At 63.6% G+C, this 56,490-nt stretch carries 52 protein-coding genes and 1 tRNA gene (2 of these 53 running past the window's edge); 26 read left to right on the top strand and 27 right to left on the bottom strand.

What is annotated here, in order from left to right; all coding sequences use genetic code 11:
- From ACSH0F_RS02930 to ACSH0F_RS02895, 8 genes are all read left to right on the top strand, one after another.
- A protein-coding gene (locus tag ACSH0F_RS02930; protein ID WP_435199733.1) for a heparinase II/III family protein crosses the window boundary here: on the top strand, positions 1-1,479 show its 3' portion. Its footprint begins 384 nt before the window's first position; the window shows 1,479 of its 1,863 coding nt (coding positions 385-1,863); its start codon lies beyond the left edge, outside the window; its stop codon occupies positions 1,477-1,479.
- 5 nt (positions 1,480-1,484) lie between these two features.
- Positions 1,485-3,071, top strand: a complete 1,587-nt coding sequence (gene purH / locus ACSH0F_RS02925; RefSeq protein ID WP_435199731.1) for a bifunctional phosphoribosylaminoimidazolecarboxamide formyltransferase/IMP cyclohydrolase — start codon at positions 1,485-1,487, stop codon at positions 3,069-3,071.
- 112 nt (positions 3,072-3,183) lie between these two features.
- A complete protein-coding gene (locus ACSH0F_RS02920; protein ID WP_435199729.1) occupies positions 3,184-3,315 on the top strand; it encodes a hypothetical protein in 132 nt (43 codons plus the stop codon).
- Between the two features lie 56 nt (positions 3,316-3,371).
- On the top strand, positions 3,372-3,995 hold the full coding sequence (msrA, locus tag ACSH0F_RS02915) for a peptide-methionine (S)-S-oxide reductase MsrA (protein WP_435199727.1): 624 nt from the start codon (positions 3,372-3,374) through the stop codon (positions 3,993-3,995).
- Positions 3,996-4,032: 37 nt separating this feature from the next.
- Positions 4,033-4,494: a Fur family transcriptional regulator gene (locus ACSH0F_RS02910; protein WP_278329093.1), complete on the top strand. Its 462-nt coding sequence runs from the start codon at positions 4,033-4,035 to the stop codon at positions 4,492-4,494.
- 76 nt (positions 4,495-4,570) lie between these two features.
- A complete protein-coding gene (dxs, locus tag ACSH0F_RS02905) occupies positions 4,571-6,493 on the top strand; it encodes a 1-deoxy-D-xylulose-5-phosphate synthase (RefSeq protein ID WP_435199725.1) in 1,923 nt (640 codons plus the stop codon).
- Positions 6,490-7,308, top strand: coding sequence for an alpha/beta hydrolase (locus tag ACSH0F_RS02900; RefSeq protein ID WP_435199723.1), 819 nt, complete (start codon positions 6,490-6,492; stop codon positions 7,306-7,308). The genes dxs and ACSH0F_RS02900 overlap by 4 nt, the downstream gene beginning before the upstream one ends.
- Positions 7,305-8,102, top strand: coding sequence for a crotonase/enoyl-CoA hydratase family protein (locus ACSH0F_RS02895; RefSeq protein ID WP_435199721.1), 798 nt, complete (start codon positions 7,305-7,307; stop codon positions 8,100-8,102). The genes ACSH0F_RS02900 and ACSH0F_RS02895 overlap by 4 nt, the downstream gene beginning before the upstream one ends.
- Positions 8,103-8,174: 72 nt before the next feature.
- Here ACSH0F_RS02895 and ACSH0F_RS02890 read toward each other — a convergent pair whose 3' ends face one another.
- The 5 genes from ACSH0F_RS02890 to ACSH0F_RS02870 all read right to left on the bottom strand — a co-directional run bounded on the left by ACSH0F_RS02890 (position 8,175) and on the right by ACSH0F_RS02870 (position 14,344).
- Positions 8,175-8,852: an NnrU family protein gene (locus ACSH0F_RS02890; protein WP_435199719.1), complete on the bottom strand. Its 678-nt coding sequence runs from the start codon at positions 8,850-8,852 to the stop codon at positions 8,175-8,177.
- Between the two features lie 280 nt (positions 8,853-9,132).
- The gene (locus tag ACSH0F_RS02885) at positions 9,133-9,624 is read right to left on the bottom strand and encodes an FKBP-type peptidyl-prolyl cis-trans isomerase (protein ID WP_435199717.1); all 492 of its coding nucleotides are present in this window, start codon (positions 9,622-9,624) and stop codon (positions 9,133-9,135) included.
- 13 nt (positions 9,625-9,637) lie between these two features.
- A complete protein-coding gene (locus ACSH0F_RS02880) occupies positions 9,638-11,020 on the bottom strand; it encodes an amidohydrolase family protein (RefSeq protein WP_435199715.1) in 1,383 nt (460 codons plus the stop codon).
- Positions 11,017-12,390: an amidohydrolase gene (locus ACSH0F_RS02875; protein WP_435199713.1), complete on the bottom strand. Its 1,374-nt coding sequence runs from the start codon at positions 12,388-12,390 to the stop codon at positions 11,017-11,019. The genes ACSH0F_RS02880 and ACSH0F_RS02875 overlap by 4 nt, the downstream gene beginning before the upstream one ends.
- Positions 12,391-12,472: 82 nt before the next feature.
- Positions 12,473-14,344 (bottom strand): peptide MFS transporter, encoded by a 1,872-nt coding sequence (locus tag ACSH0F_RS02870; protein WP_435199711.1) that lies wholly within the window; start codon positions 14,342-14,344, stop codon positions 12,473-12,475.
- Between the two features lie 217 nt (positions 14,345-14,561).
- Between ACSH0F_RS02870 and ACSH0F_RS02865 the strand changes: the two genes are divergently transcribed.
- From ACSH0F_RS02865 to ACSH0F_RS02855, 3 genes are all read left to right on the top strand, one after another.
- Complete coding sequence (locus ACSH0F_RS02865) at positions 14,562-14,903, top strand: GntR family transcriptional regulator (protein WP_435199709.1); 342 nt, start codon at positions 14,562-14,564, stop codon at positions 14,901-14,903.
- A 156-nt stretch (positions 14,904-15,059) separates the two neighbouring features.
- Positions 15,060-15,341 carry an integration host factor subunit beta gene (locus ACSH0F_RS02860; protein WP_435199707.1) on the top strand — a complete coding sequence of 94 codons (282 nt, stop codon included), beginning with the start codon at positions 15,060-15,062 and terminating at the stop codon, positions 15,339-15,341.
- Between the two features lie 69 nt (positions 15,342-15,410).
- Positions 15,411-15,495, top strand: a tRNA-Leu gene (locus tag ACSH0F_RS02855).
- Positions 15,496-15,506: 11 nt separating this feature from the next.
- Here ACSH0F_RS02855 and ACSH0F_RS02850 read toward each other — a convergent pair.
- Together ACSH0F_RS02850 and ACSH0F_RS02845 are read right to left on the bottom strand one after the other, a co-directional pair.
- A complete protein-coding gene (locus ACSH0F_RS02850) occupies positions 15,507-16,685 on the bottom strand; it encodes a tyrosine-type recombinase/integrase (RefSeq protein ID WP_435199705.1) in 1,179 nt (392 codons plus the stop codon).
- A 39-nt stretch (positions 16,686-16,724) separates the two neighbouring features.
- A complete protein-coding gene (locus ACSH0F_RS02845; RefSeq protein ID WP_435199703.1) occupies positions 16,725-17,429 on the bottom strand; it encodes a hypothetical protein in 705 nt (234 codons plus the stop codon).
- 144 nt (positions 17,430-17,573) lie between these two features.
- Here ACSH0F_RS02845 and ACSH0F_RS02840 point away from each other — a divergent pair, with 144 nt between their 5' ends.
- From ACSH0F_RS02840 to ACSH0F_RS02825, 4 genes are all read left to right on the top strand, one after another.
- The gene (locus tag ACSH0F_RS02840) at positions 17,574-17,777 is read left to right on the top strand and encodes a helix-turn-helix domain-containing protein (protein WP_435199701.1); all 204 of its coding nucleotides are present in this window, start codon (positions 17,574-17,576) and stop codon (positions 17,775-17,777) included.
- Positions 17,778-17,962: 185 nt separating this feature from the next.
- Complete coding sequence (locus tag ACSH0F_RS02835) at positions 17,963-18,742, top strand: hypothetical protein (protein ID WP_435199699.1); 780 nt, start codon at positions 17,963-17,965, stop codon at positions 18,740-18,742.
- 41 nt (positions 18,743-18,783) lie between these two features.
- Positions 18,784-19,002: a hypothetical protein gene (locus ACSH0F_RS02830; RefSeq protein ID WP_435199697.1), complete on the top strand. Its 219-nt coding sequence runs from the start codon at positions 18,784-18,786 to the stop codon at positions 19,000-19,002.
- 84 nt (positions 19,003-19,086) lie between these two features.
- On the top strand, positions 19,087-19,344 hold the full coding sequence (locus ACSH0F_RS02825) for a hypothetical protein (protein WP_435199695.1): 258 nt from the start codon (positions 19,087-19,089) through the stop codon (positions 19,342-19,344).
- Positions 19,345-19,572: 228 nt separating this feature from the next.
- Here ACSH0F_RS02825 and ACSH0F_RS02820 read toward each other — a convergent pair whose 3' ends face one another.
- Positions 19,573-23,751, bottom strand: a complete 4,179-nt coding sequence (locus tag ACSH0F_RS02820) for an Eco57I restriction-modification methylase domain-containing protein (protein ID WP_435199693.1) — start codon at positions 23,749-23,751, stop codon at positions 19,573-19,575.
- 191 nt (positions 23,752-23,942) lie between these two features.
- Between ACSH0F_RS02820 and ACSH0F_RS02815 the strand changes: the two genes are divergently transcribed.
- Together ACSH0F_RS02815 and ACSH0F_RS02810 are read left to right on the top strand one after the other, a co-directional pair.
- On the top strand, positions 23,943-24,782 hold the full coding sequence (locus ACSH0F_RS02815; RefSeq protein ID WP_435199691.1) for a hypothetical protein: 840 nt from the start codon (positions 23,943-23,945) through the stop codon (positions 24,780-24,782).
- 538 nt (positions 24,783-25,320) lie between these two features.
- Positions 25,321-25,947: a PilZ domain-containing protein gene (locus ACSH0F_RS02810; protein WP_435199689.1), complete on the top strand. Its 627-nt coding sequence runs from the start codon at positions 25,321-25,323 to the stop codon at positions 25,945-25,947.
- A 19-nt stretch (positions 25,948-25,966) separates the two neighbouring features.
- On the opposite strand, the gene msrB is transcribed toward ACSH0F_RS02810, so the two are convergent.
- The 4 genes from msrB to ACSH0F_RS02790 all read right to left on the bottom strand — a co-directional run bounded on the left by msrB (position 25,967) and on the right by ACSH0F_RS02790 (position 30,249).
- The gene (msrB, locus tag ACSH0F_RS02805) at positions 25,967-26,464 is read right to left on the bottom strand and encodes a peptide-methionine (R)-S-oxide reductase MsrB (protein ID WP_435199687.1); all 498 of its coding nucleotides are present in this window, start codon (positions 26,462-26,464) and stop codon (positions 25,967-25,969) included.
- A gap of 90 nt (positions 26,465-26,554) precedes the next feature.
- Entirely contained in the window at positions 26,555-27,895 is a 1,341-nt protein-coding gene (locus tag ACSH0F_RS02800) for a cytochrome P450 (RefSeq protein ID WP_435199685.1), read from the bottom strand.
- Positions 27,896-28,042: 147 nt separating this feature from the next.
- Positions 28,043-29,251 carry an ABC transporter permease gene (locus tag ACSH0F_RS02795; protein ID WP_435199681.1) on the bottom strand — a complete coding sequence of 403 codons (1,209 nt, stop codon included), beginning with the start codon at positions 29,249-29,251 and terminating at the stop codon, positions 28,043-28,045.
- On the bottom strand, positions 29,248-30,249 hold the full coding sequence (locus tag ACSH0F_RS02790) for an ABC transporter ATP-binding protein (protein ID WP_435199679.1): 1,002 nt from the start codon (positions 30,247-30,249) through the stop codon (positions 29,248-29,250). The genes ACSH0F_RS02795 and ACSH0F_RS02790 overlap by 4 nt, the downstream gene beginning before the upstream one ends.
- A gap of 37 nt (positions 30,250-30,286) precedes the next feature.
- Here ACSH0F_RS02790 and queG point away from each other — a divergent pair, with 37 nt between their 5' ends.
- A complete protein-coding gene (queG, locus tag ACSH0F_RS02785; protein WP_435199677.1) occupies positions 30,287-31,342 on the top strand; it encodes a tRNA epoxyqueuosine(34) reductase QueG in 1,056 nt (351 codons plus the stop codon).
- On the opposite strand, the gene ACSH0F_RS02780 is transcribed toward queG, so the two are convergent.
- The 10 genes from ACSH0F_RS02780 to ACSH0F_RS02735 form a co-directional block, all read right to left on the bottom strand.
- Positions 31,320-32,552: an NAD(P)/FAD-dependent oxidoreductase gene (locus ACSH0F_RS02780; protein WP_435199675.1), complete on the bottom strand. Its 1,233-nt coding sequence runs from the start codon at positions 32,550-32,552 to the stop codon at positions 31,320-31,322. The two genes, queG and ACSH0F_RS02780, sit on opposite strands and share 23 nt — an antisense overlap.
- A gap of 57 nt (positions 32,553-32,609) precedes the next feature.
- Positions 32,610-37,316: an NAD-glutamate dehydrogenase gene (locus ACSH0F_RS02775; RefSeq protein WP_435199673.1), complete on the bottom strand. Its 4,707-nt coding sequence runs from the start codon at positions 37,314-37,316 to the stop codon at positions 32,610-32,612.
- A gap of 167 nt (positions 37,317-37,483) precedes the next feature.
- Complete coding sequence (locus tag ACSH0F_RS02770) at positions 37,484-38,461, bottom strand: LLM class flavin-dependent oxidoreductase (protein WP_435199671.1); 978 nt, start codon at positions 38,459-38,461, stop codon at positions 37,484-37,486.
- Complete coding sequence (locus ACSH0F_RS02765; protein ID WP_435199669.1) at positions 38,458-39,291, bottom strand: tetratricopeptide repeat protein; 834 nt, start codon at positions 39,289-39,291, stop codon at positions 38,458-38,460. The genes ACSH0F_RS02770 and ACSH0F_RS02765 overlap by 4 nt, the downstream gene beginning before the upstream one ends.
- A 6-nt stretch (positions 39,292-39,297) precedes the next feature.
- On the bottom strand, positions 39,298-40,038 hold the full coding sequence (locus ACSH0F_RS02760; protein WP_435199667.1) for an alpha/beta fold hydrolase: 741 nt from the start codon (positions 40,036-40,038) through the stop codon (positions 39,298-39,300).
- A gap of 57 nt (positions 40,039-40,095) precedes the next feature.
- Positions 40,096-41,172, bottom strand: coding sequence for a M48 family metallopeptidase (locus ACSH0F_RS02755; RefSeq protein WP_435199665.1), 1,077 nt, complete (start codon positions 41,170-41,172; stop codon positions 40,096-40,098).
- 4 nt (positions 41,173-41,176) lie between these two features.
- Positions 41,177-42,268, bottom strand: coding sequence for a YjgN family protein (locus ACSH0F_RS02750; RefSeq protein ID WP_435199664.1), 1,092 nt, complete (start codon positions 42,266-42,268; stop codon positions 41,177-41,179).
- Positions 42,269-42,343: 75 nt separating this feature from the next.
- Positions 42,344-42,538: a helix-turn-helix transcriptional regulator gene (locus tag ACSH0F_RS02745; protein ID WP_435199662.1), complete on the bottom strand. Its 195-nt coding sequence runs from the start codon at positions 42,536-42,538 to the stop codon at positions 42,344-42,346.
- Positions 42,535-43,152: a hypothetical protein gene (locus tag ACSH0F_RS02740; RefSeq protein WP_435199660.1), complete on the bottom strand. Its 618-nt coding sequence runs from the start codon at positions 43,150-43,152 to the stop codon at positions 42,535-42,537. The genes ACSH0F_RS02745 and ACSH0F_RS02740 overlap by 4 nt, the downstream gene beginning before the upstream one ends.
- The gene (locus ACSH0F_RS02735) at positions 43,149-43,331 is read right to left on the bottom strand and encodes a hypothetical protein (RefSeq protein ID WP_435199658.1); all 183 of its coding nucleotides are present in this window, start codon (positions 43,329-43,331) and stop codon (positions 43,149-43,151) included. Before ACSH0F_RS02735 ends, ACSH0F_RS02740 begins: the two co-directional genes overlap by 4 nt.
- A gap of 114 nt (positions 43,332-43,445) precedes the next feature.
- On the opposite strand from ACSH0F_RS02735, the gene ACSH0F_RS02730 reads away from it, so the two are divergent.
- The gene (locus ACSH0F_RS02730; protein ID WP_435199656.1) at positions 43,446-44,417 is read left to right on the top strand and encodes an IS1595 family transposase; all 972 of its coding nucleotides are present in this window, start codon (positions 43,446-43,448) and stop codon (positions 44,415-44,417) included.
- Positions 44,418-44,656: 239 nt separating this feature from the next.
- Positions 44,657-44,824, top strand: coding sequence for a hypothetical protein (locus tag ACSH0F_RS02725; protein ID WP_435199654.1), 168 nt, complete (start codon positions 44,657-44,659; stop codon positions 44,822-44,824).
- On the opposite strand, the gene ACSH0F_RS02720 is transcribed toward ACSH0F_RS02725, so the two are convergent.
- A complete protein-coding gene (locus tag ACSH0F_RS02720) occupies positions 44,821-44,973 on the bottom strand; it encodes a hypothetical protein (RefSeq protein ID WP_435199652.1) in 153 nt (50 codons plus the stop codon). The two genes, ACSH0F_RS02725 and ACSH0F_RS02720, sit on opposite strands and share 4 nt — an antisense overlap.
- Between ACSH0F_RS02720 and ACSH0F_RS02715 the strand changes: the two genes are divergently transcribed.
- Entirely contained in the window at positions 44,972-45,301 is a 330-nt protein-coding gene (locus tag ACSH0F_RS02715; protein WP_435199650.1) for a hypothetical protein, read from the top strand. The genes ACSH0F_RS02720 and ACSH0F_RS02715 overlap by 2 nt on opposite strands.
- A gap of 333 nt (positions 45,302-45,634) precedes the next feature.
- On the opposite strand, the gene ACSH0F_RS02710 is transcribed toward ACSH0F_RS02715, so the two are convergent.
- Complete coding sequence (locus ACSH0F_RS02710; RefSeq protein WP_435199648.1) at positions 45,635-45,949, bottom strand: hypothetical protein; 315 nt, start codon at positions 45,947-45,949, stop codon at positions 45,635-45,637.
- Between ACSH0F_RS02710 and ACSH0F_RS02705 the strand changes: the two genes are divergently transcribed.
- From ACSH0F_RS02705 to ACSH0F_RS02695, 3 genes are all read left to right on the top strand, one after another.
- Positions 45,939-47,600, top strand: coding sequence for an alkaline phosphatase D family protein (locus ACSH0F_RS02705; protein ID WP_435199646.1), 1,662 nt, complete (start codon positions 45,939-45,941; stop codon positions 47,598-47,600). The two genes, ACSH0F_RS02710 and ACSH0F_RS02705, sit on opposite strands and share 11 nt — an antisense overlap.
- A 322-nt stretch (positions 47,601-47,922) precedes the next feature.
- A complete protein-coding gene (gene thrS / locus ACSH0F_RS02700) occupies positions 47,923-49,944 on the top strand; it encodes a threonine--tRNA ligase (RefSeq protein ID WP_435199644.1) in 2,022 nt (673 codons plus the stop codon).
- Between the two features lie 7 nt (positions 49,945-49,951).
- Positions 49,952-50,698 carry a sulfite exporter TauE/SafE family protein gene (locus ACSH0F_RS02695; protein WP_435199642.1) on the top strand — a complete coding sequence of 249 codons (747 nt, stop codon included), beginning with the start codon at positions 49,952-49,954 and terminating at the stop codon, positions 50,696-50,698.
- A 9-nt stretch (positions 50,699-50,707) separates the two neighbouring features.
- On the opposite strand, the gene ACSH0F_RS02690 is transcribed toward ACSH0F_RS02695, so the two are convergent.
- From ACSH0F_RS02690 to ACSH0F_RS02680, 3 genes are read right to left on the bottom strand one after another with little or no spacing between them, the layout of a single operon-like run.
- Positions 50,708-50,836: a hypothetical protein gene (locus tag ACSH0F_RS02690; protein ID WP_435199640.1), complete on the bottom strand. Its 129-nt coding sequence runs from the start codon at positions 50,834-50,836 to the stop codon at positions 50,708-50,710.
- 34 nt (positions 50,837-50,870) lie between these two features.
- Positions 50,871-51,863, bottom strand: a complete 993-nt coding sequence (locus ACSH0F_RS02685) for an agmatine deiminase family protein (protein ID WP_435199638.1) — start codon at positions 51,861-51,863, stop codon at positions 50,871-50,873.
- 27 nt (positions 51,864-51,890) lie between these two features.
- Positions 51,891-53,594, bottom strand: coding sequence for a M28 family metallopeptidase (locus ACSH0F_RS02680; RefSeq protein WP_435199636.1), 1,704 nt, complete (start codon positions 53,592-53,594; stop codon positions 51,891-51,893).
- A 106-nt stretch (positions 53,595-53,700) separates the two neighbouring features.
- On the opposite strand from ACSH0F_RS02680, the gene glnE reads away from it, so the two are divergent.
- Together glnE and ACSH0F_RS02670 are read left to right on the top strand one after the other, a co-directional pair.
- Complete coding sequence (gene glnE, locus ACSH0F_RS02675) at positions 53,701-56,382, top strand: bifunctional [glutamate--ammonia ligase]-adenylyl-L-tyrosine phosphorylase/[glutamate--ammonia-ligase] adenylyltransferase (protein ID WP_435199634.1); 2,682 nt, start codon at positions 53,701-53,703, stop codon at positions 56,380-56,382.
- Positions 56,379-56,490, top strand: partial view of a peroxiredoxin gene (locus tag ACSH0F_RS02670; RefSeq protein ID WP_435199632.1) — the beginning only. The gene runs 362 nt beyond the window's last position; 112 of the gene's 474 nt are visible here — the first part of the coding sequence; its start codon is at positions 56,379-56,381; the stop codon falls past the right edge of the window. Before glnE ends, ACSH0F_RS02670 begins: the two co-directional genes overlap by 4 nt.

The following is a 56,490-nucleotide window of genomic DNA, read 5'->3' as shown; positions in this document are numbered from 1 at the left end:
AAGGTCGATTTCGCCAGCTCCGCGCCGCTGACTCCGCCGTTCCTGCGCGTGGTCCACGGCTTCACCTGGTTGCGCGATCTCTCCGCCTGTGCCCCGCGCGAAGAATGCGCGCCGATTGCCGAGCGGGCCTTGCGCAAATGGCTCAAGGCCAATCCGGCACCGGGCAAGGGCGCGGCCTGGACCGTGGAGAATGCGGGCCTCCGCCTGCTCGGCTGGTTCGTCCACGCGCCGCTGATTCTGTCGGGCGATCCCGCTGCGCGAGCGCGGATGCTGGAGCAGATGGAAACGACTGCGCGCTGGCTCGATCGCAATGTCACGAGCGCCGGCGACCTGCTGGGCCAGGTCGCGGGCTGGTGCGCGATCACGGCAGCCGGACTGTTGCTGCCCGATGGCCGTCCGCGCCGGCTCTACAGCGAAGCTGGCCTGCTCCGCGCGCTCGGCGAACTGGTGAGCGACGATGGCGGGGTCCTCTCGCGCAGCCCCTTGGCACAGATGGAAGCGATCGCGCTGCTGGTCGACCTCAAGGCGTGTTACGATGCGGTCGATCGCGACCCTCCCGCCGCGCTGGAGACCATGATCGCGCTGCTGGTCCCGCCGCTGCTCACGCTGCGCATGGGCGACCGGGCGCTCGGCAGCTGGCAGGGTGCGGGCAAAACCTCTGCCGCCCGGCTCGATGCGCTGATCGAGGCGACCGGCGTGCGCGCCCGTCCGGCCAAAGATACGCGCCACTGGGGATACCAGCGCGTCGACGCCGGCAAGAGCGTGCTGGTGCTCGACGCCGCGCCGCCGCCGCGCCCGCGCCACGCCCGCCACGGTTGCGCCTCGACACTGGCCTTCGAATTCTCCGCGAAGCAACAGCGCATTATCGTCAACTGCGGCGGCGCGGAGCTGGCGGGCGGTCAGGTGCCGATCCGCATCGAGCAGGGGCTGCGCGGAACGGCCGCGCATTCGACGCTGGTGCTGGACGATGCCAATTCCACCGCCGTGCTGATCAAGGGCCAGATCGGCAAGGGCGTCGAGGAAGTCGATATCGCCCGCACCGTCGTGAAACAGCGCGGGCGCGACGCCACGCGGCTGGAGGCGGCGCATAATGGTTACGCCGCGCGCCACGGCCTGCTGCACCGGCGCATCCTGCTGCTCTCGGCAGATGGCGAGGAATTGCGCGGCGAGGACCTGCTCGAACCGTCGGGCAAGGAGGGCAAGCGGGGCAAGATCGCCTTCGCGATCCGCTTCCATCTCGGTTACGGGATCGAGGCTGGCCTATCGGAAGACAATCGCGGCGCGGGCCTCCCCCTGCCGGACGGCAGCTACTGGCAATTCCGGCTCGGCGGCGATAGCGGCGAAGCGAAAATGACGCTCGAAGACAGCCTGTGGGTCGATGGCCATGGCCGCCCGCGGGCGACGAAACAGCTGGTCGTCGAAGGACTGACGCCGCGCAGCGGGGGGCGTTTCCCCTGGCTGCTGAAACGCATGGGATGAATTCAATGGCGGATGTGGCAATCAAGCGGGCACTGCTCTCGGTGTCCGACAAGAGCGGTTTGGTAAAGCTCGGCAAGGCGCTGGCCGCCAAGGGCGTAGAGCTGGTCTCGACCGGCGGCACGGCGAAGGCGCTGCGCGAGGCAGGGCTGGAAGTGAAAGACGTTTCCGACCTCACCGGCTTTCCCGAGATGATGGACGGTCGGGTCAAGACGCTGCACCCGATGGTCCATGGCGGCCTCCTCGCCGTGCGCGACAATCCGGATCATGCCGCCGCGATGGAGGAGCATGAGATCGGCGCCATCGATCTGGTGGTGGTCAATCTCTACCCGTTCGAGGCGACCGTGGCGAAGGGTGCGGAACGCGACGAGATCATCGAGAATATCGATATCGGCGGTCCGAGCATGGTGCGCAGCGCCGCTAAGAACCACCAGTTCGTCACCATCGTCACCGATCCGGCGGATTACGATACGCTGCTGGGCGAGCTGGATGCGAACGGCGCGACCAGCCTCGATTTCCGGCGCAAATGTGCGGCCAAGGCGTTTGCCGCAACCGCTGCCTACGATAGCATGATCAGCCAGTGGTTCGCTTTCGCCGACCAGCAGCAGACTTTCCCCGATTTCCTGGCGGTCAACGGCAAGGCGCCGGTCGAGCTGCGTTATGGCGAGAACCCGCACCAGAAGGCAGCACTCTATACGCCCGTCGGACCTCATGCGCGCGGCATCGCGCAGGCCGAGCAGCTGCAGGGCAAGGAGCTCAGCTACAACAATTACAACGATGCCGATGCCGCGCTGGAACTGTGCGCCGAATTCAAGGGCGGCGATCCTGCAGTGGTCATCGTCAAGCACGCCAACCCTTGCGGCGTGGCGCAAGGCGCGACTTTGCTTGACGCGTGGAACGAAGCACTGGCGTGCGACAGCGTCTCGGCCTTCGGCGGCATCGTCGCCGTCAACGCCGAGCTCGACGGCGAAACGGCGGCGGCGATCTGCGAGATCTTCACCGAAGTCGTCATCGCTCCCTCGGTGACCGATGAGGCGCGCGTGGCTTTCGCCAAGAAGAAGAACCTGCGCCTGCTGGTCACCGGCGATTTGCCGGATCCGCGCCGCGGCGGGCTGAGCGTCAAGCCGATTACCGGCGGCCTTCTGGTCCAGACGCGCGACAATGGCGCGATCGGCGAGGCCGAGCTGAAGGTCGTGACCGAACGCGCACCGAGCGAGCAGGAACTGAAGGATTGCCTCTTCGCCTGGACCGTGGCGCGGCACGTGAAGTCGAATGCGATCGTCTATGCCAAGGATGGCGCCACTGCCGGGATCGGCGCGGGCCAGATGAACCGCCGCGATTCGTCGCGCATCGCCGCGCTCAAGGCCGCCGAAGCGGCTGAGAAATACGGTTGGGAGCAGAGCCGCGCTGTCGGGAGCGCGGTGGCATCGGATGCCTTCTTCCCCTTCGCCGACGGCTTGCTCGCTGCCGCCGAAGCGGGCGCGACAGCGATTATCCAGCCGGGCGGTTCGATCCGCGACGACGAGGTTATCGCCGCCGCCAACGAACGCGGCCTCGCCATGGTCTTCACCGGGATGCGCCACTTCCGCCATTGAGGGCCCATTCAGCTTGCGGGCTGATCGGCTGAATAGTTCACAACCATCGCATTAAGCATGTCGCAATTGCGGCAGGTGTAACCATGTGGGCAAGACTGACGAAAGACCCACCATGCAACTCTTCACCCCCGACCTCTATCGCAATTTCGGCATCGGTTTCGCTGCCGGAGCCCTTGCCATTGCCATCGCCGGTGGAGGCGAGATACTTGCCGCCGTCCCGCAGCTCGTGGCGTCGATCTTCTAATGAAGCTTCGCGCCACTCTCCTTGCGGCTGCGCTTTCCTTCGGCGCGAGCGCCTGCATGCAGCCCGCCATTGCCGCCGAAACGGTGGTGGAGGCGCCGCAGGCCAAGCGCATCGCCAAGGAAGGCAGCGGCCTCAAGACCGCGATCTTCGCCGGTGGGTGCTTCTGGGGCGTCGAAGGCGTGCTCAGCCACGTGAAGGGCGTGAAGAGCGCCGTTTCCGGCTACCACGGCGGTACCGAGCGGCAGGCCGATTACAAGCTCGTGTCCAGCGGCGTGACCGACCATGCCGAAGCGGTGAAGGTCGTCTACGACCCAAAGGTCATTCGCTACGACCAGCTGCTGCGCATCTTTTTCTCTGTCGTGACCGATCCGACCCAGCTCAACCGCCAAGGGCCGGATACCGGCGCGCATTATCGCAATGCCCTCGTCCCGCTTTCGGCGGAGCAGAACGCGGTTGCCAAGGCCTATCTCGGCCAGCTGAAGGCAGCGAAGCTGTGGGACAAGCCGATCGTCACGAAGATCGAGCGGGCGCAGGCCTTCTACGATGCCGAAACCTATCATCAGGATTTCATGCTGAAGAACCCGCGCCACGGCTATATCGTGAGCTGGGATGCGCCGAAGGTCCGCGCGCTGAAGGCGATGTATCCGGGCGTCTACAGCGCGAAGTTCCAGCCGAACTGACTTGATAGCTTTGTGAGGCGGGCTTACCTCTCGCCCCATGAGCGGCCATTCCCACAAAGAGCATGAAGGCGACGCGCTGATCGACGCTGCGCGCCACACCCTGACCGAACATGGCGAGCAATGGACCGGCATGCGCCAGTCCGTGTTCGAGGAACTCGCGAAGCACGACCGGCCCGCCAGCGCCTACGACATCGCCGACAATCTCTCCGCCTCGCGCGGGAAGCGGGTCGCGCCCAACAGCGTCTATCGCATCCTCGACTTGTTCGTGCGCAACAATCTCGCCAACCGGATCGAGAGCGCCAATGCCTATCTCGTCAATACCCATCCCGGGTGCCGGCACGATTGCATCTTCCTGATCTGCGACGATTGCGGGAAAGCCACCCATCTCGACGACGAGCGCGTGACGGGCACGCTGCGCGATGCGGGCAAGGCGGCGGGCTTTACCGACGTGCGACCGGTGGTCGAACTACGCGGGTTGTGCGACGATTGCGCGGCCTGACGCGGGCGGCGAAGCGGGTCATTCGCCTGTCAAACCGTTCATCGACAGGTCGGATGTGCGAGTGTAAGGCATTCGTATGAATACCCGTCCCAAGACGCCGCTGCTCGACACGGTCGACACTCCCGACGATCTCCGCAAGCTCAAGAAAGAGCAATTGCGCCAACTTTCCGACGAACTTCGGGAAGAAATGATCGATGCCGTGGGCACGACCGGCGGGCATCTCGGGTCGGGTCTCGGCGTGGTAGAACTGACCACCGCGATCCACTATGTTTTCGACACCCCGACCGACAAGCTTGTGTGGGACGTCGGCCACCAGTGCTACCCGCACAAGATCCTCACCGGGCGGCGCGATCGCATTCGCACCCTGCGCCAGGGTGGGGGCCTCAGCGGCTTCACCAAGCGCGCGGAGAGCGAATACGATCCCTTCGGCGCGGCGCACAGCTCCACCTCGATCAGCGCGGCGCTCGGCTTTGCCATGGCCAACAAGATGCAGAACCGCCCGGGCCGCGGCATCGCAGTGATCGGCGATGGCGCGATGAGTGCTGGCATGGCCTATGAGGCGATGAACAATGCCGAACAGGCGGGCAACCGCCTGGTGGTGATCCTCAACGACAACGACATGTCGATCGCTCCGCCGGTGGGCGGCCTGTCCGCCTATCTCGCGCGCATGGTGTCGAGCAGCGAATATCTCGGCCTGCGGTCCATGGCCTCCAAGATCGCCCGCAAGATGGGCCGCCGCGTTTGGGGCGGGCTCGAAAAGGCGGAAGAATACGCCCGCGGCATGGTGACCGGCGGGACCATGTTCGAAGAGCTCGGCTTCTATTATGTCGGCCCGATCGACGGGCACAATCTCGACCACCTCATCCCGGTGCTGGAAAACGTCCGCGACAGCGAGCAGGGCCCGGTGCTGATCCATGTCGTGACCACGAAGGGCAAGGGCTATGCTCCGGCCGAAAACAGTGCCGACAAATATCACGGCGTCGCCAAGTTCGATGTGGTTACCGGCGAGCAGAAGAAGTCCAGCGGCGGTCCGCCCGCCTACCAGAACGTCTTCGGCGAAACGCTGGCCAAGCTCGCTGACAAGGACCCGCGCATCTGCGCCATCACCGCTGCCATGCCGAGCGGGACGGGCGTCGACAAATTCGCGAAGGCGCATCCCGACAAGGCCTTCGATGTCGGTATTGCCGAACAGCATGGCGTGACCTTTGCGGCGGGCCTAGCAGCAGAAGGCATGCGCCCTTTTGCCGCGATCTATTCGACCTTCCTCCAGCGCGCCTACGACCAGGTGGTGCACGACGTGGCGATCCAGAACCTGCCCGTGCGCTTCGCAATCGACCGCGCCGGACTCGTCGGGGCCGACGGCTGCACGCATGCGGGCAGCTTCGACATCACCTATCTCGCCACTCTGCCCAATATGGTCGTGATGGCCGCCGCCGACGAGGCGGAGCTGGCCCACATGACCTACACTGCCGCCGAGTATGACGACGGCCCGATCGCCTTCCGCTATCCGCGCGGCAGCGGCACGGGCGTGGAAATTCCGGAGAAGCTCGAGAAGCTCGAAATCGGCAAGGGCCGGATCGTGCGCGAAGGCACTAAGGTCGCCATCCTGTCGCTCGGTGCGCGGCTGGAGGAGGCGAAGAAGGCCGCCGACCAGCTCGAAGCCAAGGGCCTTTCGACCACCGTCGCCGACCTGCGCTTCGCCAAACCCCTCGACACCGCGCTGATCGAGAAACTGATGCGCAGCCACGAGGTGGTGGTCACGGTCGAGGAAGGCGCCATCGGCGGCCTCGGCGCGCATGTGCTGACCTACGCCAGCGACAACGGGCTGACCGATGCGGGGCTGAAAGTGCGCACCATGCGCCTGCCCGACGTGTTCCAAGACCAGGACGATCCGGCGAAACAGTACGACGAGGCAGGTCTGAACGCGCCGCATATTGTCGACACGGTGCTGAATGCTCTCAGGCACAACAGTGCGGGCGTGGAAGAGGCGCGGGCTTGAACCGACCGATCCGCGTCATTGTGTGGATCCTCGTTTTTCTCGCTACAGCCTACCTTGCGATCCTGATCATCCTGTGGAGCCAACAGGGTCGGTTTCTCTACCCCGCACCACGCACGATCGGCCCGACGACGGGTGGGTTTGAGGAAATCAGCTATCGCACCGAAGACGGGCTGAGCCTCAGGGCGGGCTATCGCACCGCAGAGCCGGGGAAAACGACCCTCTTATATTTTCATGGCAATGGGGCCGATTGGGTATCGAGCGTGGTCGCGACCGATCGATTGGTGCCTGCCGGTTACGGCGTCCTTGCAGCGGAATATGGTGGCTATCGCGGCAATCCCGGCACGCCGAGCGAGGAAGGACTTTATCGGGACGGCAGGGCTGCGTTGGAATATCTATCCGCCCAGGGGGTTGATGGAGGCGAGATCGTGATCGTCGGAAATTCAATCGGTTCGGGGGTAGCGGTCCAGATGGCTGGCGAAACCGATCCTTTAGCGCTTGTCCTCATCTCGCCTTTTGCGAGCCTTTCCGAGTTGGTCGGTGCGAAATTTCGCTGGCTGCCGACCGGCCTGTTGCTTCGGGACAGATATGAGAATGCGACCAAACTGGCCAACATCCACAGCGACATTTTGATACTGCACGGCGATGCCGACAGCCTCATCCCGCATGCCCATGCAGAGCGGCTTGCCGCTGCTAATCCGCGCGCGCAGCTGAAGATTTTTCCGGGAGTCGGACACGACCTTGCTTGGCACGATGAAGCGGAGGAAGCCGTCCTGCGGTTCCTGCGCGAGCCGATTATTAGAGAGGGAAGCTCATGACCTTGCTCACCACCCACACCGCCGACCACGTCACCACGCTCACCCTCAATCGCCCCGACACGATGAATCCGCTCGGTGCATCGGGCGACGGGGATGCCTTTGCGGCGGCCTGCGATGCGATCAACGCCGACATGGACGTGCGCTGCGTGATACTCACCGGGGCGGGGCGGGCGTTCAGTGCGGGCGGCGACATCAAGGCGATGAAGGAGCGGACCGGGGCCTTCGGCGGGACCGCGCCGGAAATCTCCGATGGCTATCGCAACAACATCCATAAGGTGCTGCGCGCGCTCTACGGCCTGCGCGTGCCGCTGATCGCGGCGGTCAACGGGCCGGCGATCGGGCTGGGGTGCGACCTCGCCTGTCTGGCCGACATGCGCATCGCTTCAGACAAGGCGAAGTTCGGCGTCACCTTCCTCAAGCTCGGCATCATCCCGGGCGATGGCGGCACCTGGATCCTGCCACGGATCATCGGCGAGGCGCGTGCGGGGGAGCTCTTCTACACCGGCGACGTGATCGACGCCGCGACGGCGCAGGATTGGGGCCTCGTCAGCCGCGTGGTCGAAGGCGAGGCGCTGATGGACGAAGCCCGCATGCTCGCGAGCAAGGTCGCGGCCATGCCCCCGCATGCGCTCCGGCAGGCGAAGAATCTCATTCGGCAGGGGCGCTCGGTCAGCTACGACACCGCACTCGAAATGGCGGCGAATACACAGGCGCTGATGCACCTGACCGAGGATCACATGGAAGGCGTCGACGCGCTGATGGAGAAGCGGTCCCCCAAGTTCACCGGTAGCTGAGTCTTAGTCGTCCTACCGCTTCGCTACTTGAGGACATCTTCGTCGTCCTACCGCTTCGCTACTTGAGGACGGTCACACCCAGCGAAACACACCCGCCGGGATACCGCCCAGCGGCAGGTGCACCCACATCAGCACACCCCAGGCGAGCAGGGCTGCGAGCCAGCCTTTCCAGCCGAGCGCGCCAAGCTTCGACAAACGCGGGACGAAGCTCGTCTTGGCTTCCCATGCGAGCCACGCATCGCCCATCTGGCCGCGCTTCTTCGCGTCCTGAAGCTTGGCGCCGACCAGCGCGAGGACGAGGATCGCCCCTGCGACGATCAGCGTTCGCGTGCTCCACCACAGCATGATGTGCGACAAGGCCCAGAGCGCGAAGCCCCACATCATCGGATGGCGCGTCACGAGGAACGCTCCCGCCGGTCCCGCCCGCGCTGCCGCCTCCGCTCCCGGCATCGGCATTGCCGGATTGCGCGGCGTCATCGCGCCGAGGAAGAGCGCCAACGCTGGAAGGGTGAGAATGGTCGCGACGGCCCAGCCGACTTCGCCCGAGCCGCCCAAATCAGCCGGTGGGGCGTCCTTGAAGGCAAAATACATCCACACCATGCAGGCGATGGCCACGGCATTGTAGACCAGCATGAAGCCGGTTTCGCGCAACGCCGAGACGAGCGGCGCGCGCAGGGGATGCGATAGTGCGAAGTGTGTGCTGACGAAGGCCACCGATGCGGCGAGAAGCGAAACGAGAGCCTGATCCATCACCCACTCCTATGTTTACAGCGTCAACATAGATAGCAGACCTTAACCTTTTTGCAAGCGCCGCTTTGCGTCAGACGAATGGGGTCGGGTTCTTTCCTACAGTCCGGGCCACGGTGTACGGATATCGGCTGAGGCGCAAAACAATCGAAGCATGCCCCCCGGGGGCGAGACGGCTTTCAATGATCGCCCGGCTTGGGGAAAAGACAAAGAAAACAGGCCTTTGGATCGGCCGCCCCGGGGCGACACTGTGTCGCCTTTGTCGCCAACTTGTCGCCCGGCGTCAGGGGCTTTCGAAATCGATCAGCTGGACCTTGAACAGCAGCGTCGCACCGCCCGGGATCGGGCCCTTGCCCTCGACTCCGTAAGCCAGCGTGGCCGGGATCGCGACTTCGATCGTGTCGCCCACGCCCATCTTCGGGATGGCGGTTTGCCAGCCCTTGATCAGGCGGCCGAGCGGGAAGGTCGCCGGCTCGCCCCGATCGAAGCTCGAGTCGAAGGTCTCTCCGTCGATGAAGGTGCCTGCATAATGCACCGTCACCGTGTCCTCGACGGTCGGGCTGCGCTCGCTGCCTGCATAATCGATATAGCGCCAGCGCAGGCCACCCGGCTCGTAGCGCCAGCCGTCTTCGGCCTTCAGACCCGCGAGATAGCTCTGCTGCGCGTTCATCCAGGCGATGTCCTGCGAGCGGTCGGGCGGGCCGTCCTGCGCCGACAAGGTGTGGAAACCGACCGCCAGTGCCGCCGCGCCGAGAGCGAGGAAAGTCGTCCGCATATCTTTCGTCACCTTACCAGTCGTAGGCCTTGGGCAAGTCGCTCTCGTCGAGATCGCGATAGCGATCGCGCAGGCGGCTCTGGTGGTTCTCGAGGGGTTGTTCCACCCCGTCGATGAAGACGCGGGTCGGCATCGCGCCGACTTCCAAGGGGTCGCCGTCCCATATCACCACGTCGCCCGCGGCACCGGGCGCAAGCACGCCCGCACGACCGCCAAGCCCGCTGATCCGTGCCGGGACCGAGGTTATGGCGGCGAAGGCCTGCCCCCAGCTGAGCCCGTCGGCACCCGGAATGCGCGACAGGGCCACGAGGTTACCGGCATACTGGTTGAGATTACGCGGGTTCTCCATCGCGGCCGCATTGATCGCGACGGTGACGCCGGCCTTGACCATGCGGCCGATATTGCTCTGCGTCGCGGCAAGTTCCTCGAAGCCCTGCGGCAGATCGTCGAGCCCGTCGGCGATCACCGGCACCCCGGCTGCCGCGATGTCGCTTGCGACCAGCCAGCCCTCGCTCGCGCCGACCAGTACGAGGTCGAGGTTGGCGAATTCGCGCTTCAGGGCCAGCACGCTCCGGATATCGGAAGCGCGTTCGACCATCACATACAGTGGTTGCTCCCCGCGAACCACAGGCACCAGCGCTGCAGCATCGAAGCGGCTGAGGAGCACGTCGTCTCCGCGCTCGGTCCGGTTGTCGACCAGTCGCGGATCCAGGGGCACATCGTCACCCACGCCCTGTTCGGCGGGCCGCGCGCGGATACCGGGGATGCGCGCATCGCTGCCGAACTCGTTCGCCTCGCGCAGAGCGTTGCGCAGCAGGGCATGGGCCGATGCACGGCTGCCACCGGCGAGGCGCGCACCGCTTTCGCCGAGTGACACGGTCTGGAACGCTCGCGCGCGCGTCACCGCCTGCGGATCGCTGCCGAGGTCGATAATTGCGCCCTGTCCGCCGAAGATCGAACTGCTGGCCGACGTTACCGTGGCTGCGCGCGTGACGCCCGCCGCCCGGTGGACGGCGATATGCTGGGATGCCGGATTGACGATCGGCGCCGCATCCAGCGCAGCGCTGAAGGGCGAATCGCCCGCGCGGATATCGTTCGACTCGCTGACCGCGCCCACATCCCACAGGCCGAGATTGGTGACCGTAGCGACGAGGCCGGGCGTGACCCAGGTACCGGGTGCCGCCTCCATCAGCGGCATCGCCGTCTGCGGCATGCCAGCAGCAGGCCCGGCGTAGACCACGCGACCGTTCTCCACGACCACGGCGCCGTTCTCGATCGGGTCGGAGCCGTCCCCGGTGGCGACGGTCACGCCGGTCATGGCGATGTTCTGTGCGGCAGCGGGAAGGGCGGAGGCGCAGGCTAGCAGGCCGGCGGCAAAGGCGAGAGCGCGCTTCATTTCACATCTCCTTCGCCCGGCTGGCCAAGCTCGAAATCGCTCACCGGCCGACGCTTGCGGTCCAGCGCGTCATACATCAGCGCGCCGTCGATCCAGACTTTCTCGGGGCGCGAATAGACGCTCAGCGGATCGCCGTTCCACAGCACGACATCGGCCATCTTGCCGGGTTCGAGGCTGCCGGTCATGTCGTCGATCCCCATCGCCTTGGCGGCGTTGAGCGTGATCCAGCCGATCACGGTCTCATCGGCAATATCGATCCCGAGGCGGCGGCCAGCGGCCTGCGCCTTCGCGGCCTCCTGGTTGAGGCGTTGGATATCCTGCGCGCTGTCCGAATGGATCACTACGCAGGCCCCTTCGCGCTGGAGGAAGGCGGCATTCTCGAGGATGCCGTCGTAAGCTTCCATCTTGAAGCCGTACCAGTCGGCCCAGATCGCGCTGCACACGTCGTTTTCGCGCAGTAGGTCGCCGATCTTGTAGGCTTCGACAGCGTGGTGGAAGGCGCTGACCTTGTAGCCCATCTCCTTGGCCATATCCATGACCAGCGCCATCTCGTCGGCGCGGTAGCAATGGTTATGGACCAGGATTTCGCCGTCGAGCACGCCCTTCAGCGTTTCCTTGGCAAGGTCGCGCTTCTTGCCGTCATAGGCGCGCGCATCGAGCCAGGTCTGCCGGTTGACCGCGAAATTGCCCATGCGGGTGGACGGCATGCGACCGCGGTTGCCGTAAACGCGCTTGGGGTTCTCGCCGCAGGCCATTTTGAAGCCGTAGGGCGCGCCGGGGAACTTCATCCCCTGCACCGTGCGGGCAGGCACATTCTTGAGCGTTACCGAGCGGCCGCCCATGAGATTGGCCGAGCCGGGCAGGATCTGCAGCGCGGTAACCCCGCCATTGGCGAGCGCGCGGGTAAAGCCCGGATCCTGCGGCCAGACCGAATGCTCGGCCCAGACTTCGGGGGTCGTCGGGCTGGTCGCTTCGTTGCCGTCCGAATGCGCATCGACGCTCGGCGTGGGATAGTCGCCAAGGTGCGAATGGATGTCGATGATGCCGGGTGTCACGAACTTGCCGCTGCCGTCGAGAACATCGTAGCCCGACGTATCGAGTGAAGCATCGCCCACGCCGACCACCTCGCCATCGCGAAACAGCACGGTGCCATTGTCGATGCGGTTGCCCGCGCCGTCATAGACGGTCGCGCCGACCAGCGCGGTGGGCCGCCCGGGATAGCGTTCATAGGTGGAGGAGAAGGGCGCATTGCCGTCTTCACCGACAGGTGCGGTCCAGTCCTTGTCGGAAGCATCGTCGGCGCTTCCCGTGGTCGAACATCCGGCCATCGCGAGGGCGGCGGCGCAGGCGAATAAAGCGTAACGTTTCATGGGTCCCCCAAAGCAGTCGGGCCGGAGCATCGCTGCCCCGGCCCGCGCGGTCAATTGCCTTTCGTCGAGACGTATCCGCCGATCAGCGGTTCTCTTCGTGCTTGCCGGGCATCTGCGGATTGGTCGCGGGGTGCATGCCGGCTTCCTGCGCCTCGAGACCGGCACCGGCCTGGCCTTCGAGATCGTCGCCGACATTGTCGTCGCGCAGCGTGTCGAGATGCAGCAGCTTCTTGACCAGCGGGCTGAGCACCATGACGCCGACGCCGATGCCGACGGCCCACCAGCCGACGGTGCCGTAAACGTCGAGGACCAACTGCTTGCCGGCTTCCTCACCCACACCCTCGGCGCCGGTGGCCGCGGCGATCAGGCCGGCGGCGAAGTTGCCGGTGGCCGAGGCGAAGAACCACGTACCCATCACCAGCGAAGCGATATGCGCCGGGCTGAGGCGGTTCATGGCCGAAAGGCCAACCGGGCTGAGGCACAGTTCACCGGTGGTGTGCAGCAGGTAGATCAGGAAGATGAAGATCACCGGCGTCGGGACGTTCACGCCCACGCTTTCCGCGCCCCAGACGAGGACGAGGAAGCCGAGACCGACCTGCACGACGGCAAGGCCGAACTTCATCGGCGTGCTCGGCTCCATGCCCTTGCGCGCCAAGCCCTGCCACAGCATCGCGAAGATCGGCGCGAGCAGGACGATGTAGATCGCATTGACCGACTGGAAGATCGACGCGCTGACGCCTGCCGTATCGACGTGACGATCGGTGAACAGGTTGAGGCTGGAACCGGCCTGTTCGAACAGGGCCCAGAAGACCACCGAGACGATGATCAGGAACATGGCCGCGAAGATGCGGTCGCGCTCGTGGAAGGTCTTCACCATCGATTGCTGGATCAGGACCGCGATCAGGACCAGCAGCGAAGCGCCAGCCGTGTACTGGGCCGGTTCGCTCCCCTGCGAGGCCGCGATCAGGGAGACGATCAGGCCGACCGCGCTTGAAATGTAGATGAAGAACGGCACTGTCGGTGCCGCTTTCCACGACCCGTAGGCCATCTGGAAGGTCACGATCGAGAGGACATAGGCGACCAGCGCCCCGCCGAACCCGCCGAGCAGCACGCCGACGAGTTCCTGATACTGGATGGCCAGCCAGCAGAGCGCAACCATGCCGAGGCCCGCGCCGTAGATCAGGTATTCCTTGCCGCCTGCAATGCGTTCCGGATGCTGCGGTTCGCCCTTGCCGCGCAGCAGCGGCTTGCCGATCACGAAGAAGACGAGGCCGATGAGCATGCCGAAACCGGCGAGGCCGAAGCCGTACTCCCAACCCACCGTCTGGCCGAGGTAGCCGCAGATGATCGAGGCAGTCGCCGCGCCGACGTTAATGCCCATGTAGAAGATGGTGTAGGCAGGATCGCGGCGGATGTCAGTGCGCGAATAAAGCTGGCCGACGAGGACCGAGATGTTCGCCTTGAGGAAGCCCGAACCCACGATGATCAGCGCCAGCGCAAGCCAGAACACATTGAGCATCGGGTTATCCTGGCCGAGCGACCCGTCGCCTTCGAAGGCCATGAAGAAGTGGCCGAAGGTCAGCAGGACCGCGCCGAACAACACCGCCTTGCGCTGCCCGACATAGCGGTCCGCGAGATAGCCGCCGACGACCGGGGCGATGTACACCAGCGCGGTATAGGCGCCGTAAATGACCGAGGCTTCGGCATCGGAGAACAGCCAGTGCTGAACGAGGTAGAAGATCAGCAGGGCGCGCATGCCGTAATAGGAGAAGCGCTCCCACATTTCGGCCATGAACAGCAGGAAGAGGCCCTTGGGATGACCGATCACCTCTTCCTGCGGGCGGGTGACAAGCACCATCCCGCCGATGAGGAACGATACCAGCGCCACGACCGCGATGCGGAAGGCCCACATCTCGTACGCGGAACCGAATGTGAAGAAGGCGCCTTCGACCATGGTGTGCGATTATCCCTATTCATGCGGCAGACGCTCGAACGCGCGCCGCCTCCCCGAAGAAAGCGCGCACCCTAGCGGCTTGGGCGCGCATGTGAAGCCTTAGTTACAGTCGTGACCGCATTGCGCGCGGCTGAATGGCACACGTCGGGCAGTGGGCGGGAACCTTGTGCGCCGCGCTGTATTATGGCACTGTAGCAGTCTGTCTCGGGGAATCGCGATGCCAAACCAGAACAAGCCGGTCTATCTGAAGCTGCGCGACATGATTGCCGCGGCCATTATCGACGGGCGCTATGCCGAAGGCGAGATGCTTCCTTCGGTCCGGGCGCTGGCATCGGAGCAGGGCGCCAACCCGCTGACCGTGGCCAAGGCCTACCAGCAATTCCAGAACGACGGGCTGGTCGAGGTGCAGCGCGGGGTCGGCATGTATGTCGTGCGCGGCGCGGCGGATCGTCTAAGGCAGACCGAGCGACGCGCTTTTCTCGACGAGGAGTGGCCGGAAATCCGCGCCCGGATGAAACGCCTCGGCGTCGAACCGGCCAAGCTGCTTCAGGACGCCTGACTGGGCCGATAATCCACGGAAAATCCTAACTTGCGGGCAGGCGGGGCTTCTGCCACTATCGGCTCGTCTAGACGCGCAAGGGATCGCGCGTCGGGCGGGTCGCGAAAATCACACATCGTGCTGGCTGCCGAAAGGGGGCCGGTCGGGAGAACGCAGATGATCCGTTCCGAACTTCTGGCTGCCCTGGCGCAGGACAATCCCGACTTGCGTAGCGAGGAGGTCGAGCAGGTGCTCGACATTTTCTTCGAGGAAATCGCCCAGCGCCTGGCAGAGGGTGGCCGCGTCGAACTGCGCGGTTTCGGCGCTTTCTCCACGCGCGAACGCGAAGCCCGCAAGGGCCGCAATCCGCGGACCGGCGAATCGGTCGATGTGCCCGCGAAACGCGTGCCCTACTTCAAGCCGGGCAAAGACATGCGCCGCCGCCTCAACGAGGACTGACCTCGAGCGGCCCTCCCCTGTCATCGGCGATTGCGTCGCTCTTCTTAAAACCTTAACCCTCCCGCCGCGGCGGGTGTGGCGGAATGGTAGACGCCGGGGACTTAAAATCCCCTGAGCTTTGCTCGTGTGGGTTCGAGTCCCACCACCCGCACCACAATGATAACACTAATGATTTTGCAATCTTCCGGCTCGTGGGCGGTGGGCCTGACATTTGTCCCTGTGTAATCCTGGTGTAACCAGGTCAGAAAGACTGTCCTCGAGCACGTTGACTGAATCACTTACGTGTTCGTCGGCAAGCTGCGTGTAACGCAAGACCATTGCGAGCGTCTTATGCCCGCTGATCTTCTGGATCGTGGGGAGGTCTACACCTGCTTTCACAAGGTCGGTAATAGCGGTGTGTCGTAGGGTGTGCGGCGTGACCGATTGCGGATCGAGTCCGGCTCGTTCGACCGTTCTCGCAAATTGCTTGGCCATGGTGCTGCGGTGTGGGTGCTTCGCGTCTTTGCGAATAGTCGGGAACAGCCAGTCAACCGGTTCCCCTCGCGCAAGCCATTCATGTTGCAAACGTCGAGCAAGCGTTTGCGGCATGGGTTGTTCGCGCATTCCTGCTTTGGCCTGCGGAACATGTATCCGGCGTAAGTCAAATTCGATCTGTTCCCACCTAATTCGCAAGATCTCGCTGTGCCGCATACCAGTGCCCATCGCTATCGCGACAAATAGCCACGTGTGTGGGTCCTGATCACGAATGGCGGCTTCAAGAAGCCTATGTCTCTCTGACGAGGATAAAGTCTCAACCCGCTTCGGGACCTCTGCAAACTTATCGACCTTCGGCTTCACTCGCAGCCAGCCCCACTCGACTGCTCGATTGAGGAGGTGAGAAAGTGTAGATAGCTCACGATTGACTGTCGCTTTGGATATGCCGTTTAGCAGGCGCTTCTGAATGAAAGCACTGATGTCAGCATCAGTGATCTTGTCGAGACGTCCACTCTTGAAGTGGGGAATGAGTTGACGTCTTATGTGACTGGATTTGCGGGAGAAGTTCTTCCCGTGTTTCGGATGACCGTGGATAAGGGTCAAATATTCCTCGGCGAATTCCCTGAAGGTCCTGTGCCGCTTCCGCCCTTTCGGCAGGTCTAGCCTGCCAGCGCGTGCATCCGTCCGATATTTTTCAATGGCCCTTTCAGCTTGCTCGCGGGTTGTGCCATCGCTCTCCCGACCGATGACCCGATGGATACGCTCGCCATCGACCATGATGTTTACACTGTAGCGAAGATCGCCATTGCCTTGACGAGATGCAGTTATGCCATGCTCAGTTATCGCTTCGCCAGCCCGCAATTTGCGCACTGCCGGGCGTGAGAGGCGCTCGAAACGTAGGGACATAGATCAACCGTCTTCAGTCTCGCTGCTACCCGAGATGGTTGCGGCAATCGCTCTTCCACGCTCTCTGGCCGCACGAGAATGAGCCTCCGCTCTTCCTAGTTCGGCTTTCGCGACAGCAAGATCGGACTCTATGTCTGCCAGCTCAGACCACAAGATGTCAGCGAGAGCGCCATCCATCTGGGCTTCAGCGTCGGCGTCCTCAAACCGTGCCAGAGGGGTCTTTTCATACGGCCGGTCAGATATATCGATCTCGCTGGGGTCGTCACGCCTGCTAGGCCGGACAGCTCCAAGCTTCTTCAGCTCGGCGAGGATATTTGCGCGCTCTTTTCTGACCCTCGCCAATTCGATCTGAGCCGAGACGATCTCATCATAATTCTTTGCTTTCGGCGCTGACCGTTCAAAAGCCTCAAGCACAAGGTCGCGTGCCGCCCAAAACGTTTCGAGATCGTCGGTCCAAGACTTGCCTGTTGCTCGCTCAGCATGGGCCATCTGCGCATTGGCTTCAGCAAAAAGCTCCCTGTTGCGCCTTGTCCCATATACAATGTCGTCATCTAAGCTTCGGGCAAGTCGCTCGCCGATCTCACCGTTCATCGAGTTGCCTGACTCTTGCGCCGCGACCTGCAGTCGCTGGCGGAGGGTCTCTCTGAACCTGAGCTGCAACCCGACCATATCTTTGGGGGCGCGCTTCATTGTCCGTTTCTCTGTCATTCTAGCTCCTTTGTTCTGCCCTGCGATACGACAGGCCAGCGACCCGGTCAACAAATTAGTAGCACATATGCCACTAAGCTATTGCGTTCTTCAGCAATCGCATCTAGTGGCGCATCTGCTACTAAACAATATAAGGAGTGAACCATGATTACATGCACCCCCGATGGCAGAGTGACGAGGGCAGAGGCTGCTCGGTTTTTAGGCTTCACGGCCAAGACTTTGGCTGAGTGGCATCGGAAAGGCATAGGGCCGTCGTCCCTGCTGATAGGCGGCCGACGCTTCTATCGGTTAGAGGAGCTCCGCCTCTATGCGGCTGGAGAAAAGCAGGTTCGACCCAAGGCTGCCTGAGCGAGAAACACCGGCTCAGTCCGGCTTGGCCGGCGCAGCAAAAAAGTCCTCTGGCACGCCTCTCGAGACGACGCCTTCCACACCTTTAGGCCATCTGGCCTGACTGCACGCATATGGCATCTAGCAAGAAGCTGACCACCTATCGCAAGAACCAATTTGAGGGCCCGAGAAGGCGCCGACCGAAGGTGCGTGCGCTGAATCGGGAGATCAGGCGCCGGATCGCAAGCGAACACCAGTTGGTTCAAGATATAGTTCGCGATGCCGAAACGCGGGCTGCTCTCCTTGCAGGGCACGAACGGACTGTCTCGCCGCTGCGAGTATGGACAAATTTCGACCACTCTTCATGTGATCTGACCTCGCTGAGCCCCACCGACCTTCCTCAGTGGAGAGACGTAGGCGAATACCTGAAACTACACTTGCTGGCACAGTTAGGCATCTGGACTGGGGGATATGCCTTCACGGTGAAAATACGGCCCGATCTCGAGGCCAAATGGAAGCGTGAAGGCATAGCACCCATGGACCGAATCAAACGAAACATAGCTGAGCGACTAGCCGCTGAAGGTCTCAGCGATCTGGAATACTGCTACGTCGTCGAGACCCGCTCGAAATCGGGCAAGTCGCGGTCTCAGCTACACCTTCATGGTGTCTTCATCGCAGAAGACGTCAGAGTGGCCACAAAATTCAAGGTCGTTATGGAGCGTGCGCTGGCACTCCATCCAAAAGGCCGTGCGGCAGCAGGAGTAAAGCCGAAGGCAGGCCCCGCTATCAACATTCAGCCATTGTATGAGAAGATCGACGGCAGCAGATATGGGAGAGGCAGGTGGGCAGGCTACGCAGCTAAAAACGTTCATAAGCCAGACACGCGGTTCACAAGGCGCTTCTTCATGTCGCGAGCAGCTACCAGACTCGTTCGTGAATTTTGGGCATTGATCCTGGAAGAGCCGCTACCTCAGGTGGACTTGTAACTGTTCCCCAATAGCTTACGGTTTGCACGAGGGAGAAACCAATGCAGGAACAGAATACTCAGCAACCACAGGAACAGAGCCGCGGCATGCAGACCATTTGGATCTGCCTCGCAATCTTCACAGTGGGCTTCATTGGCATCGGTATCGCCTTGCAGGATGAAGAGAATTGCAAGGGCTTCATGGGCTCGGAGGACAGAGAATGCGTGATTGAGCGGGGTATGCGCGCGGCAGATCGCCTCATGAGCCTGCCAGTCAGATAACCCAAGTCGCGGTGGTCATTAGCCACCCGACATCCAAAGTGATCGCGTGCACTGTTCGACCTCAACAACAAACGAGGTAGAACCATGAAGCTATATCGCGCCCACCAGTTATGTCTCGAACCTGTCATCATGATTGCTGAGAACGAGACTGAGGCGATCGCCAAGTTCCACTGGGCCATACTGAAAGGATTCGGCTACTGGCCGAGCGTGAGCTTCGCGGTCGATATACCCGACCCTCGCGACCTTCCTCTCGGTGATGAGCTAGTCAACATGATGGAAGAAGATATGCCTGGCTTCGCCGCCATGACGACCGATGGTTGGGAATACGTGCCCTTCACTTGATCCTGACTGCGGGGCTTCCGTGTCTTGATTGGACTCGGAAGCCCTAGAGGGATCGAGATGCTCCCACTCGGATGGAGCCGAAAAGCCGCGTTTTAGGAGCGCTGCCCTTGCAACATCATCTGCGAAACCTTGCAACGTGGAGATCCACGACAAACCGAATGTTGGGAGGCTTATTGCCACAGCAAGGGCCGGCACCGTCAATTGACGTTATGGTCCTCAACCCGCGAACTAAAGCGGCTGAGTTTTTCTGGCTACCTCGGCGTCCGGCTGGTTGGCCATCAAAGCGTTGATCCAAGCGAGCGCAAGGTCGCGGCTAAGATAGCTGCCCCACGCGGCTAGTTCATGACGTTCGACGATTGGAAAGGTCGAATAGATGTAGCGAATGTCATCGCGGCTCTGCGCGGCGTTTGTGGGGTCGTAGATACCGTAGAGGATGAAGTAGAGCGCATCGAGCTTGGCGCGCAGCTGCAGGCGGCGCTCCTCGTCCCACAGGAATGGTGGCAGCACGTCGCCAGCATCATCGACATGCCCCATGTCGCGGGCGAAGGCCGCCATATCATGGGCGGTGTAAGTCAACTCCAGCACAGCTTCGCGCACGATCTCGGCAGCCGACTTGGGGCCGAATGAGCGATTGTAGGCGGCTGGCGGGATTACTGGGAGTTGCTCGACGATATACCAGTTTAGATGCTGACCCTGGACCTTCTGTCGCGCGATGTAGTCAAGCGCGAGGGCGTTCAGGTTACCAAGCAAAAGCGCTCGGTCCTTCGCGGGATCAGCCGCCTCATCTTCGAGCAGCAGAAGCGGGAATGTATTTCCGGCAGCGCCGGTTGGGATCATGGACGCGATCATCGTGCGCACGTTCGTAGGGGCCGTTACGTCCTTAAAGCCCAGCGCATATTCCGATCGAACCAAGTCGTTCTTCGGCTGCACCCAGTATTGCGGGTCGGCGAGCCAGTCGGGGTCATGCAGTTCATGAATTTCGGCAGCGAGGGGCTGAGCTGGCCTATTCACGTTTTGCGGGTTTACGATAATACTCGCCGCACGGTGGTTGAAAGCTTGCACCATCTTGCCCTCGTAAAGGGGCACCCACTCACCGTCGGCAGATTCATAGCGATTACCTCCTAGTGGCCATGCTCCGACCTCGTCCTCAAGTTCACCTCTAGTCCGAAAAAGGTGGCTGTCGGATGTCATGTTGATCGTTTGCGAATAACCGATCGACCATGGCTGATCGGCGGGATCAGTCACATCCTGGTGAAGCACCGGACAGCGCGCATAGACTCCGGTAGTGATCTTCATGTCTCGGCGCGTGCGGAAGACAGGAGCGGTTCCAGTATTAGGATTTACTCGCGAGAAATCGTCGGGACTTACCGGAAAAGCGTTGTCGGGATTTTCCCTCTCGCGCACGGCTTGAAGGAAAAAACCGCAAACTGTCCCATCAAACTCGCGCTTGGGGCTGGCGGTCATCGCCGCGAATTTGAAGCGGCTGTCTACATCGGGAAAGAATGGCTCGTAGCCATATCGCGTTCGGCGGTTCTCGAAGTCGTAGAGCGACTTGATGTGACCATGGGTCGAGAGTCGCCTGAAGAATTTCGCCGAGGACAGGTCGGCCGCGATGCCGCTGGGAGTCAGGAGGCCGACCATCCCCTGTGGATGCACTAACGAGTGTGAGCGCTCGACGAAAAGCTTGTAAATGTTCAGCTTGCCCTTGTTCAGGGTGGAGTAGATCGACTTTCCCTTCGCTACCTTCGTCGCCATCGCCATGCGTTTCGTAGCGCGCGCATATTGTTTAGCTAGTGGCGTGTCGGATGATCGCAACTGCCTGATGGCTGCCTTTCGTTTCGCGCCGCTCGGGGCAAGTGCAATCGAAGCATCGCGCGCCTCGAACCAAGGCACCTCTTCGAACTCGAAGCGATCCCATGGCGGGTTGCCGATGACCGCATCGAAACCACCCTCGCGCCCGGCGCTGGCCCAGTTCTGCCAAACGCCGGGGAAAGCGATCTGCCAGTTGAGGAAACGCTCTTCGTCGATCAGCTGGCGGGCGCGGCTGACGATGTCCTTGATGCAATCGACGAGCTCGCTCGGCTCATATTCCTGCGCCTTTACCCGATCCTTGCTGCCGGACGCCTGAAACTGGGTAGATCTCGCAAACGGCTCTTCGCGCCCACGCATGATGGCGATCGTATCACCGAACTGACCGGCCAGCAGAGCGCGCACGGCGGTCTTCTCGCGCTTGTCGCTGATGTCGAGCCAGTCAAGGGCATGGATGAACTTTACGAATCCGTCGAGCTCCCCAATCTGCGCTTCGACGCCGTTCCACATCTCGGCGCTCTGCGTGGCCTCGGCGATCTCAGCGTCGGTCAGCGCCTCGATCGTCTGCATGACCCGCGCTTGGGTCTGCGCGCGCTGCAAAGGTTCGTGGAGAAACAGCGCCGCTCCTTCGCCCCCCTTGTCCATGGCATCGCGAACCCACATTCCGAACAGGCTGTCTCCACAATGAAGGTGGTGGTCGATGAACGACAGCGGCGCGCCCACGGTGAAAGTGTGCAGCCACAGCGCGACCTTGGCCAATTCGACCGCCATGGGGTTCTTGTCCACGCCATGCACGCAGCGCTTCAATATCATGCGCTTGACCAGCTGGGGATCGTCCAGCTGTTCCTCGGCGATCGCCCAATCATGCTCCTGCGCGTTGTGCCAGATAGTAGAACGGATGCCCTCGATCTCCCGTGCGATGGGGCTCTGATAATCCTCGACCCCTGCTTCGGCAGCGATTTCGACTGCCCGCGCCATGGCTTCAAGCGCCTGGTTGGTCATGCGGTCTACCAGACTGACGAGGAAGTGCCCTGACCCCATGGCTGGATCGCAGACACGCAATCGGGTGATCGCCTTGGCCGGATCAGCCCCTTCGAGCACCCGCAGCATGGATGCTACACTGTCATTTTTGCCAAGCGAGGCAATTGCGCTTCCGAACGCGGCATAGGCATCGTCGATAAGAGGGGCGAGGGTCTCGTCAATGATGAGCAGGACCAGTTCGTCTGGTGTGTAGTAACTGCCGCTTTCCTTGCGGGCGAAGATGTTCGGCAGCACCTCGAACTCGCCATCGACGCGCTTCATCTCGAACTCCAGCAGCCGCTCGTAGATGGAGCCAAGCTGCTGCACCGAAAGGTCGCGGTAATTGATGTAGCGGCGCAGGCCATCGCGCTGCTCGTAGGAGAGGATGTCGAGCGCTTCGGCCATCACGCTGTCAGGCAGGCGGATGTCATTCAACAGCGGCGTCTGCACGGTGCTGAACAAGCCCCCGTTGTAAGGTGGCAGACCGACAGAGGGGTCTCCCTTGTCGATCATGATCGCGAGGCTGGAGAAGCGGTCCCAAATAGGGGTGGCCACACTGGAGAAGGTATCACCGGCATCCATGCGCTCGCCCACATCCTTGCGCGCTTCACGCAAGGCGTAATCGTCGTAGCGCTTGTCCTTTACCGGCAGCAGGCCGCGATCTTCGGCGTAAAGGATGAAGAGCAAACGATAGAGCAGGATCAGCGTGGCGTTCCTGATCTCGTCGAGGTCGGTATCGGCTGGTGCCCTGTCGGCGATGGCCTTGCCCAGCGAGGGATAGAGTTTGTCGAATACCAGGTCGGACAGGCTCTTGGCGACACGCTCTTCATAAAAGGCCGCCTCGCGCCGAGCACGGTCATGGAAGCTGGGGGCGTCCTTCGCAGTCCGCTCGAACGCGGTGCGGGAGAACATCGCAGCGAAAACGCGCAGCCAATGCTCCCGTTCTTTATCCGTCACCGCCGCATCGAAGACATCGGCCTCCAACCCCATGATGCGGGCGACGTCGATCTCAAGATAGTCATCGATGGTGGAGCGGGCGCCGGAGTAGTAAAGGCGCCAGCGCGCCCCGTTGGTCAGGATACCCCAGCGCAGGTCGCCATTGGTCAGGTCATCGATGCGACGCAGGTAGCGCAGCAGTTGTGTCGATGGGGTCTCACGCTCCTGCCCCGAGCGCCCCTCTGCCCGATCTAGCGCGCGTCCCCACCGCTTGCTTTCGACGATCGCTGCGCCGAAGCCGTAGCGCTTCCATTCCTCGGCGTATTCGTTGGCGCTGGCCTTTGTGTCCTCGTCGATGAACAGCAATCCATCGGGAACATTGTCGCGGCCGCTGGACGACAGGTTCTGCTGGGTGAGCCACGAAGACCAGCCCAGAGCTTCGAGAACGGGCCATACGAGGTCACTCTCGGTCGTCGCCTCATTGGGACGCGTCGAGTGTGGAAAAGCGCCCAGAAGCGTTTCTAGACGCTCGCGCAATGCAGCGGCATCGATCTCTTCATAGGCAGCGCTGCGCTTAATGCCCTCGATGAGGTAATCTTGTGAGAAAAGCGAACCAGCAGTGAAAAGTGCGGCGTCGGTCATAGCCTGGGCATAGAATAGGCTGTCGATATGAACCAATATCGATGGCCTGTTCCTGCAACCTTATCACCAGTCGAACTCGCAAGCCCACCGATCGGGATCAACAGGTTCTCTGGTCGAAGGTCGATTCGAATCAGTCGCTTACGCCGCCCTGCTTGACTCTGCCCTAACCAACTGATTCAAAGAGGTGAATCTTGGGGGTCGACATGACTATTTGCGTGGCGGTTAAGGTGCATGATTGTCTAGTGTTTGCTGCCGATAGCGCTCTCTCTCTCGACTCTGGGGGGGACACTCTCAATGTCTATGGTCACGGAAACAAGGTTTTCAACTTAGTCAAAGGGCTTCCTGTTTGCGCCATGTTTTGCGGCATGGGCAATATTGGGAAGGCGTCGATCTCGTCGATCGCCAAAGACCTTCGACGCGAATTGAGCGCTGAAGACGGAGGAATAGACCGAGAGGCCTACACGATTGAGGAGATCGCGCAGCGCGCCAAAGAGATGTTGTTTGATCGGCACTACGGTGAACTCGAGACCCCTCCTGCAAACCCCCACAGCTTGGAGTTCTTTGTGGGTGGCTACGGGGCAGGATCAGACATCGCCGAAGTGTGGAAGATCGTCATCCTGAATGGGGACTGCGCGGGGCCTGTTCTACAGATGGGCGGGACAGATGCCTTTGTTCTGTGGGCTGGGCAGCCCGAGGCCCTTAATCGACTGATTTTGGGTTATAGCCAGTTCATGCCATCTGCATTACTTAGGGCCGGTGTCGAGCCGGATAAGCTCGCGGAGCTCATCGACTCTGTTCGAGCAGAGACCATTACTCCGCTGGCAGAGAGCCCAATGCCCACCGGAGACGCGATTGCATTGGCCTACTTCTTGGTCGACGTCACAAAAAATTACGTGCACTTTCTGCGCGGCGCCGACACGGTCGGCGGAGAGACGGATCTCGCAACCGTAACCCGTCATGAAGGATTCAGGTGGATAAGCCGAAAGCACTTCTATCCACGAGAGCTGAACTTGGAGACAGATCATGCCTGAAGCATTGAAGCCGCAATACGCCGCGAGTGTGCCAGACCAAGCTCCGTCTGATCTTCCTATGCGTCCATACAGCTTTCAGCGAGACGATCTGGAAATCGATCTCGCGACTGAGCGCAATGGAACCATGGAACTGGCCACCGAGATTCTCAGGAAGGCCAATCTCCTCGGATCATCTGCTGCGTCTCAGGGGACCAAGTAGCGCCAGGCTTGTGTAATTTTCGTGTAAGCCGGCGCGGAACTCTACAGCCGTAGAGGGGATGACCGGGAACGACAAAAAGCCGCTTTATCAATATCCTTCCGAGGCTTAGGGCAATCGCGGTAATTCGCGGTATCCCACTCCGTTAGACTTAAAATCCCCTGAGCTTTGCTCGTGCGGGTTCGAGTCCCGCCACCCGCACCATCGGCGTCCGCTTGGCCTTGGACCGCCTTATCCCCGTGTTAACCCGTAGAAGCCTATTTCCCATGATTGAACGCCGTTCGGGATAGAGGATTTCGAACGGACAGTTGTGAGCCGTGAGCGATTTGGGGTTGGGCGAACATGGATTTCACGGCGGGGCATCTTGCTGCCGATACGAACACCGACAACGGAACCGAGAAGCGTACTGCGGAACGCTACACCTCGCTGATCCGTGCGGCGAAGCTGGTTTGCGGACAAGGCGAATTCGTCTGCGTCATTCGCGACGTATCGGCGACCGGGGTCAGTATTCGCACGTTCCACGCGCAGCCGACCGACGCTGCGATCGCCCTGGAACTACAGAACGGCGAGAGCTACGAGCTGACCAAGGTTCGTTCGCGCGACTTCGATGCCAGCTATAAATTCGTGGAAAGGGTCGATGTCGATCGCCTTATCCAGGAAAACTGGAGCTTTCCCAAGCGCCAGCTGCGGCTCAACATCATGATGCCGGTCACCGCCTCGACCCTGACGCAGAAATCGAATGCCTTCATCACCAACATCTCGCAGCAAGGCGCGCGGCTCGAATGCGACAATGTCTTCGCAGTCGACCAGAGCCTGCGGATCACAAACGAATTCCTGAAGGAGACGCGCTGCAAGGTGCGCTGGCGGCGCGATGCGAATTATGGTCTCGCCTTCGAGAACTTCCTCTCGCTGCGCGAATTCGGCCTGCTCGCCGCGCGGGTGCAGTGCCCGATCCTGCTCAGGAACTGAGTCGGTAGGTCTGGCCCGATCAAGCGGAACGGAAGTCCATCGCGACGCCGTTGATGCAGTGCCGCTTGCCGGTCGGCTTGGGACCGTCGTTGAAGATGTGTCCCAAATGCCCGCCGCAGTCGGCGCAGTGCACTTCGGTGCGCGGATAGCCGATCTTGTAATCGGTGCTGGTGCCAACCGCGCCCTTGTCGATCGGGGCCCAGAAGCTCGGCCAGCCGGTCCCCGACTCGAACTTGGTTCTCGATGAATAGAGCCGGTTGCCACATCCAGCGCAGGTGAAGGTACCGGCACGCTTCTCCTCATTGAGCGGCGAGGAATAGGGCCTCTCGGTCGAGGCATTGCGCAGCACGGCGAACTCGCTCTTGGTCAGCTTCTTGCGCCACTCCGCCTCGCTGAGATTGACCGGGAAGGTCTTCGCCTCGGCCCGGCCAGACCCGCATGCGGCGAGCGCAGCGAAGCTGGCAGAGGCACCGATCCAGCCTAGGAAACCGCGGCGAGTGGGTACGGTCTTGGTCATCGTGTCTCTATTCATGATCCGGAGACGCTAGCGCCCCGCATCTGAACTACGCTTGAAAGCTGCCCAAGGTTACAGGCGCGGACCTCGGACTTAGAACTCGGTGATCTCGACTTCGAGCTTGCGGAATCCGTGCACGAAGTTCGCTCGCACGCGCTCGATGTCGCCCGCGACATGCACGCGGATGCGGCGCTTGTGCATTTCCTCCAGCAGGATACGCAGCTGCAGCTCGGCCAGCCGCGCTCCGACGCAGCGGTGGATGCCGTAGCCGAAGGCGATGTGCCGCCGTGCATTCTCGCGCGTAAGGTCCAGCTTGTCGGGGTTCTCGAACACCTCTTCGTCGCGATTGGCGCTGAGATACCAGAGTACGACCTTGTCGCCCTTCTTGATCGTCTGACCGAACACTTCGGTGTCCTCGGTGCAGGTGCGGCGCATATGCGCCAGCGGGGTCTGCATGCGGAGCATTTCCTGTACCGCATTGGGGATCACATCGGGGTTCTGTTCGAACAGCTTGCGCTGGTCGGGATTCTTGTCGAGCTGGTAGACGAAACCGCTCATCGAATTGCGGGTCGTGTCGTTGCCGCCGACGATCAGCAGGACGAGATTGCCCATGAATTCCTCGGGGCTCATCTGGTTCATTGCAGGCGAGTGGATCATCATCGAGATAAGATCGTCGCCCGGTTCCTTGTCATGCGTGCGCTCGACCCACAGCGACTGGAAGTACGCGCCCATTTCGCGTAGAAACCCCCAGCGCATTTCGTCGAGTTCGCGGACCGAGGCAAGCTCGGTGTCACCCGACCAGTCCGACCAGAAGGTCAGCAGGCGGCGGTCCCCCCAAGGGAAACCGAAGAGGATGGCAAGCATGCCGGTGGTGAGCTCGATCGAGACCTTGTCGACCCAGTCGAACACCTCGCCGCGCGGCAGGCTATCGAGCAATTCGCCGGTGCGCTGGCGGATCTCGGGTTCCATCTCCGACATGCCGCTCGGCGTGAATTTCGGGGCAACGGTCCGGCGCTGGCCGGTGTGCTGGGGCCGGTCCATGGCGATGAACATCGGCAGTTCCCGGCGCCCCTCAATACCGGACGCCGCCAGCTCTTCTTCCGTCAAGCGGTTGAGGATGGTAATCCCGCCATGCTCCCAGCTCGAGGAAAATACATCCGGCAGGGCCTCGATATGCTGGATCGCCTTATGGCCGACCACCGCCCAGTACGGGCCGAAGGGGCTTTCGGGAATGTAATGCAGTGGCCCCGCCTCGCGCATTTCGCGAAAGATCGGGTGCCAGGTGTTTTCGGCATAGATGTCGCTGCGGCTGACATCCCATTTGTGCGGATGCTGGAGGCGCTGCTCCGGATGGTCTTTGAAATGCTTCTTCAGCGCATCGTAGGCAGTCGGCTCGGAGCGGACTTCGGGGCGGGTGACAGCGGCAGTAGCCATGGTTCTCTCCTCGTCGGAGCGACTCTGCCATGCGGTCGCTCTCTTCGTTGCGCATCCTGCCCTAACTGACATTGGTGTCAACAGTGCGTTGCGAATCGGAACCTATTTATTGCAGAAATCGGCGTCGCGCTTGTCGGGATGCGACAGTCAGGCGGTTTTTGTCCCGCCGACATGCCCTTTCACCGCGCGCCCCGCCTTGCCGGATTTCATCACCCGGCGCTTGAACAGCAGCGCACCGAAGCTGACGAACAGCACGACGCACAGTGCCTGCCACACCAGCGCCAGCGCATGCGGCCACAGTGCGTCGGACTGCGCGGCGCGGGCGAGCATGGCGAAGGGCGAGGACAGCGGGAAAATCGCCGCGGTCAGTTCCAGCGGAGAGCCGGGCGTGGTGATCGCGGCAGCGGCCAGGAAGAACACCAGCAGCTGCATCATGGTGACCGGCATGGATAGCGTCTGCACCTCGCGCACGGTCGCCGCCATCCCGCCGATCGTCAGGAACAGTGCACCGAGCAGCAGGTAACCCATCGCGAAATAGGCGATGCCGAGCGCAATGAAAGCCGGCCATCCGAGCGCAGGCTCGGGCAATTGCGGCAGCTGGTTGCCGAGCAGCAGGGCGGCAACTCCGCCGAAGCTCGCCCAGACCGCGATGCCGACGAAACTCACGCCGAGCATGGCGAAGAGCTTGCCGAGGAACACGGCGTCCATCGGGATGGCCGCGGCGAGGACTTCGATGACCTTGTTGGCCTTTTCCTCGACCAGGTTGGACAGGACCATCCCGGCCAGCAACATCATGAGGAGAAACAGGATCAGCTGGCCCGCCTGCGCAGTCCGGATCCGTTCGCTGCGCGAAGTAGCGGCACTTGAGGCCACCGGCTCCGTCGCGATGTCCGGAAAACTGCTGGGCGAACTGCCGTTGGCCGTCGCCGCCAGCAGGGCGACGGGGCCGCGCCAGCGTTCGATCTGGTCTTCGGGCGCCACGACCACAGGGGCGTCCAGCGTTCCCGTCACGACCGCAGCGAAATTCGTACCTTTGCGCTTCAATATGTCTGCGGGAGGCTCGCCGCTCGCATCGGGCACCAGCCGCGGCAGATAGCCGATCTGGTCGGAAAGCGCGTCCGAGGCTGTCTGGAGCGCCGCCGTGTCGGCCTCGCTCATCGCGACTGCCACGAGGTTGGCCGCCACGTCGCGCTGTACCTGGCCGCCGATGCCGCCTGCCAGCGCACCGATGACCAGCGGGAACAACGGGCCGAGCAGGAAGAAGAAGAACGCCCGGCTGAACAGGATCGCGCGGAAATCGCGCCGGGCGACGACGCGGGCGGCTTCGAACAGCGAGAGGCGGGTGGTTTCGCTCATCGGCCAGTCTCCAGCGCGTTGTCTTCTGCCAACGCACGGGCCGCGGCCTCTCCGGCGATTTCGACGAAAGCGTCGTGCAGCCCGGCACGCTCGATCGAGAGCGAGAGAATGCCCGCGCCGCCGTCGATCAGGCGCTTGAGCAGCGTCTCGATCCCGCTGTCGGGGACCGGGAAGTACCAGAAGTGATTGCCGCCTGCTTTCGCGTCGTGGCGCGCATCGCCCGGCAGGGCGGAGCGCCAGTCGCCGGTGTCGACCTTCGTTTCGAGCCGCACCTGCGCCGGGATCCGGTCGCGCGCTGCGTCGACCGATCCGGCATAGGGCACCCTGCCGCCCGCAATGATCGCGACCTCGTCGCAGAGGCGTTCGGCATGGTGGATGACGTGAGTCGAAAAAATCACCGTGGTCCCGCTCTGCGCCAGTTCGCGGATCATCGCTTCTAGCTTGCCCTGGTTGATCGCATCGAGCCCGCTGAACGGTTCGTCGAACACCACCAGCTTCGGGCGGTGCACCAGCGTGCCGAGCAATTGCACGGTCTGCGCCATGCCCTTGGAAAGCTGACGGATCTGGCGGTCCACCGCATGGCCGAGCCCGTGCCGTTCGAGCAGGTCCCGCCCGCGCGCCTTGCCTTCGTCCAGCGGCAGCCCGCGCAAGGCGCCGAGGAAGGCAATGGCCTCGTCGCATTTCATCGCTGGATAGAGGCCGCGCTCTTCCGGCAGATAGCCGATCAGCTTGGCGACTTCGTGCGGGCGGTCGTGGCCGAACACACGGCGCACGCCCACGTCCGGGTCGATGATACCCAGCAGCATGCGCAGCGTGGTCGTCTTGCCCGCGCCGTTCGGACCGAGGATGCCGTAGATCGCACCTTCGGGTACGGAGATGTCCACCCCGCCCACCGCCAGCGTGTCGTCGAAGCGCTTGACGAGGCCGCGCGCCTCGATGGCGAGTTTCGCCGCGGGGTCTGCAGGGGGTCGCGTCATGAAGCCGGTCTCGGTAAGCATCGTGTCAGTCTAGTCCTCGCAAGTGAACGGAGCATAGGTGACCGGGGTTAATTCGCAGTTGCAGGCGGACTTGCGCGAGGAAGCGGCGCGGCTGGGCTTCGTCGCCTGCGGCTTTACCTCGGCCGCGCCCGACCGTGCGCGCGCCGAGCGGCTGGAGGATTTCCTGGGCGAAGGCCGCCATGGCTCGATGGAATGGATGGAGGCGCGAAAAACCCAGCGCGCATCGCCGCAGGGGCTCTGGCCCGAGGCGCGGAGCGTCATTGCGCTCGGCATGAGCTACGCGCCCGACGGCGACCCGCTGGCGCTGGAAAGCGAGCCGGAAAAGGCGCGGATTTCGGTCTATGCGCAGGGCCGCGACTATCACGATGTGGTCAAGAAGGCGCTGAAAGCACTTGCCCGCTGGCTGATCGCGCGGGAGCCGGAAAGCGAGCTCAAGGTCTTCGTCGACACCGCGCCAGTGATGGAAAAGCCCTTGGGCGAGGCGGCGGGGATCGGCTGGCAGGGCAAGCACACCAATCTGGTCAGCCGCGAGCACGGCAGCTGGCTGTTCCTCGGCGCGATCTATTCGACGCTGCAATTTGAGCCCGACGAGCCGCATGCCGACCGCTGCGGCAATTGCCGCGCCTGCCAGGATGCATGCCCGACCGATGCTTTTCCGAGCCCTTACCGGCTCGACGCGCGGCGCTGCATTTCCTACCTCACCATCGAGCACAGGGGGCCGATCCCGGAGGAATTTCGCGCAGCTCTCGGCAACCGTATCTACGGCTGCGACGACTGCCTCGCCGTGTGTCCGTGGAACAAGTTCGCCGATGCCGCGCACCGCCATCTCAAGCTCGCCCCGCGGGAGGAGCTGATCGCGCCGGATCTCGCGCGCTTCCTGCAATTCGACGACGCCGGCTTCCGCCAATTCTTTTCCGGATCGCCGATCAAGCGGATCGGGCGGGATCGCTTCGTGCGCAACTGCCTTTATGCGGCGGGCAATAGCGGACAGGAGGCGCTCGTGCCGATGGTGCAAGCTCTGGCCGAGGATCCCGACCTGGCGGTGGCCGACGCCGCGCGCTGGGCGCTGGTCAGCTTGACGCCATCTCCTTGAGCTGCGTCTCGCTATCGGCGAGCAGCTCCGGATCGATCTGCGCGCGGTCGACCACCAGCTTGCGACCCTGCACGTAATCCTTAACCGAATTCACGCAGTCGAGCGCAATTACCCGGCCCTCTTTCAGATAGACCACGCTAAATTTCGATGCTGTTGGATCGCCGCGCAGTACGGTGCTGTCGTAACCGTTGGAGATGCCGACGGTCTGGAGCTTCAAATCGTACTGGTTGGACCAGAACCACGGCACCGCGTTGTAGTCCTGCTTGTCACCCATGATCGCCTTGGCGGCGCAGCTCGCCATGTCGTTGGCATTCTGCACCGATTCCAGCCGCAGCACGGCATTGTCGGCGAAGGGATTGGCGTGGCTCGCGCAGTCGCCGATCCCATAAATGTCGTCGAGCGTCGTGCGGCAAAAGCTGTCGACATCCACCCCGTTGCTGCCAGCCGCTCCGGCAGCGATCAGCGGACCGACGGAGGGAACGATGCCGATGCCGACAAGCACCACGTCGCAGGCGATCCGTTCGCCATCGGCTGTGACGACTTCACCGGCCTTGCCGTCCTGCACCTCGATCCGCTCGACCGCAGTGTCCAGCCGCAGGTCGACGCCTTGAGCGCGGTGATACTCGGCATAGAAATCCGATAGTTCCGGACCCGCGACGCGCGCCAATACGCGGTCGAGCATCTCCAGCACGGTGACTTCGCAGCCTAGCTTTCGCAGGACGGCAGCGGCTTCCAGCCCAATATAGCCTGCACCGACGATGACTGCGCGCCGCGCCCCGCCGTCGATCTCGGCCTTCAGCGCATCGACATCGCGCCGCGTGCGGACATAGTGGATGCCCTCCGCATCGCAGCCGGGGCAAGACAGGCGCCGCGCGTCGCCGCCACCGGCCCAGATCAGCTTGCGATAGGTAACCGCGCTGTCGTCCGACAGTGAAAGCTCGTGCCGCACGGGGTCGATTTCGTTGACGTTGCAGCCCAGCCGCAGGTCGATATTCTTGTCGGCCCAGAATTTCTCGGGCCGGATCATGATCCGCTCGAACGGCTTGTCGCCGGCGAGATATTCCTTCGACAGCGGCGGGCGCTCGTAGGGTGGATTGCGGTCGCGGCTGACCATGAGGATGCTGTCCTCATGGCCGTTCTGGCGCAAGGCGATCGCGGCCTGGGCACCGCCGTGCCCCGAACCCACTATGACGACGTCGTAATGCTCCATCGGCGCTGTGGCTGGCGGGAAAACGCCTGCCGGTCAAGCGTAGCGGCGCCGGGGCCGCTACCGCCCCAGAAGGTTGCGCGCCATGCTGGCCACTTGCGCGAGCATGGCCGGGGCGACCGGCGACTGGGCCTGCGCGCGGGCGATCATCGTGCGGAAACCGCGCACCGCCACATCCTGTTCGTCGGCCCATTTCTCCACCGTGCCGGGCATGTCCTTCTTGGCATCCTTGCGGCGCGAAAGACGGCGCAGCAGTTCCAGCCGCATCTGCTGGAAATCGCGGGCGAGGCCCGAGACAAGCAGGCGCTCCCAGACATCCGACGGGCTCATCATCGCAGCGGTGGACTGCGCCCAGTCTAGGCCCAGACGGCGCCCGATTTCGGTGAAGCCGAGCGTCAGCCCCTTCGGCTCGATACCCGTGTCGCTGGCCAACTGGGCGAGACCGACCGACCCGTCGAGGTCGTAGAGATGGCTCACCCTGGCGGCGAATTTCTCCGGCGCTCCCGCTTCGGTCAGTTGCGCCTCGAGACGCGCGGATTGCTGGCGCGATTCGGCCGAGAGGAGCTGGTCGGTCGCTTCTGCAAGCACGCGAACGCCCTTGCCCAGTTCGGCAACGAGTGCGCTCGGATCGACCTTGCCCGATGCGCTGCGCAGCACGTCCGACATCAGATTGCCGACCGCTGCGGCCAGCCGGTCGAACAGCGTCAGGCGCGCCTGTTCCGACATGTCGGCCACATCGATTTGCGCCCACAATTCTTCGAGGCCGAACAACTCCTCGCACGCCACGAAAGCCGCGGCGACCTGCGACAGTTCGACGCCCTCTTCCTCGGCCAGTTCGAAGGGATGGATCGTGCCCAGCCGATTGACGATCTGGTTCGCGAGCTTGGTCGCGATGATCTCGCGGCGCAGCCGGTGGCCCGAGATCTGCGCCTTGAACTTCTTTCGCATCGGCTCGGGAAACGCTTCGAACAGCGTGCTTTCGAGCAGCTTGTCGTCGGGCAGGTCGCTATCCTCGATAGCGGCCTGTAGCACCAGCTTGGTGGAGGAAAGCAGCACGGCGAGCTCCGGACGGGTCAGCCCCTGCCCATCGGCTGCGCGGCGAAGGAGCGTCTGGTCGTCGGCCAGCCCTTCGGTTCGCCGGTCGAGATTGCCGCCGGCTTCCAGCGTTTCGATGATGTGACGCTGCGATGCCATGGCGCGGTCGCCGCCGATCTCGGCAATGGAAAGCGCAAGCGCCTGGAGGCGATTGTCTTCCAGCACGAGGTCGGCGACCTCTTCGGTCATCGATTCGAGCAGTTCGACGCGCTTGGGTTCCGACAATTTGCCTGCCCGCTTGGCTGCGGCGAGCGCGATCTTGATGTTGACCTCGTTGTCCGAGCAATCGACTCCGGCGGAATTGTCGATGAAGTCGGTATTGCTGCGCCCGCCGATGTGGGCGAATTCGATCCGGCCCGCCTGCGTGATGCCCAGGTTCGCGCCTTCGCCGATCACCTTGGCGCGCAGTTCGCGCCCGTCGACGCGCAGCGCATCGTTCGCCGGGTCGCCGACCTGCACGTTATTCTCATGCGCGGCCTTGACGTAGGTGCCGATGCCGCCGAACCAGATCAGGTCGACCGGCGCTTTCAGGATCGCGCTTATCAAAGCATCGGGCTCGATCTCGTCCTGTTCGATGTCGAGCTTGGCCTGCATCGTCTTCGACAACTTGATGGTCTTCGAGTCGCGCGGGAACACCCCGCCGCCGCGGGAGATCAGGTCGCTGTCGTAATCCTCCCAGCTGGACCGCGGCAGGTCGAACAGGCGCTTTCGCTCCTTCCAGCTTTTCGCCGGATCGGGATCGGGGTCGAGGAAGATGTGCCGGTGGTCGAAGGCAGCCACCAGCTTGATCGCCTTGGACAGCAGCATCCCGTTGCCGAAAACGTCGCCCGACATGTCGCCGCAGCCGACGACTTCGATGGGCTCGCTCTGCACGTCGACACCCATTTCGAGGAAATGCCGCTGGACCGATACCCAGGCGCCGCGGGCAGTGATGCCCATGGCCTTGTGGTCGTAACCCTTGGAGCCGCCGCTGGCGAAGGCATCGTCGAGCCAGAAATCCCGACTTTCGGCAATCGCATTCGCCACGTCGGAGAAGGTGGCCGTGCCCTTGTCGGCGGCCACCACGAAATACGGATCCTCGCCATCGGTGATGACGACGTCCTCGGGATGCACGACTGTGTCGTTGACGATATTGTCGGTGACCGACAGCAGCGTGCGGATGAAAATCTCGTAGCTGGCGCGCCCTTCCAGCGCCCAGCCCTCGCGGTCGATCGCGGGGTTCGGAAGCTGCTTGGGATAGAAGCCGCCCTTCGCGCCGGTCGGCACGATCACCGCGTTCTTCACGCGCTGTGCCTTCATCAGGCCGAGGATTTCGGTGCGGAAGTCGTCGCGCCGGTCGGACCAGCGCAGGCCACCACGCGCCACCGGGCCGGCGCGCAAATGGATTCCCTCGATACGGCGCGAATAGACGAAGATCTCGCGATAGGGGATCGGCTTGGGCAGGCCCGGCACGCGGGCGCTGTCGATCTTGAACCCGAGCGCTTCGCCTGCCGCCGGAGCAAAGGCATTGGTGCGCAGGATCGCATCAATCAGCGAATTGTAGAGCCGCAGCAGGCGGTCATCGTTGATCGCCTTGACCTTCGAGAGGCCGCGCTTGATTGCGGCGCGCGCATCCTCGATCGCCTGTTCGCGGCCGCTGCCGAACTCGGGGTCGTGCCGTGCTGTGAACAGCGCGACGAGGGCGCGTGTCACATCGGGCGCGGCGGCCAGCGCGTCAACCACGGTGTAGATGGTGAAGCCCATGCCGACCTGCCGCAGATAGCGGTAGAAAGCGCGCAGCCAGTTGGCCTCGCGCGCCGACAATCCGGCCTCGGGAACGAGCCGGTTGAAGACGTCGTTTTCCGCCTCGCCGTTGAGCACAGCGGCGATGGCTTCCTCGATCGCATCGGCACGCTCGACCAGCGCGGCCGGGTCGCCGCCCGGCTTCAGCTCCAGCCGGAAGTCGTGGATCGTACCAAGCCGTCCGTCGTCGAGTACGGTCGGCATTTCCGACTGCACGTGAAACCCGAAATTCTCCAGCGCGGGTACGCCCTCGGACAGCGGCAGGCTGCCTTCGGACTGATAGAGCTTCAGACGCAGGCAGGTCTCGGCCTCGCGCTCGCACTGATACATGCGCGCACCGCGGGCGATCTCTTCGCTTTCGGCGCTGGCGCCGAGCCGGTGGAGTCGTACGATATCGAGCGCAGCCTCCTGCGGCCCGAAACGGCCCCGGAAGGCAGTCGGGAAACTTTCGGCAAAACGCATGGCAAGCGCGGCGGCCCGCGGCGGCTCCTCGGTCTGGCCGAGCTCCGCCTCGACCGCTTCGCTCCAGCCGCGCAGCAGTGTTTGCAGGCGTTCTTCCAGAGCCACCTCGTCGGGGGCACCCGAGCCGTCGCGGATGTCGAGGACGAAGCGTAGCGTCGCGACATTGCCACCCTCGACTTCGAGGCTCCAGTCGAGCAGGCGTGCAGCGGCGGTATCTTCGAGCAGCGCCTGTATCTCCAGCCGCACCTGCGTGGCCAGCATGTCGCGCGGCAGCCAGACGAAGGCGAAGAGGTGGCGCGCCAGCGGCGCCTCCACCAGCGCCAGGCGCGGGCGGGGGCGGTCGACCAGGCTCATCATGGTCGTCGCGACGCGGTCGACGTCCTCTTCCTGGAAGCCGATCATCAGATCGTGCGGCAGCGTGGTCAGCGCATGGACCAGCGCCTTGCCCGCGTGGCCGCCCTCGTCGAAGCCATAGCGATCGTAGAGCCGTTGGAGTTGTTCGCGCAGGCGCGGGACGGCGCGCGGCGGCGCGGCCAGCGCGGCGCTGGTCCATACCCCTGCGTGGAGCGAAAGCGCGACCAGCTTGCCGCCTTCGCGCAACGGCACGATCAGCACGTCGAGCGGAACCCGCCGGTGGACCCGGCTCAAGTGATTGGCCTTGATGACCAGCGGCACGCGGGTGTTCTTTGAATCGTCGAACCAGGCGAAGGCGCGGTCGAAAGACGCCTCGGCGAGCAATTGCTCGGTGCTGGTGCGGCAGATGCCCAGCGGATCGTCCTGCGTGCCGTCGCGGTGCCGGGTCACATGGCCGAGCTGCGTCAGCATGCCCGAATTGAGCCATTCGAGCAGCGCCGCGCCCTCTTCATCGACATCGGCGATGCGGTTGGCATCGGCGGCCATGGCGTCTTGCAATTTCGGCCAGTCTTTGACCGCGGCGCGAACGTCTTGCAGCGTTTCGACGATGCTGTCCTCGAGCTGGCGGCGCGTTTTAGCATCGACGCGCGCGGTTTCGAGATAGATCATCGATTCCCAATAGGCATCCTCTGGATCGCCCTCGGGGATGGCTTTGAGCACGCAATCCTTCTTGCGCTCCACCGGGACAACCGGATGGACGAGATGGTCGATCGAGAGGCCGAGCGCGGCAATCGCCGCTGCCAGCGAATCGACGAGGAACGGCATGTCGTCATTGACGATGGCGATGCGCGTAAAGCGGCGGTCTTCGGTCGCGCTTTCGACATGGATGGCAGGCTCGCCGAATTCGCGCTGATAGGCCGTTTCGCCGAGGAAACGCGCGGCCTCGTCCATCTTCGCATCAGTTATCGGCGTGTCGCCGCGCAGCAGCGACTGGCGCATGCGCTCCACCAGCTCGGCGTGCAGTTTCTTGGACAATGTGCCGGATTTGGCTTTGGCGGCGCTCTTCGAACCCATGGGGACCTCTCGCAGGATCGCGTAGTATCGTTACTTCGCCGCGCAATTTTCGACTCATGCGGCGAAGATGTCAGAGGCCGCGCCTAGGCCCCTTGTCGGCGCGTCGCAAGGTGGCACATGCGCATACGTGCATTCCTATGCAAAACGGCGGGTTACGCTACGGCGCGTCAGGGCTGGAGCGCGTCCATCGCGAGTTCGAGCGAGCGGATGCGCGCCGCAGCGTCATAGGTGCTGCCGCCGAAAACAATCTCGTCCGCACCGGTGCGGACGACGAAGCTCTCGACCGTTTCGCGGGCCGTTGCGGGCGTGCCGATCGCGCTCGCCTGGCCGATATGTGCGAGCATGGCCTGCGCCTGTGCGGGCAGGCTATCGCGGAAATTCTTGACCGGCGGGGGAAGCTTGCCCGGTCGCCCGGTGCGCAGTGCGACGAAGGCCTGCAATTGCGAGCTGGCAAGGTATTCCGCTTCGTCTTCGCTGTCGGCGACGAACAGGTTCATTGCCGCCATCACATGCGGCTTTTCGCAAGCCTCCGATGGCTGGAAGTCGCGGCGATAGAGCTCCAGCGCGGCATCGAGGTGATCGGGCGCGAAATGGCTGGCGAAGGCGTAGGGCAGGCCGAGTTTCGCGGCGAGCTGCGCGCCGAACAGGCTCGATCCGAGCATCCAGAATTCTGGCTCGGCCCCGCGTCCCGGCGTGGGGTGGATCGCCCCTTCGCCCTTCATGAGCGCCATCAACTCGACCACGTCCTGCGGGAACATTTCGGCGGCGCGGTGCAGATCCTTGCGCAGCGCGCGCTGCAATTCCGGCCCCGCTCCCGGAGCGCGGCCGAGGCCGAGGTCGATGCGGCCGGGGAACAGCGCGTCGAGCGTGCCGAATTGCTCGGCGATCTGGAACGGCGTGTGGTTCGGCAGCATGATGCCGCCCGATCCGATGCGGATGGTGCTGGTGGCATTGCCGATATGCGCGAGCACGACCGAGGTCGCACCGCCGGCGATACCTTCCATCGCGTGATGCTCGGCAACCCAGAAGCGCTTGCAGCCCGCGGCCTCGGCAGCCTTCGCAAGGTCGGTCGCGGCGGTCAGAGCATCGCCGACGCTGCCGCCTTCGCGAACGGGGACGAGGTCGAGGACGGAAAATTGGGTCATTGGACAAGTTGCTCCAGATAAGCGCGGGCGCGGTCGGCTTCTGTGCTGTCGGGTGCGACCAGCAGGACCGATTCGAAGCTGCGCCGTGCATCGTCGTCGCGGCCGGACAGGGCGGCAATCACGCCGGCCTCCAGCCCGATCGCGGGATCGCGCGGATCGATTTCGGCAGCGCGCTCGATCTGTTGCTGCGCCTCGCCCAGCCGATCGAGGCGGCGGGAGAGCGTGGCCGATAGCAACCATGCGCGCGCATTGCCCGGGTCCTCTGCGCGGGCCGAGGCGAGCGCCTCTGCCGCATCCTCCTGCCGACCCGCCGCTACCAGCGCGCGGGCGCGATCGACATGGAGGCTCGCGGCGAGAGCGCCGTCGCCCGCTGCCGTCGCATGGGTGATGGCCTGCGCGAACAGCGGCTCGGCAGTGGCAGGCTTATCGTCCGCCAGCGCGGCATTGCCGGCCATTGCCGCCAGCCGGGCGCGGTAGGCGGGCAGGGTATCCGGCGCTTCGGAACTGGCAGTCTCGAAGATCGTGCGCGCTTCGTCGTATCGCTCCAGCCTCACGAGCCCGAGCCCGAGACAATGGGCCGACTGGGCCAGTTCGAGATCGCTTTCCACCTGCACGCGCCAGGCTTGTGCGAAATCGAGCGCCTCTTCCGGCTCGCTGGCCGTCAGCGCCAGGCACCGCGAGAGATATTCGCTGCGCGGGGACGGCGTCGTCTCGATAACCTCGGCAGTCTCGCGCGGCGGACGATTCGCCAGTTCGTCGGGGACATCGGGGATCGCGCCGACGGATGGATTGGGGCCGACCTGCATGATCAGCAGGGCAAGGGCGGACATGAACACTCAGACGTCTCCGGAAAGCGATTCGACCGTGCGCAGCAGCAGGGCGATATCCTGCTCGCGCGACAGCCGGTGATCGCCGTCCTTAACCAGCAGCAACTGTACCGCGTCCGAACGCAGCACTTCAGCCAGCTTCATGCTGATCTGCCACGGCACGTCGGCATCGCGCTGTCCGTGGAGCAGGCGCACCGGCGCATCGATCGCGATTTCGCTGTCGAGCAATCGCCGCTGCTGCCCGTCGGCGAAGAAGCCGGGGTGCATCGGCGTGGGCTCGGGGCAATAGGAATTGGGATCGTAGACCGTCTCGCCTGCGCGTAATTTCGCCTTGTCTTCGTCGGAGCGACCCCATTCGGTGAAGTCGGGCGCGGAGGCGATGCCCGCCAGTCCGGCCAGTCGCTCGCCCAGTGCGATGCCGACCAGAAGCATCAGCCAGCCGCCCATGGATGATCCGATGACGATCACTTGCCCTTCGACCTGCGCCTCGATCAGCGCCAGCACTTCTTCTGCCCAGCGCGACAGCGTGCCGTCGGCGAAATCGCCCCCGCTCGACCCGCAGCCCGAATAGTCGAGCAACAGGCAGCCCTGCCCGCGCGCCTTGGCCCGGTCGAACAGCGCCGTCGCCTTGCCGCCATCCATGTCGGACATGTAGCCGGGCAGGAAGACGAGCGTCGGACCCGCGCCCGGCGTGTGGCGGAAGGCAATGCGCCGACCGTCGGGCATGGTGTGGAATTGCGTGTCGCTCATGGCGTCACGATGTCGAACCTCGGGCGGTCGAATGCAACCCCGGCTCCGTGCGAAGCGTCAGAAGAAGTCGAACTCCTCGACGTCGGGGTCGTCCTCGCACATCGACTGGAGCGCAACGAATTCCCGTTCGGAGAGGACCGGCGGATAGTCCGCGCCTTCCTTCGCCGCGTTCCTGTAGGCTCGCGCGCGTTCGCCCGCAGCGGGGTGGCTCGCCAGCCAGCCCGTCATTGCATTGCTCTCGCCATCGTCGCCATATTCCTCGGCCATGCGCTCGAAGAAACCCGCCGCTCCCAGCGGCGAGACATCGCTTTCGGCGAGGCGCGCGCGGGCATAATCGTCCGCCTCGCGCTCGGCATCGCGCGAATAGCCCATGGAAGCGACGCCGAAGACCGTGTCGCCGACGCCCGAATTCGCGCCCGCCAGCAGCACCGACATGCCGAACTGGCGCAGCAGCGCGGTCATCACATGCCGCTCGCGCACATGGCCGACCTCGTGAGCGAGCACACCGGCGAGCTCTTCCGGGCTTTCGGCCTGCTGGATAAGACCATCGAACAGCAGCACCTGCCCGCCGGGCAGCGCCACCGCATTGACCATGTCGATATTGGCAACGCCCGCATTCACCTGCGTCGTCGCCGGATCGACCTCGTCGAGCAGCTTAGCAAGGGCTGCGTCGCCTTCGGGCGTGCTACATAACCTTCCGCCGAAATCGCCGATCATCGCCTGGCCCAGATTGCGCTCCCAGCTTTCGGGCACGCGCGGGCCGAGCCATTCGGGCGCGGTCATGAAAAGCGCCACGGCAACCGCGCTCGCCGCGGCAAAAATCACCGCCGCCTTGCCGAGGCCCAGCCGGTCGATCCACGCGCCGTATTCGCTTTTCTCAGGCAAATGCCGCGCCAGCCCCGGCGGCATGTCGGCGGGCAGGGTCAGGCGGAAGTCGGTCTCGCTTTCGCGGCGATAAAAGACATGCTCCCCCCGCGTCTCGCCGAAGCGGAGGTCGTCGAGCGGCACGGCAAGCTGGCTGGTCGGCGCATCGAGCAGCAATTGCCCGCCGCCGTCCCAGCGCGCATGGCCCTCGTGCCGGACGGCCGAATGCCCGTCATACCAGCTGGCCGCGACCTGGAAGCTGTCGTCCATCGGCTCAGATCGCGCCCATGTCGAAGGCGTCGAGCAGGCCCTCGCCATGGCGTGCCGTCCTGGTGGTCGACTGAGTCAGTTCGTCGAGCAGGATTTCGCCGCTCGCCTCCAGGTGAGTGATGAAGAACTTCCAGTGCCGATAGGACAGGAAGATGAGGCCGATCCCGAGCGTGAAGACCACCAGCAGCGCATCGCCGACCAGCAGCTTGACCCACTCCAGCGTCGAAGCCTCGAAGCTGAAATCGAGATCCTTCCACCGCGTCGCGCCGACCACCTCGCGATAGAACTTGGCATAGAAAGCCACCGCAATCAGGCCGAGGCCGAGATAGAAAAACAGGATGAGGCCGATGATGCCGAAGGCGCCGCCCAGAGCCATGCCGTCCTCGCCGCCGATACCGTAGCCCGCAAGCATGCCCATGGCGGCCATGAACAATCCGCCGATGAAAAGAATGAACGGGGCGAGGTAGAATAGCAGGAAGCGGGCAAACACGCCGCCCGCTTCGGCACTGGCTTCGAAGCGATAGGGGCCGAAGCTCATCTTGTTCCAGCGCTCGTTCCACAAGCTGGTCATCGACCACGGAATCAGCAGGCCGAGCGGGAGCCAGCCGACGATCGTCTTCCACATATAGGACAGGCCGAACACGAAACCGGGATCGTCGCTCCCCCCGCGGATGCCTCGCCAGCGCGTGCGCGAGAGGCGATAACGCAGCGCGCGAAAGCGCGCGACGCCCATCAGGTAGAAGATCGCGACGAATGCCAGCACGCCCAGGGCCGCGCCGATCTCTTCGTAACCGCGCGCGATCAGCGCCTGCGCGCCGAAGGAGATGATGAAATAGGGCAGGCCGAAGAGGACCAGCACGATCATGAAGCCGAAGAACAGTTCCTTGCCCGTGCCTGCCCATTCGAGATGCTCGTCCACGAAGCGGCTGCGCGACCACAGATATTGCCGCTCGCGCGTAGTGGCCCAGAAGCGGTAGGTGCCGAGCGTGACGATGGTGAGCAGCAGATTGGTGAAGGCGATCGGCGCGAATTCGCGCCAAGTGCCTTCGAACACGAAAGCGCTTTCGCCGCCCTCGCCATCGTATTTCCCGTGCATGATGCAGTAAAACCCCTTCGATCCCGTCGCTGGATGCTCGGGGATCAAGGGGGCTGTGTCAATCAGAGCGAGCGACTATTCGTCGCGCTGGAAGATCTCCTCGATCGCCAGTTCGAAGACTTCGGCAATCCGGAAAGCCAGCGGAAGCGATGGGTCGTAACGCCCCGTCTCGATGGCGTTCACGCTCTGGCGGCTCACCTTCAGCAGGTCGGCAAGCTGCTGCTGGCTCCAGTCGCGTTCGGCGCGCAGCACCTTGAGGCGGTTCTTCATAGCGCGCCCCAGGTTCCGTAGCTGATGCGATTGGCAATCGCTCCGACGAACTGGCCGAAAAACCATGCGACCGCCCACCAATAGGCGTCGAGGTGGATGACGACGCCGGTCGATTCGAGGAAACCCCACAGCGTGGCGACGGCGAGTGCGAAGCCGGTGGCGATCAGGGCCTGGCGGACGATCAGCATGCGCAGGAATTCGTCCTTCTCCTCCACGATCAGGCGGCCGATGGCCCAGAACACGCCGATGATGGCGAAAGCGGGCAGGAGGGCCAGCGCGACGCGGGCGGCCGTCGACGGATCGCTATCGCTCAGTAACGATACCTGCAGCGCGATGGCGACCAGATAGGCGCTGCTGAATACCATGACCCGCTTGATGTAGCGTTGCTGCGCCTCGCCCTTGGCGCTGCACGGCCCGCGATTGTCTGCGGCCCGGTTGGCCGCGCGCATCGTCTGGAAGAACAGCGCTGCCGGAACGATCAGGAGGATCATGGCGGTGGCCGAATTGATCGCGTCACTCAGCGCCAGCCCCATGACCGCGCCGAAGCTGGCGAAGGTCAGCCCGGCCCAGAGCGGCACCGAACTGCGGAGCGCACTTTCGCTTCTATTGGTCACGAAAAGACGCCCTTGAGCGACGCGCAGCATTTGCCCGGCCGGATCGTCGCGATCGCCAGCGCCGGGAAGACGATCAGCAGCGTCTCACCCGCCGCGACGTCGATCATGCCTTGGGACACGCCGAGCGCGGTAAGCAACGTGGCAATGGCAAAGCCACTGGTAAGAATTGTGCGATTCATTGGTAAAGCTCCCTTGCTATGATGTAAAGCGTATTTGTCATACGGCGTTCATCATGTCAAGTAAACTCGACATTGTATACTTGACAAAGCAACGCAGATTGCTAGGGTGTGGGCATGGAAAACATCTACGCCCCTCGCTTTCAAAACGAAGACGCAGCCCGAGAGCATCTTGAGGCCCTTCACTGGCCGCACGGCCCCGTGTGCCCGCATTGCGAAAGCGCGGATGCAAAGCGGCTTCCCGCGCAGCGTGGGCGTAAGACAAAAGCCCATCCCGAAGGCGCGCTCCGCAAGGGCGTTGTCCAGTGCAACGCCTGCCGCAAGCAATACACCGTCACGGTCGGCACCGTATTCGAGCGCAGCAAGGTTCCGCTTCATAAGTGGCTGCTGGCAACACACCTGATCGTGTCGAGCAAGAAGGGCATTAGCGCCCATCAGCTTCACCGCACGCTAGGTGTTACCTACAAGACCGCTTGGTTCATGGCGCACCGCATCCGCGAAGCCATGACCGACACCAGCGACACGCCCATGGGCGGCGAAGGCGCGGACGTGGAGGTTGATGAAACTTACTACGGCAAGAACCAGCTTGTCCGCACGCCTAGCCGCATGCCGCTCCGCAACATGAACCGCATCGTCTCGCTTGTGGACCGCAAGACGGGCCGCGCTACCAGCATCGTCTTTACCGACACGTTCAATGCCGAGAACGTCGCAAAGCTTCTCTATACCCGCGTAGATCGCAAAAGCCGCCTGCTGACCGACGAAGCGCAAGCCTACAAGAAACCCGGCACGCAGTTCGCCAAGCACGTTCATGTGGCCCACGGTCGCGGCGAATACGTGAAGCGCGACGACTCGACCGCCCGCACGAACACCATCGAAGGCTTTTTCGGCATCTTTAAGCGCGGAATGCGCGGGATCTACCAGCACTGTGGCCAGCAGCACCTTGCCCGCTACCTTGCCGAATTCGACTTCCGCTATTCCAATCGTTCGGGACTTGGCATCAATGACGCGGAGCGCGCTGACATCGCTCTCAGAGGTATCAGCGGCAAGCGCCTGACCTATCGGCGGACTAACGAAGCGCGTTATGCCTAAGCAAAAGGCGCTTCATTTCCTGCGCTGGAAGAAACGCCGAAGTGGAAAACCTTAACGCGGGACCCTGATTCATTTTCGACTCGGACTAAATGAACAAAGCCCCGCCGGTCATGGGGACCGAGCGGGGCTTCCAACTGAGGGCATCGTGGGCCCACAGCCGAGTTCTAGAAACCGTCCTATGAGTCATGGGGCGGAGCCGGTCAAGCCTGCGATGTTCTCTTATTCAGAGGACCATTGAAATGGCTTCCAAACTTACTGACGACACCATCCGCAAGGTCTGGGAAATGCTCCGCAAGGGAGATCACCAGCACGATATTGCGGCACGCTTCGGCCTCAATCAGGGTCGCGTATCGGAGATCAACACCGGCAAGCGCGGTGGACATATCACCGGCTTGAGCGCGGCCTAGACTTGGGCGGGGTCGGCTTTCGAGTCGGCCCCGCTTTCTCTGTCGGCCCGCCGCCGTTTACCCAAAGGCGTGGTCGGTTCGTTTTTCTTCGGCGGGGTCGCAAGCATGCGCTTGAGAACCTCGTCTTCTTTGCAATCGGTGTCGTCCATGCCTCAAAGACCTTTCGAAGAGCGTTTTGAGCGCCCAGAATACATTTCAATTGCCATCATGGGCGAATTATCTCCCACACCGATAAATCTTGAAAGCATATTATGGGAGGAAGATTTACAGCCTGGGGACGCTAAAAGAAAAAATGCTCTTTATCTACCCAAGTGCCCTGTCTCGGAGAGAGATGAGGCGCTCGGACTTTATCTAGCAGAATGGAGCAAGGTCGAGCGCCGCATAAAGTCATTGATAGCGATCGTCATGCGCCAGTCGCTTGAGCAAACAACTGCCATAACCTCGCTCGGACTTAACATAAAACAAACACGCATCTGATCCTGTCTCAAGCTCCGATTTTCGTACAGGCCAAGGATATTTCACAACTGTCCAATTGGTTAGACTCCTTGAAAAAGGCCAATACTGCAAGAAACCGGATTGTACACGCCGATTGGATTTGCGAGCTAATGCTAAAAAGTGGCGAAAATGACGGCGCGGAAGTGGTCAATTGGCGATGGGTCAGGCAATACACCCCTGAAAGCCTAGCGGAGAGAGAATCTCTGAAAAATCGGGAAAAGTTGGCGATTAAAAAATATCATCGGACAGTTCCTCAGATCAAACAATGCGCGAGAGAAGCTCGCGACTTGTGCGCAAGAGGTGCCGATCTGACCATTATGCGATTTCTTGAAGAGCCGCCTGTAGAATAGCGCACACCAATTTTTCAAGCTGCGGCACGCTGAAGTCAGAACCACAACCAATATATGGATCGGCGGCGAGCAAGCCCGCCTCAATCATAGCTTCGGTAATTTCGATTGTCGGCCTGTCGCCGCTGTCATGTGTCATATCACTCTGCTTTGTCAAGTATACAATGTCGAGTAAACTTTCCAAAATGGAGCGCAGCCTTTCCAACAGTGTGGAAACGCTTGTCATGCAGGGGTCATCCGGCACAGGCAGCAGTACGAGTGAGGAGAAACAAATGATTGCCACCGAACCGCCTGTTGCCGCGAAGCTTCCGTCGCTCGATCGCCGGAGCCTGATCAAAGGCGGGGTGCTCGGCGCAGGCCTCGCCGGGATGCCGCTGGCCGCGCAAGCTCCGGGGCGCGGGTTCACGCATGGGGTGGCGAGCGGCGAGCCTGCGGCGAACGGCGTGCTGCTGTGGACACGGTTCGTCGCCGGGCAGGATACGCGGCTGACCTATGAGCTGTCGGAGAGCGCCGACTTCGCCACTATCGCTGCGGGCGGCACGGTCACGGCCAGCGCGGATAACGACTGGTGCTGCAAGGCGACCGCAAGCGGCCTTGCCCCGGCGCGCTTCTATTACTTCCGCTTCGTCGCGCCCGACGGTTCGATGTCCGATGTCGGCCGCACGAAGACGCTGCCCGAGGGGCCCACCGAGCGGTTCCGCATGGCGGTGTTCTCCTGCTCCAACATCGGCTTCGGCTGGTTCAACGCCTATGCCCATGCCGCCGAGGCGAACGCCTTCGACTGCACGCTGCATCTGGGCGATTATTTCTACGAATACGGCCCCGGCACCTATCCCTCGAATGACGAGGCCTTGTCCGGCCGCACGCTGTTCCCGGCCAAGGAGATCGTGAGCCTCGACGAGTACCGGCGCCGCTATGCGCTCTATCGCAGCGACCCGGATCTGCGTCGCCTCCACCAGATGTATCCGATGATCAGCGGTTGGGACGATCACGAGAGCGCGAACGATTCGTGGGAAGGCGGGGCGCAGAACCACCAGCCCGACAGCGAGGGCGAATGGTCGGTCCGTAAGGCAGCGGCGATCAAGGCCTATCGCGAATGGATGCCCGTCTCGGACGAGCCGTGGGCGGCTTACGAGATCGGCGATCTCGCTACGCTGTTCCGGCTCGAAACGCGGCTGACCGCGCGGGCAGAACAGTTCTCCTATGGTGATATCCTAACCGGCCAGACCTCCGCCGACGAGGCCTTGGCCGCGCTGACGGCGTTCCGCGAGGGCGACTATCGCGATGCCTCGCGCGAATTGCTCGGGGCGCGGCAGCAGGCGTGGCTGGCCGACGGTATGCGGCGCTCTGCCGGGGCGGGCAAACCGTGGCAGGTACTGGTGCAGCAGGTCCTGATGGGCAACCTCTCCACCGCGCCGGGGCTAACCGAGGGTTTGCCCGGCGATCTGCCGGACTTCATTCGCCAGCGGATCCTGGCAGGAGCGATGGCAGGGCGGGCGGAACTGCCGCTGAACATGGATGCGTGGGACGGCTATCCGGCCGCGCGCGAAAGGCTGCTGAAAGCCGCGCTCGATGCGAATGCGAACCTGATCAGTCTTGCCGGCGACACGCATAATGCCTGGGCTTTCGATCTCGACCACGCCGGTCAGTCGGTCGGCGTCGAGTTCGGGGTGCAGGGCGTTACTTCGCCGGGGCTCGAAAGCTATCTGTCGTTCATTCCGAAGGACCGGCTGGAGCGCGCGATCGTCGACCACAATCCGCAGCTTCAATGGATGGATTCGGCGCGCCGCGGCTATATGTCGGTGGAGCTCACGCCCGGCAGCGCGTCGAGCGAGTTCCGCTTCCTCTCCAGCGTGCGCGAGAAAGGTGCGGGCGTCTCGGCAACCCACCGCATCACCACGCTGGCAAGCAGTCGCAAGCTGCAAGCGACTTGAGAAGCGCAGGCATCCGCGCTATCTGTCCGGCCATGACGCAGCTGCGCTTCACCACCACGACTACCACCACCCCGGGTCTCCGGGGGCGGATGGTCGCGGCCTGAGCGCAACCACCGCCGCCCGGTTTCGGGTGGCGCGGCGTTCCTCTCGAAATCGGTTCTTCTTTGGGACGGCGCCAGCCCTCACCCCCTCCCGGCCCCTCGATAGAATAATCCGTGGGTGGCCGGGAGGGGGTGAGGGCCGGAACCGCCTCAAAACAAAAACGCCGCTTCAATGGCGCGCGCGCCTGTGTCATGGCGCGCCAAACGACGGACGAGATACGATGACGGAACTGCTCAAGATCAGCCTGCCCGACGGTTCGGTGCGCGAGATGGAACCCGGCAGCACGCCCGGCGATGTCGCCGCTGCGATCGGCCCCGGCCTTGCCAAGGCCGCCATCGCCGCGCGCGTGGACGGCGAACTGCGCGACATCAACCGCCCGTTCGAGGGCGATGCCGAGCTCGCATTGGTCACGAACCGCGACGAGGAAGATGCGCTCGAACTGGCGCGGCACGATTTCGCCCATGTTCTCGCCGAAGCGGTCCAATCGCTCTATCCCGGCACGCAGATCACCTTCGGCCCGGCGACGGACGACGGCTTCTATTATGATGTGAAGGCACCCGCCGACCGCGAGCCGTTCAGCATGGACGATCTCCCCGATATCGAGGAGGAAATGCGCCGCATCATCAAGGCCGACAAGCCGCTGCGCCGCGAAGTCTGGAGCCGCCAGCAGCTGATAGACAAGTGGGAAGCCGAAGGCGAGGTCTTCAAGGCCGAGTGGGCGAAGGAACTGCCCGAGAACGAGGAGCTGACGGTCTACTGGTCGGGTGAGGACTGGCTCGACATGTGCCGCGGCCCGCACCTCGCCAGCACGGGCAAGCTCGATCCGCAGGCCTTCAAGCTCACGCGCGTTGCCGGGGCCTACTGGCGCGGCGACCAGAACAATCCGCAGCTCACGCGCATCTACGGCACCGGCTGGCTCAACAAGAAACAGCTCAACGCGCATCTCACGCGGTTGGAGGAGGCCGCCAAGCGCGACCACCGCAAGCTGGGCCGCGAGATGGATCTGTTCCACTTGCAGGAAGAGGCGCACGGCAGCGTCTTCTGGCATCCCAAGGGCTATCGCATCTGGCGCGAGCTGGAGGCCTATATGCGCCGCAAGATGGACAAGGCCGGCTACCGCGAGATCAAGACGCCGCAGCTGATGGACGTGCGCCAATGGGAGCAGTCCGGCCACTGGGGCAAATATGCCGAGAACATGTTCGCCGTGCCCGACATGGTGCCGGAGGTTGAGGAGTTGGGCGATGGTCCAGCCAACCCCAGCGTCGCCACCGATGCGGACTGGATGGCGATCAAGCCGATGAACTGCCCGGCCCACGTGCTGGTCTTCAAGCAGGGCATCACCTCCTATCGCGACCTGCCGATCCGGCTGGGCGAGATGGGCTGCTGCCATCGCAACGAACCGCATGGCGCGCTCCACGGGCTGATGCGCGTGCGCCAGTTCACGCAGGACGATGCGCATATTTTCTGCACGGAAGATCAGGTGGTCGAGGAGGTGAAGGCCTTCATCGAACTGGCCGACCAAGTCTATCGCGACTTCGGCTTCACCTACGACGTCAAGCTCGCGCTGCGCCCCGAAAAGCGATTCGGTTCGGACGAGGACTGGGACAAGGCGGAGCAGGAATTGCGCGATGCCGTCGCGGTCAGCGACATGCAGGGCGAAGGCGACGGCAAGCTGGAAGAACTTCCCGGCGAAGGCGCCTTCTATGCGCCCAAGCTCGAATGGCACCTTACCGATGCGATCGGCCGCACCTGGCAGGTCGGCACGATCCAGGGCGACCGCGTGCTGCCCGATCGCCTCGATGCGAGCTATGTCGGCGAGGATGGCGAGAAGCACCGCCCGGTCATGCTCCATCGCGCGATCTTCGGGAGCTACGAGCGCTTCATCGGCATCCTCATTGAGCATTTTGCAGGACGTCTTCCGGTCTGGCTCGCGCCGGTGCAGGCGGTGGTGGCGACCATTGTCTCCGACGCCGACGACTATGCGAAGGAAGCGGTCGCCAAGCTGGAAGCAGCGGGCATCCGCGTCGAGAGCGACCTTCGCAACGAGAAGATCAACTACAAGGTGCGCGAACACAGCCACGCCAAGGTCCCCCACTTGCTGGTGGTTGGCAATCGCGAAGCCGAGGAAGGCACCGTCGCCATTCGCACGTTGGGCGAGAAGGAGCAGCGCGTGATGAGCCTCGACGAAGCAATCGCCATGCTGAAGGCCGAAGCGACCCCGCCCGACCTGCGCGAGGGCTAGGTCGCACATGGACCTGCTTGCGGGCTACGGCACGGCGACAGTCGTCGCCGCGCTGGTTGCCGCGTTCGGCTCGGCCTTCGTGCGCGGGCTGACCGGGTTCGGCATGGCGATCCTGCTCGTGCCGATCCTCGCGCTGGCGCTGACGCCGGTGGATGCCGTGCTGCTGACGAACTTCCTGTCGGTCTTCATCGGCCTGTCGGAAATCCGTCGCCAGCTGCGCGATGCAGAGCGCTCCGCCTGGGCGATCATCGGGCTTGTCATTGTGACGACGCCGGTCGGGCTGTTCCTGCTTGGCGCGACCACGCCGGATATCGCCCGCGTGGTTATCGCCTTCATCGCTCTGTCGGCCTTCGTCGCCATCCTCCTGCCGCGGCGCGGCGCGCTGGAGCATCATCCGGCGACCACGGGCGGGGTCGGCATATTGAGCGGACTAATGACCGGATATGCCGGCATGCCCGGCCCGCCGGTCGTGCCCTATTACGTGGGGCGCGACATTCCGCGCGCGGTGGCCAAGGCCTCCATGCTGCTGATCTTCACTTGCGCATCGTCTGCCGGGCTGGTGAGCGGCGCGGCGCTAGGCATGCTCGACTGGGCGCTCGCGCTGCTGGCGGCGCTGCTGTTCCCCGCCGTGCTCGCGGGCAACTGGCTGGGCAACAGGGTGTCGGGCCGGATCGAGGATCGCACTTGGCGCATCTGCGTGGGCGCGGTGCTGGGCGGCGCGGCGCTCGCCGCGCTATGGAGGGCGTTCGGCTGAGTTAGCGTGTCAGAAAGGCAGGACCGGCCCGGCGAGGGCCAGTGCGAGGCCGCATCCGCTCACGATCAGCGCGCGCGCGAGTTCGGTCGCCGAGATCGGGGCGACATGCGTGCGGGCGAGAGCGATAGCCTTGGCCATGCCGCCATTGTCGCGGCCAAATCCTAACGAAGCGTTAAAGGATGGCTCTCGCCGCGGGCATTTGCTGGCTGGCGCAATGGAAACCGCCCCCGCCGGCAAGCACGGCATCGGCCTTCAGGCCGACAGTCGCGCGGTCGGGGAAGAGCTCGGCAATGGCCGCCACCCCGTCCTCGTCATGCGGGCTGCCGAAGGTCGGCACGACGACCAGATGGCTGGTGATCGCAAAATTGGCGTAGCTGGCGGGCTCTACATGATCGCCGCCGGTGACGAGGCCGGGCGAGGGGATCTCGGCAACGGCAACCCCGGCGTCCTGTGCGCGCCGCTTGGCGTCGGCATAGACTGCGGCATTAGGATCGTCTCTGCCGGTCGCGCGCGGCAGGCACAGCGTATTGCGCCCGACGAAACGCGCGAGATTGTCGACGTGCCCGTCGGTATGGTCGTTGATCAGCCCGTCGCCGAGCCAGAGCACGCGTTCGAAACCGAGATCGCGCTGCAGCCGGGTCTCGATATCCTCGCGCGACAGCTGCGGATTGCGATTGGGGTTGAGCAGGCATTGCTCGGTCGTGACGACGAGGCCCGCACCATCGCCATCGATCGCCCCGCCCTCCAGGATCCAGTCCGACACTTCGAGCGGCAGGCCCGCATCCTCCGCCAGTTCCGCACCGACGGTCTGGTCGCCCTCCATCAGGAACTTGCCGCCCCAGCCGTTGAAGTCGAAGCGCCTCGCCAAGCGCTTGCCCTCGCGGTCGGCCAGCACGAGCGGCCCGGTATCGCGCAGCCAGACATCGCCATAGGTGCGGCGCTCGAGCTTGACCGATCCGGTGACCAATTGCCGCGCCCGCGCCTCGTTCGTCCCGTCGCGGACCAGCAGGCGAACCTCTTGCCCGCTTTCGGCTACTGCATTGGCGAATGAGGCCATCTGCTCCTGCGCGCGGGGCAGGACTTCGGGCCATTCGTCGGCATCGTGCGGAAAGCCGATCCACAGCCAGTCCTGCGGCGCCCATTCGGGCGGCATGGTGAAGGGCATGGATCGGCTCTTTCGCTTAGCGGGCGCTTACGACCCGCAAGGCCCGTCCGCGCAATCGGCGTCGCGCGTGGCCTTGAACTCGTCGCCCGGATTCCAGTTCGGCCAGCTGTCGCTTTCCGCCAACATCCGCCCGATGCGATAGAACAGTTCGAGGTCGCTCATCACGCCGGACCAGTCCCAGGTCGGGTTATATTCGTCCTTCGGCCCGTGATAGCGGTTCTCGGTATAGTCGCGTGCCACCTCGGCCCCGGCGATCGTGCCTCCTGCCACCAGGTCCTCGCCGCCGTCGATATACAGCATCGGCACGCCCCGCTTGGCAAAGGCGAAATGGTCGGAGCGGTAGTAATAGCCCGCTTCCGGCTTCGGATTGGGCGTCGCCACCCGGCCTTCGGACTCCAGCGCCGCGTTCATGAACAGGTCGAGTTCCGATTTGCCCGGCCCGACCACGGTCACGTCCCTGGCGGGCCCGGCCACCTGGAAGGCGTCCATGTTGATGCCGCCGACCGTCTGGTCGAGCGGGAAGACCGGATTGGCGGCGTAATAATCCGCGCCCAGCAGGCCCGATTCCTCGGCCGTCACGGCGAGGAACACAAGGCTGCGGTCTGCCGCGCCTGCCTTTGCATGCGCTTCGGCCAGTGCGACCAGTGCGGCCGTGCCGGTCGCATTGTCAACCGCGCCATTGCAGATGTCGTCGCCATCGGGCGCAGGCTTGCAGCGGCCGAGGTGGTCCCAATGCGCGGTGTGCATGACATATTCGTCCGGCCGCTCACTGCCCGGCAGCATGCCAATCACGTTACGCGACTGGAAAGTGCGGATATCGTTTTCGAAGCTGGTCGAGGCGGTCAGGCCGAGCGGCACTGCCTGGAAGCCTTTCTGCTTGGCCGCGGCGGAGAGCTGCGCGAGGTTCTGGCCCGCCGCCTGCATGATCCGTTCGGCGACGCTCTTCTGCACCCAGCCGTTCATCTTGGTCATCATCGGCGCATTCGCACCGCGCGCGGCATAGGCCTGCGGACCGCTCCAGCTGCTTTCGACGACGTTCCAGCCATAGGAGGCCGGCGCCGTATCGTGGATGATGATCGCCCCCGCCGCGCCCTGGCGGCCGGCCTCTTCGTATTTATAGGTCCAGCGCCCGTAATAGGTCATGGCCTTGCCGCCGAACGGCCCTTCGAGCGTCTGCGCGCCGAAATCGGGATCGTTGACGAGGATGACCGCCGTCTTGCCGCGCATGTCGAGCCCGGCATAGTCGTTCCAGCCCTTTTCGGGCGCATTGATGCCGTAGCCGACGAAGACCAGCTCGCTGTTCTCGAGCGAGGTCGCCGCGTCCTCGCGATAGGAAACGCCGACCCAGTCGTCGCCGAAGTCGAGGCTCATCGGCTCGCCGTTGCCGCCCACGATGGTGAGGGGGGCGAAGTCCTTGCCGGTGATTTCCACCAGCGGCACGTTCTGCACCCAGCTGCCGTTATTGCCCGGGGTCAGGCCGGCGCGCGCGAACTGCTCGATCAGATAGGCGACGGTCTTTTCCTCGCCCGCCGTGCCGGGCGCGCGACCTTCGAACTCGTCGGAAGAAAGCCGCTCGGTCACGGTCTTCATCGTCTGCTCGGACAATGTGCCTTCGGCGACCTCCGGTACGTCGATGCCGGTCGGGGCGGCGCTCATGTCGCCAGCCGGTTCCATGGTCGTGCAGGCGGACAGCAACAGCGCTGTCGTGGCGGCAAGGGTCAGGCGTTTCATCGGTGCGAACCTCTCTCTCGTGTCCCGTTCTCGGCCGCGCTTCTTGCAGCATGACGGCGCGAGGGCAAGCTTGCGCGTTAAGCGCGACGGCGGCAGGGAAGCAGCGATGGCTGCCGACTGGACCTCCGCCCTCGAACGGGCGCGCGCTCATGCGCCGTTTCTGGCGCGCGCGCTGGAGAAGCGCGAGGACCTGGCAGCGATGCTGGAGCAGGGGCGCGGCGAGGATGCGCTGCTGGCGGCGAAGAGGACGCGCGAAAGTGACGTCGCGGCGGCGCTGCGTAGCGAACGCCTCGGCCTCGCGCTGGTGCTGGCGATGGGCGATCTCGCCAGTGCGTTCGACCTCGACAAGGTGATGCGCGAGCTGTCGACCTTCGCCGACCGGGCGCTGCATGCCGCCATCGGCGCAGCGATAACTCGACGGGTGGAGGATGCCCGCAACGAAGGCATGATCGGCCTCGCGCTGGGCAAGCATGGCGCGGGCGAACTCAACTATTCCTCCGATATCGATCCGATCCTGCTGTTCGATCCCGAAACCCTGCCCCGCCGCGAGCGCGACGAGCCGGGGGAGGCGGCGCAGCGCTATGCCCGGGAAGTCGTTCGCCTGCTCTCCGAAGTGACGCCACTGGGCTATGTCTTCCGCGTGGACCTGCGCCTGCGACCCCAGTCCGAAGTCAGCCCGCTGGCATTGCCGCTCAATGCCGCCACGGCGCATTACGAGAGCTCCGCGCTGGCGTGGGAGCGGGCGGCTTTCATTCGTGCGCGCGCCTGCGCTGGAGATATTGCGGCGGGCGAGGCCTTCCTCGACCATATCCGCCCCTTCGTGTGGCGGCGCAGCCTCGATTTCGGGGCGATCGACGAGATCCGCCGCCTGACGCGCCGCATCCGGGAGCAGCAGAGCGGGCCGCGACAACCCGGGCCGGGCTACAATCTCAAGCTGGGTCGGGGTGGCATCCGCGAGATCGAGTTCTTCGCCCAGACCCACCAGCTGATCCATGGCGGGCGCGATCCCTCCCTGCGAAGGCGAGGAACGCGCGCGGCGCTCGACGCGCTGGCGGCAAGCCGGCGCATAGCGGAAGAAGACGCGCGGGTGCTGGGCGAGAGCTACGATACGCTGCGCACGATAGAGCACCGATTGCAGATGGTGCGGGACCAGCAGACGCACTCGCTCCCCTCCGACGAGGCGCTCGACAATGTCGCGCGGCTCCACGGCCTGGATGACGGCGCGGCGCTGGTCGCGCTCCTGGATGACGTCACGGCGCCGGTGGGCGAGCGGTTCGATGCGTTGCTCGACGAAGGTCGCGTGTCGGTGCCGGGGCATGCGTTGCACGTGGCGGGCACCGACGCCGCGGCAGCTCCGGTCCCGCAGGAGATCGTCGCGCGCGTCGCCGAGTGGAGCGATGGGCGCTATCCGCCCCTGCGCAGCCCGGCGGCGCTGGCGGCGTTCGATGCGATCCGGCCTGACCTGCTCCAGTCCGTCGCGGCGTCGGAGGATCCGGAGCGGACCCTTGCACGGTGGGAAACCCTGCTGGGCCGGCTGCCGAGCGCGATCAACCTGTTCCGCCTGCTCGAAGCACGCCCCGGACTGTTCGACCTGCTGGCGAAATGCCTCACCCTCGCCCCGCCGCTGGCCGACGAATTGTCGCGGCGGCCGGACTTGCTCGATGCGCTGATCGATCGAACCGCGCTCGACCTGCCCGGCGATGTGGCCGCATTGGTATCGGCGATGGCACAGCGCGAGCGGGGGGACGATTACGAGGACCGGCTCGACCGCATTCGCATCGTCACGGGCGAATCGCGGTTCGGGCTCGGCGTCCAACTGATCGAGGGCGCGCGCGATCCGATCGCCGTGGCCGAGGCACTCTCCCGAACGGCGGAAGCGGCCCTGCAGGTCGCGGTGGCAGCGGCGGAGGACGAATTCGCCGCCAAACATGGGCGGATCGAGGGCAGCGAACTCGTCATCGTCGGACTGGGCCGCCTGGGTGGTGGCCTGCTGACCCATGCCTCCGACCTCGACATCATCTACCTCTTCACCGGATCGCACGACGCCGAATCCGATGGCGGGCGACCGCTCGGTGCGACGCTCTATTTCAACCGCCTCGCCCAGAGAGTGACGGCCGCACTCAGCGTCCCGACAGCGCAGGGCGCGCTCTACGAAGTCGACACGCGCCTCAGGCCGCAGGGGGCGCAGGGGCCGCTTGCGGTCAGCGTCGACAGCTTCGAACGCTACCAGCGCGAGGATGCGTGGACCTGGGAGCATATGGCGCTGGAACGCGCGCGGGTGCTGGTGGGCAGTGAGGCGGCGCGCGATCAGGTGCAGTCCGTCGTGACGTCGATCCTCAATATGGAGCGGGACGCGGAGCAGCTGCGCAAGGACGTTCTCAAGATGCGCGGCGAAATGGCGCGGCATAAGGAAGCACGTGGGCCGCTCGACGCCAAGCTGTTGCGTGGCGGCCTGGTGGACATCGAGTTCCTCGTCCACTTCCTCCAGCTCAAGCACCGCAACGCGCTGACACCGCGTCTCGGCGACGCCATTGCCGCATTGGCCGCCGAGGACCTGCTGCCCGATACGATCGCTCCGGCGCATGACTTGATGACCCGCCTGCTCGTGGGTACGCGCCTGTTGGCACCGGACCTGACGCGCCCCAACGATGCTGCGGCGGCAATCCTTGCGCGCCAGAGCGGGTGCGAGGATTACGATTGCCTCACCGGTCGCTTCGCGCAGGCACGGCGTGACGTCGCGGCGGCGTGGGGCGAGATATTCGGCGAAATACTGGAGATGGACGAATGAGCACACCCCCCGGCGAAGGCGATCCAATGCCCGATATCGCGATGGAAACCCCCGATGGCGGCACGGTGCGCCCGTCCGACTTCACAGGGAAGAAGGCGGTGATCTTCT

This window comes from Qipengyuania sp. 902, assembly GCF_051195295.1.
GTDB lineage: Bacteria > Pseudomonadota > Alphaproteobacteria > Sphingomonadales > Sphingomonadaceae > Qipengyuania.
The sequence above is the reverse complement of the archived record's forward strand: the minus strand, read 5'-3'. Positions and strand labels throughout refer to the sequence as shown.

Bases quoted from the DNA above. Each gene is read 5' to 3' on its own strand.
- ACSH0F_RS02755 (WP_435199665.1), bottom strand. From the start codon at position 41,172: ATGGACGACAGCTTCCAGGTCGCGGCCAGCTGGTATGACGGGCATTCG.
- ACSH0F_RS02800 (WP_435199685.1), bottom strand. From the start codon at position 27,895: ATGGCTACTGCCGCTGTCACCCGCCCCGAAGTCCGCTCCGAGCCGACT.
- ACSH0F_RS02745 (WP_435199662.1), bottom strand. From the start codon at position 42,538: ATGAAGAACCGCCTCAAGGTGCTGCGCGCCGAACGCGACTGGAGCCAG.
- ACSH0F_RS02890 (WP_435199719.1), bottom strand. From the start codon at position 8,852: ATGGATCAGGCTCTCGTTTCGCTTCTCGCCGCATCGGTGGCCTTCGTC.
- ACSH0F_RS02795 (WP_435199681.1), bottom strand. From the start codon at position 29,251: ATGAGCGAAACCACCCGCCTCTCGCTGTTCGAAGCCGCCCGCGTCGTC.
- ACSH0F_RS02790 (WP_435199679.1), bottom strand. From the start codon at position 30,249: ATGCTTACCGAGACCGGCTTCATGACGCGACCCCCTGCAGACCCCGCG.
- thrS (WP_435199644.1), top strand. From the start codon at position 47,923: ATGACGGAACTGCTCAAGATCAGCCTGCCCGACGGTTCGGTGCGCGAG.
- ACSH0F_RS02725 (WP_435199654.1), top strand. From the start codon at position 44,657: ATGGCTTCCAAACTTACTGACGACACCATCCGCAAGGTCTGGGAAATG.
- ACSH0F_RS02715 (WP_435199650.1), top strand. From the start codon at position 44,972: ATGCCTCAAAGACCTTTCGAAGAGCGTTTTGAGCGCCCAGAATACATT.
- dxs (WP_435199725.1), top strand. From the start codon at position 4,571: ATGAATACCCGTCCCAAGACGCCGCTGCTCGACACGGTCGACACTCCC.
- ACSH0F_RS02720 (WP_435199652.1), bottom strand. From the start codon at position 44,973: ATGGACGACACCGATTGCAAAGAAGACGAGGTTCTCAAGCGCATGCTT.
- ACSH0F_RS02860 (WP_435199707.1), top strand. From the start codon at position 15,060: ATGATCCGTTCCGAACTTCTGGCTGCCCTGGCGCAGGACAATCCCGAC.
- ACSH0F_RS02750 (WP_435199664.1), bottom strand. From the start codon at position 42,268: ATGCACGGGAAATACGATGGCGAGGGCGGCGAAAGCGCTTTCGTGTTC.
- ACSH0F_RS02870 (WP_435199711.1), bottom strand. From the start codon at position 14,344: ATGGTCGAAGGCGCCTTCTTCACATTCGGTTCCGCGTACGAGATGTGG.
- ACSH0F_RS02820 (WP_435199693.1), bottom strand. From the start codon at position 23,751: ATGACCGACGCCGCACTTTTCACTGCTGGTTCGCTTTTCTCACAAGAT.
- ACSH0F_RS02775 (WP_435199673.1), bottom strand. From the start codon at position 37,316: ATGGGTTCGAAGAGCGCCGCCAAAGCCAAATCCGGCACATTGTCCAAG.
- ACSH0F_RS02830 (WP_435199697.1), top strand. From the start codon at position 18,784: ATGCAGGAACAGAATACTCAGCAACCACAGGAACAGAGCCGCGGCATG.
- ACSH0F_RS02920 (WP_435199729.1), top strand. From the start codon at position 3,184: ATGCAACTCTTCACCCCCGACCTCTATCGCAATTTCGGCATCGGTTTC.
- ACSH0F_RS02730 (WP_435199656.1), top strand. From the start codon at position 43,446: ATGGAAAACATCTACGCCCCTCGCTTTCAAAACGAAGACGCAGCCCGA.
- ACSH0F_RS02875 (WP_435199713.1), bottom strand. From the start codon at position 12,390: ATGAAACGTTACGCTTTATTCGCCTGCGCCGCCGCCCTCGCGATGGCC.
- ACSH0F_RS02770 (WP_435199671.1), bottom strand. From the start codon at position 38,461: ATGACCCAATTTTCCGTCCTCGACCTCGTCCCCGTTCGCGAAGGCGGC.
- msrB (WP_435199687.1), bottom strand. From the start codon at position 26,464: ATGACCAAGACCGTACCCACTCGCCGCGGTTTCCTAGGCTGGATCGGT.
- ACSH0F_RS02765 (WP_435199669.1), bottom strand. From the start codon at position 39,291: ATGTCCGCCCTTGCCCTGCTGATCATGCAGGTCGGCCCCAATCCATCC.
- msrA (WP_435199727.1), top strand. From the start codon at position 3,372: ATGCAGCCCGCCATTGCCGCCGAAACGGTGGTGGAGGCGCCGCAGGCC.
- ACSH0F_RS02695 (WP_435199642.1), top strand. From the start codon at position 49,952: ATGGACCTGCTTGCGGGCTACGGCACGGCGACAGTCGTCGCCGCGCTG.
- ACSH0F_RS02825 (WP_435199695.1), top strand. From the start codon at position 19,087: ATGAAGCTATATCGCGCCCACCAGTTATGTCTCGAACCTGTCATCATG.
- ACSH0F_RS02895 (WP_435199721.1), top strand. From the start codon at position 7,305: ATGACCTTGCTCACCACCCACACCGCCGACCACGTCACCACGCTCACC.
- ACSH0F_RS02760 (WP_435199667.1), bottom strand. From the start codon at position 40,038: ATGAGCGACACGCAATTCCACACCATGCCCGACGGTCGGCGCATTGCC.
- ACSH0F_RS02845 (WP_435199703.1), bottom strand. From the start codon at position 17,429: ATGACAGAGAAACGGACAATGAAGCGCGCCCCCAAAGATATGGTCGGG.
- ACSH0F_RS02885 (WP_435199717.1), bottom strand. From the start codon at position 9,624: ATGCGGACGACTTTCCTCGCTCTCGGCGCGGCGGCACTGGCGGTCGGT.
- ACSH0F_RS02910 (WP_278329093.1), top strand. From the start codon at position 4,033: ATGAGCGGCCATTCCCACAAAGAGCATGAAGGCGACGCGCTGATCGAC.
- ACSH0F_RS02705 (WP_435199646.1), top strand. From the start codon at position 45,939: ATGATTGCCACCGAACCGCCTGTTGCCGCGAAGCTTCCGTCGCTCGAT.
- ACSH0F_RS02685 (WP_435199638.1), bottom strand. From the start codon at position 51,863: ATGCCCTTCACCATGCCGCCCGAATGGGCGCCGCAGGACTGGCTGTGG.
- ACSH0F_RS02810 (WP_435199689.1), top strand. From the start codon at position 25,321: ATGGATTTCACGGCGGGGCATCTTGCTGCCGATACGAACACCGACAAC.
- ACSH0F_RS02865 (WP_435199709.1), top strand. From the start codon at position 14,562: ATGCCAAACCAGAACAAGCCGGTCTATCTGAAGCTGCGCGACATGATT.
- glnE (WP_435199634.1), top strand. From the start codon at position 53,701: ATGGCTGCCGACTGGACCTCCGCCCTCGAACGGGCGCGCGCTCATGCG.
- ACSH0F_RS02840 (WP_435199701.1), top strand. From the start codon at position 17,574: ATGATTACATGCACCCCCGATGGCAGAGTGACGAGGGCAGAGGCTGCT.
- ACSH0F_RS02690 (WP_435199640.1), bottom strand. From the start codon at position 50,836: ATGGCCAAGGCTATCGCTCTCGCCCGCACGCATGTCGCCCCGATCTCG.
- ACSH0F_RS02880 (WP_435199715.1), bottom strand. From the start codon at position 11,020: ATGAAGCGCGCTCTCGCCTTTGCCGCCGGCCTGCTAGCCTGCGCCTCC.
- purH (WP_435199731.1), top strand. From the start codon at position 1,485: ATGGCGGATGTGGCAATCAAGCGGGCACTGCTCTCGGTGTCCGACAAG.
- ACSH0F_RS02735 (WP_435199658.1), bottom strand. From the start codon at position 43,331: ATGAATCGCACAATTCTTACCAGTGGCTTTGCCATTGCCACGTTGCTT.
- ACSH0F_RS02780 (WP_435199675.1), bottom strand. From the start codon at position 32,552: ATGGAGCATTACGACGTCGTCATAGTGGGTTCGGGGCACGGCGGTGCC.
- ACSH0F_RS02680 (WP_435199636.1), bottom strand. From the start codon at position 53,594: ATGAAACGCCTGACCCTTGCCGCCACGACAGCGCTGTTGCTGTCCGCC.